A 57,671-nucleotide genomic window follows, 5' to 3' on the forward strand; every position below is an offset into this window, starting at 1 on the left:
CGGACAAATGCTGGCCGCCCTGGCCATCGACCGCTACGGCTTGCTGGGCTTTGCCGTCAAACATATTTCTCCGCTGCACTGGGCCGGTGCGGGCCTGGTGGTGGCCGGCGTGATCCTCACGCAAGTGGCCAACAGCCGCGCCTTATGACAACACCTCAAGACGAAAAAAAACCAGCGCCGTCACCGGTGCTGGTTTTCATTCAGAGCAAGATGCCGCTTACTTGTCGAGCAAGGCATTGACGGGCATCAAATCCGTTTCCTTCAAGGTGCCGGCCGCGGCCTTCAGGCGCAAGCCGTTCATGATGGTGTCATAGCGCGCCTTCGACAGGTCTTTTTGCGTCGAGAACAATTGTTTCTGCGCATTCAAGACGTCGATATTGATGCGCACGCCCACCTGGTAACCGAGCTGGTTCGATTCCAGCGCCGATTTGCTCGACACTTCCGCCGCTTCCAGCGCCTTGACTTGCGCCAGGCCGCTGTTGACACCGAGGAAAGCCTGGCGCGCGCCCTGCGATGCCGTGCGGCGGGCAGTTTCCAGGTCGTTGCGGGCCTTGTTTTCCAGCGCGATCGATTCGCGCACCTTGCTGGTGACGGCAAAACCGCTAAAGATCGGGATGCTCCACTGCACGCCGATGGCATTATTGTTGTTGCCGTTGCCATTGCCGCCACCCGAGGAATAGGTATGGCCAGCGTTGGCGATCAGGTCCAGCGTCGGGTAGTGGCCGGCGCGGTTGCGGCCGATGTCGCGCTTGGCCGATTCCACATTGAACTGGGCCGTGACGACGCCATAGTTCTGCTCTTCGGCGGATGCCACCCACGGTTCGACGGCAGCCGGTTCCGGCGCGCTGATGACCACGCCCGTGCGCATCGGCGCCAGATTCGTTGGCGCCTCGCCGATGATCGTTTGCAGCGCGCTGCGCTTGTTGGCCAGGTCATTGATGGCGGCAAATTCCTGCGCCACCACCAGGTCGTAGGCCGCTTGCGCTTCGTGCGTGTCGGTGATCGTTTGCGTGCCGACTTCGAAATTGCGCTTGGCCGATGCCAGCTGCTCCGTCGTCGCGACCTTTTGCGCCTGCGTGGCGCCCAGGTTGTCTTGCGCGCTGAGCACGTCGAAATACGCCTGCGCCACGCGCGTGATCAGGTCTTGCTGGACTTGTGCAAATTGCGCTTCGGCAATCGCTTGCGCCAGCTTGCTTTGCTGGTAGGTTTCCCAACGGTCCCAGCGGAACAGCGGCTGTGCCAGGGTCAGGTTATAGCTGTTCGTGCGCACGTTCACGGATGGCGAGGTGATCTTGTTGCCGCCATTGTTCTGGATGATCTGCTCCTGATTGCCGCGCGTATTGCTGCCCGAGGCGGAAATTTGCGGCAGCAAGCCTGCCATCCCCTGCGGAACCCGCTCCATCCCGGCCGACAGAGCCGCGCGCGCGCTGGCGTACTGCGCGTCATTGGCCAGCGCCTGCTGGTACACCTGGATGAGATCGGCCGCCTGCGCTTGCAGCGAGCATGTCATCGAGACAAAGGCGCTGGTCATCAGCACGGCGATAAGGGGTTTCCGCATTGCATTTCTCCGTTGGAGTCGTCAAAAGTTGATGGATTCAAAAATCTGCTACCGCTTGCCTTGCACCCGCCGGATGAGCTGGGTACAGGCCTCCTCAGGCATGCAGGAAAACATGCCTGGGTGCATCTACTACAAAATGACTTAGTATTTAGGCATTGCGCTGTCGACTTGCAGCGCCCAGGCATGCACGCCGCCCGTCAAATTACTGATCTTGCCAAAACCATTGCGCTCCAGGAAGGCCGCCACCTGCATGCTGCGCATGCCGTGATGGCAGATGCAGACGATCTCGGCATCTTCATCGAGGTCATCGATGCGCGCAGGAATCGAGTTCATCTGCATCAGGGCGGCACCGTCGAGGTGGCACAGGTCGAACTCCCACTGTTCCCGTACGTCCAGCAAAAACGGGCGCGGGCGGGAAGGGTCAGCCAGCCAGGCGGCCAGCTGCGGTGCACTCAAATGCTCCATCGAATCGGTCGCCTCAGAACTGGAAATGCGACGGCGCCACCGCTTGCAGCGGCGTGACATTGGTTTCAAACAGCTTGCGCGTGTCGTAAGCCTTGTCCGAGCTGCGCGTGATCAGGTGCGCCGACATGATCGGCGCTTCGCCGATGATGGCCAGGATGCGGCCGCCGACTTTGACTTGTTGCAACAGTGCTTCCGGCAACACGGCCAGGGCGCCGGAGACGACGATCACGTCGTACGGTGCGCCCTTGCTCCAGCCTTGGGCGCCGTCGCCCAGCTCCACGGTCACGTTCGTCACGCCGTTGGCGGCCAGGTTCTGCTCGGCCAAGGTTTTCAATTGGGGAACGATTTCCACGCTCGTCACATGTCGCGCCTTGTGCGCCAGCAAAGCAGCCATATAGCCGCTACCGGTGCCGATCTCCAGTACATTTTCATGCTTTTTGACGGCTACGTCTTGCAAAATGCGCGCTTCCAGCTTCGGCGTCAACATGCATTCGCCGCCGCCCAGTGGAATTTCCGTATCGACGAAGGCCAGGTTTTTATAGGCGGCCGGCACGAAATCTTCACGCTTGACCACGTTCAACAGCTCCAGCACGTCGAGATCCAGTACGTCCCATGGACGGATCTGCTGTTCGATCATATTGAAGCGGGCTTGTTCGATATTCATCTTTGGACTCGGTAAGTGAAGTAATAATCCGCCATTTTATCGTTGAACTGGCTGAAAGCACATGTTAACCATAAAGACGGGGAATGGAGGAAATTTGCGACGATCTGCAGATTTGGGGGGGTGAACCTTGGAAAAGGGGCAACTGAACGGTTGTAGCCAGGCCCGGCGCATCAGCTTTTTCCGGGCGCCTCCACCTGCAGGCTGCGCAAGCTCATGTCGATAAACGCATCCATGTAGGCGAGCGGATCGATATTCTTGACCTCGCATGGCAGGAAGGAATGCGTCCACATCATGAGCATGGTGACGGGCGCGCTGAGGATGGTGCTGACCAGCACGGCATCGACCTGGCGGAATTCGCCACGCTGCATGCCCCGTTCCAGCAGGCTGACGATCAGCGCATTGCCGCGCGTGACGACTTCTTCGTTGTAAAACTGCGCCAGTTCCGGGAAATTGTTCGCTTCGGCCAGCATCAGCTTGGTCAAGCCGGCCAATTTGGTGGCGCCGAACTCTTCCCACCACTGCATCATCACCTTGCGCAACAACTCGGCGCTGCTGCTGTCCGAGGCAGCCATGCTGTCTTCCGCCTCGCCGATCGACTGCACGATATTGTCGCGCACCACGGCCTTGAACAGCTCTTGCTTGTTCTCAAAGTACAGGTACAGGGTGCCTTTCGACACGCCGGCCCGTTTGGCCACATCCTCCAGGCGCGTCGATGCGAAGCCCCGTTCGACAAACAGGTCGAGGGCGGCGGCGAGCAATTCCTGCGGGCGGGCATCCTTGCGCCGCTCCCAGCGGGGCTTGGTATCAATCGGGGCTTGCATGTGTCTTTCCAAGTAACTTACTTTTGAGTCATTAATAGTAGACCTGTCTACCGCCAAGGTCAAGCGCACGACGCCGGGCACACCGAACACGGGTATTGTACGCTCCGTGCCGGCGTGGGCGACACCTCCTCTGGCGCCGGACCTGCGGCGCCGGGTGAAGCAGAATGCGTTTCAGCCCCCGTTTTGCGCAGTTCATCGCATTTGCGCTCAGTAAAGATAGGCGCTTTGCTATCTTGTCATCGACAGCACGGCAGCCGCAGCGCGGCAGCCGGCTTTTTTCTTGTCCTGAAACAATCATAAAGGAAACACCATGCGTACCTTGCTGGCCCTGTGCTGTGCCGTTGCCCTCGGCGGTTGCGCCATCGTCATCAACCCCAACGATGGCGAAGTGCGCTATGCCGACACGGGTGGCAATGCCATCCAGGGGAACGAGCAAGTGAGCCGCGACGTGCGCCAGGTTAGCAATATCAACACGCTCGACATCGACAGCATGAAGCGCATCGATATGAAAATTGACGTGCGCGTCGGCCCGGCAACATCGCTGGTGATCGAGGCGGACAGCAATCTGCAGCCGCGCATTCATAGTGAAGTGAGCGGCAATACCCTGCGCATCTGGAGCGATACGAACATTCGCAGCAGCAATGGCATCCACGTCATCTATACGACGCCGCAATTGAAGAAGATCAACATTTCCGGCTCGGGCCGCCTGGTGGTCAACGGCCTCAATGGCGACGATTTCAGCCTGGAGCAGCGCGGTTCGATGAAAAGCGAACTGTCGGGCACGGTGGGACGCTTCGACGTGGCCAACAATGGCTCGGGCAGCATCAACGCGGCTGCCCTGGCCAGCGGCAATACCGATGCAGTGCAGAACGGTTCGGGCAACATCCAGCTCGGCAGCCTGCGCGGCGAACGCATCAACGTGGCCGTCAACGGCTCGGGCAGCATCAGCGCCAGCGGCGCCGTACAGCGCCTCGACGCCAACGTGAATGGCTCGGGCGACATCAACCTGGCCGCCCTGCGCAGCGACGTCGCCTATCTGGCGAGCAACGGTTCGGGCGACATCGATGTCACCGTCCAGAATGAAGTCAATGCCCGCGCCAGCGGTTCCGGCCGCATCACCGTGCATGGCGATCCGGCCCGCCGCACCCTGTCGGGCAAGCGCGTCAGCATCGTGCGCTAAACGCGCCCTGGCGCGGCACGGGGGCCGGCTTGCTATACTGTCGGCCCCTGTCCCTTTTCATTCACCGCCATGCCGTCCCCCGCCGTTTCCCTGGCATGCCGCCCATCCTGCGGCGCCTGCTGCACCGCACCGTCCATCACCAGCCCGATTCCCGGCATGCCGGATGGAAAACCTGCGGGCGTGCGCTGCGTGCAACTGGCCGACGACAACCGCTGCAAGATCTTTGGCCAGCCGGAGCGGCCCGCCTTTTGCGGCGGCTTGCAACCTTCTGAGGACATGTGCGGCAGCAACCGCGAACATGCCATCCGCTGGCTGGCTGAGCTGGAACAGGCAACGGCACCGCACTGCTGACGCTCGCGCAGGTCGCAGTCCGCTACGGTTTTACGGCACTCTGACCTGCATACGCGGCAAAAATGAATGGCTTTGCCGCATCAAGTTCCGCGATCGTGCTGATACTGATCTCCAGGTTACCCGTCCCCCAATGCCCGATGGCGGTCACGTCGCGCGCTTTTGGCAGGACGTGCAATACGGGGGCCGGGTCGACGTGCAAATACAGCACGAGGCAATTCTTCTTGTGTATTACCACCGTCGCAAAGTTCTTCAACCGTTTGAAAGCCAGATACAAACGCAGCTCTTTACGTTCAACGTCATCCCCCAGCGACATCGTGTAATCCTCCAGCGAGGCCAGCAACTGACGCATGGGCTCCGACAGACCTGCCAGTATTTCCACAAATGCCTTGTCCGGTCCCGTCGACTTGTTCGTGCCCACCTCTGCCAGTCCGGCTGCCATCGTTTCCAACCTAGTTGGCGCCGATGTCTGCCGCTTGGCAGGGTTTTTCTTTGTTGCCGTATCCATGCCAGCGCTTGCGGACTCAAGCAGAAGCAGATCCTCTGCAAATCGGCGGTAGCGGATAAGTTCGATCGTCCGGCCTATCTGCTGGACGGCATGGCTATCAAACTTGGTAAAGTCGGCGGCAATGCAAATCACCCGCGGCGCACTCCAATCGATTGCCTCCGATGCCAGCTTGCCCAGCTTATCGAGGACCAGCAGTTTAAAGTCGGCCTGATGGTCCATCAACCAGTCCAGGTAGTACAAACCTTGATTGATGACATTTTCACCAACCGACCGTTTGTACTCAAGAATGACAGGGCAATTATTCTCATCCAAGCCAAGGGAATCGATGCGGCCAGCATGCGTCTTGCCGGTCGAATACTCGCTCGCCAGGAAACGAATACTCAGCAAAGTTTCGAGGTTTGCCTCGATCAGGGTCTGTAATGGTTTTTCCAGATCCGATGCGCTACCTTGCAGTTCCTGGGCTTGGCCATGGGCCAACTTGAAAAGTTTAATGTCACTCATCCGTCTGTTTCCCTTATTCCTCGGCAAACAAACACCAAGGTGCATCAAGATATCGGCGATGAGCATAAACGTAAATTTATCTTTTTTGCAAATTCATTTGCAACAGGGATGCCGTGGGCAGTCCCTGCCCGCGCCAATCCTGAGGAAGATGCCTACATCAGGTAAACGTTGACGAATTTTGCACGTTTGCGTATATTTATGCGCATTCCTGCACGTTTTAGAAATAGACCCATGTCCGCCACCCTGCTCCTCAAACAACGCCATGCGCTGATCCAGCAACAATTGCACGCCGACGGCCGCGTGCTGGCGCTGGACCTGGCGCGCCAGCTCGATGTCTCTGAAGATACGATACGGCGCGACCTGCGCGAGATGGCGGCGGCCGGCCTGTGCCAGCGCGTGTATGGCGGCGCCCTGCCGCTGGCGCCCGATGGCGGCACCCTGACGCAGCGCAAGCAGGAAGCGCCGGAACGCAAGGCGCGCCTGGCGCAGGCCGCCGTGTCCCTCGTGCGCGCCGGCCAGGTGCTGTTCCTCGATGCGGGATCGACCAACCTGGCCATCGCCAGCGCCTTGCCAGAGTTGGCGCTCACTGTCATCACCAATGCCCCCGCGATTGCCATGGCCCTGATGGAACGCCCGGAAATCGAGCTGATCATGGCTGGCGGCAGGGTCGACCGCCGCGCGGGCGCCAGCCTGGGTCCGCAGGCGCTGCGCACGGTCGAACGCATGCATCCCGACCTGTGTTTCCTGGGTGCCTGCGGCGCCGATGCGGACGCAGGTGTAACGGCCTTTAATTATGACGAGGCCGAATTCAAGCGCAGCATCGCCGGCGCCAGCAAGGCCGTCGTGGTCGCCGTCACCAGCGACAAGTTGGGCACGGCCGCCCCCTTCGGCGTGCTGGCCACGGGCTTACTGCAGCACCTGGTGCTGGAAGCCGATGCCGATGCGGCCCATGTGGCCGCCTTTCAACGGCTGGGCGTGCAAGTGCTGCGCGCCCGCGCCTGATTTTATCCATCCCGACTCTTGAAAAGCTCTCCCATGCATCTCACCGGCACCCTGCAACAACGCGCCACGCGCCTGGTTTTCTTCGCCGCCGGCCTCGGCATGGCCGCCTGGGCACCGCTGGTTCCCTACGCCAAGTCGCGTCTGGGCCTCGATGAGGCCACCCTCGGCATCTTGCTGCTGTGCCTGGGCGCCGGCTCGCTGTGCGCCATGCCGTTTACGGGCATGCTGTCAAGCCGCTTCGGCTGCCGCAAGGTCATCGTCGGCGCCGGCATGGTATTGATCGCCATCCTGCCCGGCCTGGCACTGGCCGCCACGCCGCTGCAACTGGGCCTGGTGCTGCTGGTGTTCGGCGCGGCCATGGGCACCTTCGACGTGGCCATCAACATCCAGGCCGTGATCATCGAAAAAGCCAATGGCGGCGCCATGATGTCGGGCTTTCATGCGCTGTTCAGCGTGGGCGGCTTTGCCGGTGCGGCCTGCATGGCCCTGCTGCTGTGGCTGGGCCTGACACCGGCCTGGTCCTGCGTGGTGGTGATGCTGCTGCTGTGTGGCGTGCTGGGCGCGGCGCAAGGTCATCTGTTGCCGACAGCGTCCGCCTCGGGCGAAAAGACGCCGCTGTTCGTCATGCCGCATGGCGCCGTCATTTTCATCGGCTTGCTGTGCTTTATCGTCTTCCTGGCCGAAGGCGCGATTCTCGACTGGAGCGCCCTGTTCCTCACCACCACGCGCGGCGTGGAAGAAGCCAAGGGTGGCCTCGGCTACGCCGCATTCGCCATCGCCATGACCTTGGGCCGCTTCACCGGTGACAAGGTGGTCAGCCGCTTTGGCGGCAAGCGGGTGCTTACTTTTGGCGGCTTGTGCGCGGCGGCCGGCTTCTTCCTGGCCGTGCTGGCGCCGCACGCCAGCCTGGCCATGGCCGGCTTCGTGCTGATCGGCCTGGGTGCGGCGAACATCGTCCCCATCCTGTTTACAGCGGCCGGCAACCAGCGTGCCATGCCGGCCAGCCTGGCGGTGGCTGCCATCACCACCATCGGCTATGCCGGCATCCTGGCCGGTCCGGCCGTCATCGGTTTTGTCGCCCACGCCACCAGCCTGAATATCGCCTTCGCCATGCTGGGCGCCGCCCTGCTGCTGGTGGCGGCCAGCGCGCGCCTGGTGGCGCCGGCAAAACAGCTTACCTGATCATCCTTCTTGCCTGGCGGACGGCGCTAAAAAAGCACTGCCCGCCAGCGCCCAAATAAGGTCCGCAAGCCTCGGTCGTGGTAAGCTTCGACCCCGCGCACATTGCTGGCGCCACGCGCTCCCCCCATCCTGTCACTTATACCCGTTTATATATCTATGGATCTCATTCTTGCGTTAAAAGCCATCATCATGGGGCTGGTCGAAGGTTTTACCGAATTCTTGCCGATTTCGTCCACGGGACATCTGATCCTGGCCGGCAGCCTGCTCGACTTTACCAAGGATGTCTCGAAAGAAGTCATGGATGTCTTCGAGATCGCCATCCAGGCCGGCGCCATCCTGGCCGTGTGCTGGGAATACCGCCAGCGCATCGGCAGCGTGCTGTCCACCTTCAGCACCGAGGTCAAATCGCGCAAGTTCGTGCTGAACGTGGCTATCGCCTTCCTCCCGCTGGCCGTGATCGGACTGGCGATTGGCAAGATGATCAAGCATGCGCTGTTCAAGCCCGTGCCCGTAGCCATGGCCTTCATCATCGGCGGCATCATCATCTTGCTGGTGGAGCGCCGCGCGCGCACCAACCCCGTCACCGTGCGCGTCAACTCGGTCGATGAAATGACCGCGCTCGACGCCTTGAAAGTGGGCTGCGCGCAGGCGTTTGCACTGATTCCCGGCACCAGCCGTTCCGGCTCGACCATCATCGGCGGCATGCTGCTGGGCCTGTCGCGCAAGACGGCTACCGAATTCTCGTTCTTCCTGGCCATCCCCACGCTGCTGGCGGCCACCGCCTATTCTCTGTACAAAGCGCGCGACATCCTGTCAGCCACCGACGTGCCCCTGTTCGGCTTGGGCACCGTGGCCGCCTTCATCTCCGCCTTCCTGTGCGTGCGCTGGCTGCTGCGTTACATCAGCTCGCACGACTTCACGTTTTTTGCCTGGTACCGCATTGTGTTTGGCTTGCTGGTCCTGGCCAGCGCCCACTACGGCTGGGTTGTTTGGGCAGAATAAGGCACTATGAATCAAGATCTTAACCAGCGCGCGCTGCACCTGCTGCAGACCGTTTTCGGCTATCCGGCCTTCCGCGGCCAGCAAGCCGACATCGTCGACCACGTCAGCCATGGCGGCGATGCGCTGGTGCTGATGCCCACGGGCGGCGGCAAATCTCTGTGCTATCAGATTCCCGCGCTGCTGCGCGATGGCGTGGGCGTCGTCGTCTCGCCGCTGATCGCGCTGATGCAGGACCAGGTCGACGCGCTGGAGGAAGTTGGCGTGCGCGCCGCCTTCCTCAATTCCACGCAAACCTACGAAGAAGCGAACCGCATCGAGCGCCTGGTGCGCACGGGCGGCATCGACGTCGTCTACGTGGCGCCCGAGCGCCTGATGACGCAGCGTTGCCTGGACCTGTTCCAGGCCTCGAAGATCTCCCTGTTCGCCATCGACGAAGCGCATTGCGTGGCCCAGTGGGGCCATGACTTCCGTCCCGAATACATCAAGCTGTCGGTGCTGCACGAGCAGTTCCCGGACGTGCCGCGCATCGCGCTGACCGCCACGGCCGACCCGCAGACGCGCGCCGAAATCGCCATGCGTTTGCAGCTCGATGACGCGCGCCAGTTCGTCTCGTCCTTCGACCGCCCGAACATCCGCTACCAGATCGTGGAAAAGGCGAATGGCCGCAAGCAGCTGCTCGACTTCATCAACACGGAACACACGGGCGACTGCGGCATCGTTTACTGCCTGTCGCGCAAAAAGGTAGAAGAGACGGCGGAATTTTTGAACCAGAGCGGCATCCGCGCCTTGCCGTATCACGCCGGCATGGAGTACGCCAAGCGCAGCGCCAACCAGGCCCGTTTTCTGCGCGAAGAAAACATCGTCATGGTCGCCACCATCGCCTTCGGCATGGGCATCGACAAGCCCGACGTGCGCTTCGTGGCGCACCTAGATCTGCCGAAAAGCATCGAGGGCTATTACCAGGAAACGGGCCGCGCGGGCCGCGACGGCATGGCCGCCAACGCCTGGATGGCGTACGGCTTGCAGGACGTGGTGCTGCAGCGGCGCATGATCGACGAATCGGAAGCGGACGACACCTTCAAGCGCGTGCTGGGCGTGAAACTCGACGCCATGCTGGGCCTGTGCGAAACGCTCAGCTGCCGCCGCATGCGCTTGCTCGAATACTTCGGCGAACCGGCTTCGCCGTGCGGCAATTGCGACACTTGCCTGGTGCCGCCCGTGTCGTTCGACGGCACCGTGCCCGTGCAAAAACTGCTGTCGGCCATCTACCGCGTCGACCAGCGCTTCGCCGGCGGCCACGTGATCGACGTGCTGCGCGGCGTGGAGTCCGAACGCATCAAGACCTGGCACCACGACTCGCTATCCGTCTTCGGCATCGGCTCGGACCTGAGCGAAGCGGAATGGAAAGCTATCCTGCGCCAGGCCATCGCGCTGGGCCTCGTCTCGGTCGACCATGAACAATACAGCTCGCTGAAACTGACGGACGCCTCGCGCCCCGTGCTCAAGGGCGGCCAGAAGGTGCAGCTGCGCCAGTACCAGAAACCGGTGAAAACCAGCAAGCGCAGCACCAGCGTGGCGAAAGGCTATGTCGAGACGGATTTGTCCGCCAGCGAACAGGCGATTTTCGACAAGCTGCGCTGGTGGCGCGTGGAGACGGCGCGCACGCACAATGTGCCGGCCTACGTCATCTTCGTCGACGCCACCCTGCGCGAAATCGCCAAGGCCAAGCCTACCTCGCTGGAACAGATGCGCGGTGTGAGCGGCGTGGGCGAGAAAAAACTGGCCTCGTACGGCGACGACATCGTCGCCATGATCCTGGAGATGATGTGATGGAAGCACTCTCGTCCGACCTGATCTATCAGGCCGTGAAAATCCTTGGCGCCCAGCCCGATGCCGACGACGCGGTGGAGGCGCAAGTACGTGCCCTGGTGCAGGATGACCTCACCGTGCGCCGCCTGGCCGACGTGGTGCCGGAAGCCTTCGGCCTGGTGCTGGCGTCGCACCTTCCCGGCGCCGAAAACATGACCTTGCCCGACACCTTCTGCGCCCAGGACGAGGACGGCGAGTGGGTGGAATTCCCCCTGCGCCGCGAACCGATCTTTGTCGTCGCCCTGGACATCGCCCAGCACACCTTCCACAACGGCCCGCGCGCGCTGATGCAAAACCTGGCCGACCGCAGCTCCCTGCTGTCGGCCATCAACAAGGGCCTGAACGCGGGCGGCTCGCTCGATGGCACGACGCTTGGCCCGCCGTCCTTCTTCGGCCTGCCCGCTGCGCTGTACCAGCCGGCGGCATCGCCCGATACGCCCTGACCACTTTACTTTGCCCCTGCCCTTGATAACGGAATGCTGCCGCGATGGAAACCAAATGGCTGGAAGACTTCATCTCGCTCGCTGAAACGCATAATTTCAGCCGTTCTGCGGCGCTGCGCCACGTCACCCAGCCAGCCTTCTCGCGGCGCATCCAGTCGCTGGAAAACTGGCTCGGCATCGACCTCGTCGACCGCACCTCCTACCCCACGCGCCTGACGCCGGCCGGCGCCGTGTTTTACGAGCAGGCGCTGGAAATGCTGGGGCAGATCAACGGCGTGCGCGCGCTGTTGCGCGGCAAGCGCGCGGCCACGCAGACGAGCGTCGACTTCGCCGTGCCGCATACCCTGTCGCTGACCTTCATGCCGAAGTGGCTGACGGCGCTGGAAGAGGGTTTTGCACCGATCAACAGCCGCCTGATGGCACTGAACGTGCACGACGCCGTGCTGCAGCTGGTCGACGGCGGCTGTGACCTGCTGCTGTGCTACCACCATCCGCGCCAGCCGGTGCAGCTGGACCCGGGCCGCTACGACATGCTGGTGATGGGCCGCGAAACCGTGCGCGCGTATGCGCGCTGCGGCCAGGACAAGGTACCGGACTTCGTCCTGCCCGGCAGCGCCAAGCAGCCGCTGCCCTTCCTCTCCTACACCAGCAATGCCTACCTGGGACGCATGGTGGAACTGCTGGTGGCCGACGCCAAGGCGCCCCTGTTCCTGGAAACCTGCTACGAAACGGACATGGCCGAAGGCCTCAAAATGATGGCGCTGGAAGGGCGCGGCATCGCCTTCCTGCCCGAATCGGCCGTCATGCGCGACGTCAAATACAAGCACCTGGCGCGCGCCGATGGCGGTGCGCCAGGCTGGGAAATCGAGCTGGAAATTCGCTTGTACCGCGAACGCCCGTCAAGCCTGCGTCCCGGCAAGCAGATCGTCGAAAGCCTGTGGCAGTACCTGGTGCAGGCGCAGGAAAGCGCCGCGCGCGGCGGAAAAAAACGCCGGCGCGCAGCCGTCACCGCACTTCCATCCTGACCTCCAAACTATGCAATAAATGCATAACCGGATGCGCACAAAGCATTGGCCGGGGCATGAGGCTATCGCCTACGATGCGGTTCCGCTGCGCGCAACTGCATTCGGCTGCGCCTCTAACGTATTCGTATTGTCCAGGAGCTTATCAAGCATGACCAGCAAGCACGCACTTCCTTCCTACCTCAATCCTGAAGACCTGGGCCCATGGGGCGTCTACCTCGAGCAGATCGACCGCGTTACGCCTTACCTGGGCAACCTGTCGCGCTGGGTGGAAACGCTGAAGCGTCCCAAGCGCATCCTGACGGTCGACGTGCCTATCGAACGCGATGACGGCAGCATTGCCCACTACGAAGGCTACCGTGTGCAGCACAATCTGTCGCGCGGCCCGGGCAAGGGCGGCGTGCGCTTCCACCAGGACGTGACCCTGTCGGAAGTGATGGCCCTGTCGGCCTGGATGACGGTCAAGAATGCAGCCGTCAACGTGCCATACGGCGGCGCCAAGGGCGGCATCCGTGTCGATCCGAAGACCCTGTCGCGCAATGAACTGCAACGCCTGACGCGCCGCTACACGAGCGAGATCAGCATGATCATCGGACCGAACAAGGATATTCCGGCGCCGGACGTCAACACGAATGAACAAGTCATGGCGTGGATGATGGACAGCTACGCCATGATCGGCGGCAATATGTCGACCGGCGTGGTGACGGGCAAACCAATCTCGCTGGGCGGCAGCCTGGGTCGCCGCGATGCCACGGGCCGCGGGGTGTTCGTCGTCGGTTGCGATGCGGCTGCCAAGGTCGGCATGTCGCTCGAAGGCGCGAAAGTCATCGTGCAAGGTTTCGGTAACGTTGGCGGCGTCGCCGCACGCATGTTCGCGGAAGCCGGTTCGAAAATCGTCGCGGTACAAGATCACAAGACCACCGTGGTGCATGCCGGCGGCTTGAACATCCCGCAATTGCTGGCACACGTGGCCGAAGTGGGCAGCGTCGAAGGCTTCCCGGGCGCCGAGGCATTCGTGCCACGCGAAGATTTCTGGGGCATCGATTGCGACATCCTGATCCCGGCCGCGCTGGAACAGCAGATCACGGCCGAGCGCGCACACGTCATCCGCGCCAAGATCATCCTGGAAGGCGCCAATGGCCCGACCCTGCCGGCAGCGGACGACATCCTGACCGACCGTGGCGTATTGATCGTGCCGGACGTGCTGGCCAACGCCGGTGGCGTGACCGTCAGCTACTTCGAGTGGGCACAGAACTTCTCGAGCTTCTTCTGGACCGAAGAAGAAATCAACAGCCGCCTGACGCGCATCATGCGCGAAGCGTTCGACGCGGTATGGCAAGTGTCGCAAGAGAAGAAAGTGTCGATGCGTACCGCCACCTTCATCCTGGCATGCACGCGCGTCCTGCAAGCGCGCGAAGTGCGCGGCCTCTACCCATAATGGCTGCCTGAGAAAATGCCTGGGGCGTTGTTGCCTGCCCCTCGCCGTACTGGCGTACTGTCTTCGGGGCGGCGCCTAGCCCCAGACATTTTTCAGGCGCCATTGGTTTGCTGGTGCTCTAAAAAAAATCCCGCCACACTGACGTGTGAGCGGGATTTTTTATGGGCGCGGGATTTGCGTCAGGCTGAATAACCTTGCGGGTTCTGGTGCTGCCAGCGCCAGTGGTCGCGGCACATGTCGTCGATGTTTTTCTGCGCTTGCCAGCCCAGCAATTGCTTTGCCTTGTCGGCCGAGGCATAGCAGCTGGCGATGTCGCCGGGGCGGCGCGGCACGATCTGGTACGGCACGGCGCGGCCGCTGGCGGCCTCGAAGGCACGTACGGTATCGAGCACGCTGTAACCGTGGCCCGTGCCCAGGTTGACGGTAAAGCCGCCCTCGCTGGAAAACAGGCGGTGCAACGCCGCCACATGGCCCAGCGCCAGGTCGACCACGTGGATGTAGTCGCGCACGCCCGTGCCATCGGGCGTAGCGTAGTCGTTGCCGAAGACGGCCAGGCGCTCGCGGCGACCCACTGCCACCTGGGCGATGAAGGGCATCAGGTTATTCGGAATGCCGGCCGGATCTTCACCGATCAAGCCGCTGGCATGCGCGCCAACCGGATTGAAATAGCGCAGCACACCGACTTGCCACTGGGCGTCGGCATGCACGACATCGGCCAGGATCTGCTCGACCATCAGCTTCGAGCGGCCGTACGGATTGGTCACGGACAGGCGCGACGATTCGAGGATCGGCAAGGCTTCCGGGTCGCCATACACGGTGGCCGACGAGCTGAACACAAAACGCTTCACGTTCGCCGCCGCCAGCACTTCCAGCAGCGCCACAGTGCCCGACACATTGTTATCCATATACATCAACGGCTGGGCCACGGATTCGCCCACCGCCTTCAAGCCTGCGAAATGGATCACCGCATCGATGGCATGCTCGCGCAAGACGGCGCTCATGGCCACGCGGTCGCGCACGTCCGCTACATAGAAGGGCACGCTTTTGCCGGCAATGCGCTCCACGCGCGCCATGGCTTCGCGCGCGCTATTGCACAGATTATCCACCGCAACGACATCAAAGCCGGCAGCGAGCAATTCGACGCACGTATGCGAGCCGATGAAACCGGATGCGCCGGTGACGAGTATTTTCTTGGACATAATATCAATCAATACAAAAAAGATAAGGCTAACGTAATTCCCCCACCGTGCCTAGAGCGCACGCTGGCGCGCATGAAAAAAGCCTGCGGCGTCGCCGCAGCAGGCTTGTTCTCGTGCAAACGGTACCGGTGGGCAAACCGCCAGGTTTAGTTCTTGATGAAGACCAGATCCCACACGCCATGGCCCAGCTTCAAGCCACGGTTTTCAAATTTGGTCAGAGGACGATACGCCGGCTGCGGCGCATAGCCATCGGCACTATTGTGCAACTGCGGCTCGGCGCCCAGCACATCGAGCATTTGCACCGCGTAATCTTCCCAATCGGTGGCGCAATGCAGATAGCCGCCCGGCGCCAGGCGATCGGTCAATTGCTTGACGAACGGCGACTGGAGCAAACGGCGCTTGTTGTGGCGCGCCTTGTGCCATGGATCAGGGAAAAACACGTGGATGCCGGCCAGCGAATTGGCAGGAATCATGTGCGTGAGCACTTCCACTGCATCGTGCTGCAGCAGGCGCAGATTCGTCAGCGATTCTTCGCCGATCAATTTCAACAGACTGCCGACACCGGGCGTATGCACTTCGACGCCGATAAAATCCTTCTCCGGCATGGCCTTGGCGATATGCGCCGTCGTCGCCCCCATGCCAAAACCGATTTCCAGGATGACCGGCGCCTTGCGGCCAAACACTTGTTCGAAGTCCAGCGGCTCCTTGGCGAAAGGCACCAGGAACTGCGGCCCCAAAGTCTCAAGCGCGCGCGCCTGCGCGACAGACAGCCGTCCCGCGCGGGTCACGAAGCTGCGGATGCGGTGTTCGGTCGGATCGTACATCATCGGCCGCGCCGGGCCGTTTGCTGGGGTATCAGAAGACATGGGAATGAAGAAATAAGTGGCCGCGCCGCATAAAATCAGGCGCCAGCGAAAAATGGAGCGGGTGAAGGGAATCGAACCCTCGTCGTACGCTTGGGAAGCTCGACAAGGAACTCAACAACCATGCGGGCTTACGGCCCGTTTCTGCTCCGCAAAAGTGACATTATAGCAGTGGCGTAAGTTAGCATCCATGCGGGGATTACCCTACCAGCCTACTTACGCAGGACCAAGCAAGGACGCGGATATGAATCCTTCATTGGATAGCGCGTTGATGGCCCCGCGAAGCAGGTAGTTATTCGTAAAGCACATCGTGTACTGGCGTGCGCCAGGCTTAATGGGCTGCAGCATCTTCCCTTCCACCAGGCGCTTGATTTGGTAGGTGCGCTGAGCTGGATTTAGCCCCGGCATCACCCTGGCCAGATCGCCAGATTTTGCAGTGCCCAGCTTTACCACTTCAAGCAAAATCGCCTGCTCCTCATGCGTTATCAATTGCCGCTGGACCGAATAGGCAAGCGCGGGGATCAGGATCTTTTCTTTCAAGAAAGTGTAATCCGTCAACCGGTCTACTTTTTGCAGTTCATCCAGGATGCCTTGCAAAACGTAGGTGCACCAGCGATCCAGGCTTTCATCCGTCCCCTTGTCAGCGCATGAAAGCATCGCATAGTAGCGCTCGCGGTCATTGCAAAAAACAGCGGTCGGGTTTAACACCCGCCCGCCTGTCTTGACGTTGAAGCCGTACTTGATCAGGAGGGCATAGGTCATCAAACGCACGACACGCCCATTACCGTTGCTAAAGGGATGGACCCAGCCAAAACGATGATGTGCTAAGGCAACCTTAATCAAGGCATATTTGGGAGCATCATCCCGGTTGATGAACCCCATCAGCTCTTCCATGTAACCAGGTACAAGGACAGGATCTGGCGGAAGATGGTCTGACTTGGCAATGCGGACCGCTCCCGTTCGATATGCTCCTGGCGTGCGGTCGCCCTCCCTCTCCAGGTCATGCACCGCCAGCGCGTGCAGCTCCCGGATGAAGTGTTCCGACACCGCAGAATTCGGCGTCACCACATCCTCGATGTACTGCATCGCTTTTTCGATGTTGGATATCTCGCGCACCTGGTCGCTATCGTTTGTGCCCCCTTCTACCGAAGACTCGACGTAATCCGCAAGCGTCGTATGGTTGCCCTCGATTCGGGCAGACCCCAAGCTTTCCAGCATGTGGAAAATATGCTTGAGCTGAAAGAAGGTGGACGCAGGCGTCGTGCCCCCGATTTGCAAGCGCCGCAAGTGTTCCAGTTCCGTTAGAACATCGACAAGCGGCGAGTCGAACGAGGGATTTAAAAGCTTCAGGTCAAAGTGGTGGAAGTCTGGCATAGCGATCCTGCTCTTCTTAAATGGCGTCAAGGACTAAGTTGAATTTTTAAGATAATACATCTAAAAATCATATACTTACGAACGCCAAACGATTATCACATGTGTAATAACGCAAAATAACAAGTCAAGCTATCTCCACTTCCACGGGTCATCGGGCCTGCAGTGCAAGTTTTCATGTGCCGGCAGACGAAAATAACACGGGGTTTTTCGGAAAAAAATTGCCGATACAACAATTAAAATCAGCAAGATTTACTGCCTAAAGAGCAACAAAACGAAGTATTAAAAATCTCGTTTTAGCGTCTTTTGTGCAGCAATTTTTTCTTTGTGGAGCGGCGAAAGAAGATTTCCACCGTTTTTCATTGGAGCGGGTGAAGGGAATCGAACCCTCGTCGTAAGCTTGGGAAGCTTCTGCTCTACCATTGAGCTACACCCGCGAAGCCTGCATTTTACGCGGGATGGCAAGGACTTGGCAAACTTGTGGATCGCTTTCGAATTCATCAGGAATTCTCGCGAAAAATAATAATAAAATAATATACCCGCATCGGCACATCAGCGTTTTTGTTGATAGAGAACAACATCGCGGCCAGCCTGGCACGGTGAATAGCCTGGAATACGGCGAAAATAAAATAAAATGTTGTTGCCTTGAACGGTGTGGCGCAGACTAGCGGAAGAAATGTTGCTACAATCGTGAGACAGTTTAGCATTCCCGCTGTTCAACCTAAAAGGATATCCCATGAAGAAAATTCTGATCGCTTCGGCAATCCTGTGCTTCGCTTCCGCACAAGCCATGGCTCAAACGACGGCACCAGTTGGTGGCGCACCTGTTCCAGCAGCAGCGGCACCAGCTGCTGGTGCTGGCGCTGGCGTTGCGGCTGGCGGCACCATCGCCGGCCTGAGCACGAGCGCCCTGATCGCCATCGGCGCAGCCGTTGCCGTTGTGGCCGGTGCAGCAAGCTCGGACTCGACCACCTCGCACACCACCCCAACCCACCATTAATACCTGGCTGCCAAGGCAGCGACAGGTAGGTCCATCCTGCAGCTTGATATCGAGCCAAAAGGTGAAGGCCTGGTGCCGCAATAGCTGATATACATCAAATATGTCGACTATTGCAATAAAAGCCCTTTTCATTTGAAAACGGGCTTTTTTACTTTTTAGAAAATAACGAAGAGGCTGACGTCAGCTTTTCTGTTTTGACGGACGATGCAATATTGCGCGTGCATACATGCGGTATCCATTTATCCATTAAGAAATCCAGCTGCCATGTTCGTGAGATACCCTATTCAAGTGCCTCGCTCACCATGAAGAACCAGCCCTTTTTCAAGCGCATGGGATTTGCCTTGAGCGGCATTGCCGTCGCCCTGCGTCTCGAATCGAGCTTTCGCTTGCAATGCCTTGCCGCCCTCATGGTCGTGATCGTGCTCGCCTGGAGCAAGCCGGCAATGATCTGGTGGGCACTGCTGCTACTCAACTGTGGCTTGGTGCTGGCAGCTGAACTGTTCAATACGGCGCTTGAACACTTGATTGACCACCTGCATCCTGGCCTGCACCCCAGCATCAAGATCGCCAAGGACTGTGCCGCAGGGGCTGTGTTCATTCTCAGTATCAGTGCCGCCTGCATTTTTGTTGCTTTTTTGCTGGAAACGCTTTCCAGTTGAGTAGCTATAGCTGCCAAGCAAATTACAATGCATGGGTCGCCAAGGCGCCTCGCTGTTCACGTCAACATTCGAGACGGTGAGAAGAAACACGTAGATTCCTATAATTCATTAAAATAATAGCTTTTTGAAATATTTAATCTTTACCAATACTGATTTTTGCACGCCTTGCGCATGCATGACAGTGCGTAAAACAATAATCGCTTTTTGCGAGCGACTAACGACTCAGTTCCCATTTGGCGACGCTGTTTTAATTTTGAATTGATGCGTAGATGAACATTCCCCTTGTACCAGTGATTCTTTGCGGTGGTTCCGGCACACGCTTGTGGCCCCTGTCGCGCGAAGGCTATCCTAAACAGTTCTTGCGTTTGTCCGGCGAGACCAGCATGTTGCAGCAGACGCTGCAACGGCTGACTGGTATTGAGGCCTTGGCACCGGCTTTGCTGGTATGCAATGAATCGTCGCGTTTCATTGTCGCGGAACAGTTGCGTGAGATAGGCCTGAACAATGCCCGCATGGTGCTCGAACCGATGCGCCGCAATACGGCGCCGGCCATTGCCACCGCAGCGCTGCAAGCGATGCAAAACGGCGACGATCCCATCCTGCTCGTATTGCCTTCCGACCATGTCATCCTGGATACCCCAGCGTTCCACCGCGCCATCAACCTGGCGCGCGATGCTGCAGAACAAGGCAACTTGCTCACCTTCGGCATTACCCCGACAGGACCGGAGACAGGTTACGGCTATATCCGCGCCGAGGGCGGCGCAGCTGGCCAGGTCCAGCGTATTGTCGAATTCGTCGAGAAGCCTGCCCTGGCGCTGGCTGAACAATATATTGCCAGCGGCGACTATTTCTGGAACAGTGGAATGTTTGTATTCCGCGCCAGCCGTTACCTGGAAGAACTTGAACGCTTTCAACCTGCCGTCGTCGCGGCGTGCCGGGAAGCGCTGGCCAAGGCGAAAAGCGACCTCGATTTCATCCGCCTGGACCACGATGCCTATGCCGCCAGCCCGGATATCGCCGTCGATTACGCGGTCATGGAGCGCACCAGCCATGCGGCCACCATCGCGCTCGATGCCGGCTGGAACGATATCGGCTCATGGGCCGCCGTCTTCGACGTGGCAAAAAAAGACGCCAACAACAATAGCGCCCAAGGCGATGTGTTGATGCAAGATTGCAATGATTGCCTGGTGCACGGCAATAGCCGCCTGGTGACCGCCATCGGCATGCGCAATACCGTCATCGTGGAAACGGCTGACGCCGTATTGGTCATGGATGCGGATCAGGCGCAACATACCAAGACCCTGGTGGCGCAGTTGATTGCCAAGGACCGTGCTGAAGCCACCATGCACCGCGAAGTGTTCAGACCGTGGGGGTCGTACGATTCCATCGGCAACGGCGAGCGCTTCCAGGTCAAGCGCATCACCGTCAAGCCTGGCGCCAAACTGTCGCTACAAATGCATCACCACCGCGCCGAGCACTGGATCGTGGTATCCGGCACCGCCCAGATCACCAATGGCGACAAGGAATATCTGCTGACGGAGAATCAATCCACCTATATCCCTCTGGGCGTGGTGCATTCGCTGGCCAACCCAGGCAAGCTACCGCTGGAACTGATTGAAATCCAGTCAGGCAGTTATCTTGGAGAAGACGATATCGTCCGCTTTGAAGACCGCTACGGCCGCGTTTAAGCGAGCCGATCGCAGTGATATCCACTGCGATGCATCAAGTCATCCACACTGCAGTTTATAAGGTTGAGCAAGTCATCATGAAACCAATCGAAGGCATATTTCTACAAGAGCTAAAATGGTATTGCAGCAGCAGGGCAGAAAAATACTTTCTGACTTTTGCCGATGCGCTCGCCATATTCGCCGCATTCTGGCTCGCTGGGAAATGGACCCTCGATAGCAGCGACTTGAACAGCGTCGGCCTGGATAGCTCACGCCTGCTCAGCTATAGCCTGCTATCCCTGGTCACTCTGGCGATCTTCAAGCTGAAGGGCCATCATGCCAAACGTCGGCCGTACTCAAATGAAATCAAGGAACTGCTGAAGGTCACCATGGCCATGGGCCTGATCGACGCGGCCCTGGTCTTCCTCGACAAGCGCGACTCTTCGCGCGAGGCACTATTGGCCACCTGGCTGCTGGTGCCATGCTTTGTCTTGCTGCTGCGCGGCATCGTCAAGTATCTGCTGATGAAAGCGGGCGGCTGGATACGCCCCATGGTCATCATCGGCTGGGGCGACAATGCCTTGCAAACAGCACGTGCCTTCGATGAGGAAGCGTTGATGGGCTATCGCCTGATTGCCTTCCTGATCCCCGAAGGCCAGGAGCGCTTCGACCATCACTACCTCAACCGCAACAAACAGTCCGTTCCCTGTATTTCGCTCGGTGATGATCCGGAAAAAACACTCAAGATGCTGGGCGATCCGCATGCGGTCGTCGCGCTGGAGCAAGGTGGTATTGATGCCTATCAAGGCATGATTCAACAAGTCAGCCGCCGCGTCGTCAACATGCAAGTGGTACCAGCCGTACGCGGCCTGCCCCTGTATGGCATGGAGGTCAACCATTTCTTTACACATGAAGTGCTGCTGCTGACCATGCGCAACAACCTGGCGCGACCAGGTTTGCAACTGATCAAGCGCTGCTTCGACCTGACGATGTCGATCGCCGTGATGATCGTCGGCGCGCCCATCCTGCTGTGGATCGCCGCCAAGGTGATGGCCTCTGGCCGCCCCATCTTCTATGGCCACAAACGCGTCGGCCAGAATGGCAAGCATTTCCTCTGCTATAAATTTCGCACCATGGCCGTGAATGCCGATGTGTTGTTGAAGGAGCTGCTGGAACGCGACCCGGTCGCCCGTGCCGAATGGGACCGTGATTTCAAACTGAAAAACGACCCGCGCATTACCTCGATCGGCCACTTCTTGCGTAAGACCAGCCTGGATGAACTACCACAGCTATGGAACGTACTGAAAGGCGAAATGAGCCTGGTAGGCCCACGCCCTGTGGTCGATGCCGAACTGGAACGCTATGGCACACAGCTAGACTATTACCTGGAAGCCAAACCCGGTGTCACGGGTCTATGGCAAGTGAGCGGCAGGAACGATGTCAGCTACGATACGCGCGTCTATCTCGACGCCTGGTATATCAAGAATTGGTCTCTGTTCAATGACATCGTCATTTTGCTGAAAACGGTCAAAGTCATCTTCAAGAAAGATGGCGCGTATTAACAAAAATATAGCCAAAAATTAAATAATTTGCAAGGCAAGAAAAGGATAAGAGCATGATTTTAGTGACCGGCGGCGCCGGCTTCATCGGTTCCAATTTTGTACGAGATTGGCTGACACTCAATGATGAACCCGTCATCAACCTCGATAAACTGACTTACGCAGGCAATCTCAGTAATCTGGCCAGTCTGGAACAAGATCCACGGCATATCTTTGTACGCGGCGATATTTGCGATACCGCTCACGTCTCGCGCCTGCTGGCAGAGCACAAGCCGCGCGCCATCGTGCATTTTGCGGCGGAAAGCCATGTCGACCGCTCGATTCATAGCCCAGGTGAATTCATTTCGACCAACGTCAATGGCACTTTCGGCTTGCTCGAAGCCGCGCGCGCCTATTGGTCCGGCCTGACGGGCGAGGCCAAGGATGGTTTCCGTTTCCTGCATGTTTCGACCGATGAAGTCTATGGCACCTTGGGTCCGCAAGATCCGCCATTCACGGAAACGACGCCGTATGCGCCGAACAGCCCCTATTCGGCATCGAAAGCAGCCTCCGACCATCTGGTACGCGCCTATTTCCATACGTATGGCATGCCGGTGCTGACGACAAACTGCTCAAACAACTATGGCTCTTTCCATTTCCCGGAAAAACTGATTCCCCTCATCATCAGCAATGCCCGTGCCGGCAAGCCCTTGCCTATCTATGGCGACGGCATGCAAGTGCGCGACTGGCTGTATGTAGGCGACCATTGCTCGGCGATTCGTCGCGTGCTGGAAGCGGGACGTCTGGGCGAGGTCTACAACGTGGGCGGCTGGAATGAACTGGCCAATCTAGAAGTTGTGCATACCCTGTGCGACATCCTCGATACGCTCGATCCCAAGGCTTCTGGCAGCTATCGCGAACAAATCACGTATGTGCAGGATCGCCCCGGCCATGACCGCCGCTATGCCATCGACGCGCGCAAGATCGAGCGCGAACTGGGCTGGAAGCCGGCAGAAACCTTCGCCACGGGCATACGCAAGACCGTCCAGTGGTACCTGGACAACCAGGCCTGGGTCCGCGACGTGCAGTCGGGTGACTACTTGAAGTGGGTAGAACAAAACTATGCGGCACGCGATACGGCAAAGGAAGCAATCTGATGAGCGCAGCGATCGAACGCAAAGGCATCATCCTGGCCGGTGGTTCAGGCACGCGCCTGTATCCTGTCACCATGGCCGTATCCAAGCAGCTGCTGCCGGTGTATGACAAGCCGATGATTTACTATCCGCTGACCACCCTGATGCTGGCCGGCATACGCGACATCCTGATCATATCCACGCCACAAGACACGCCGCGTTTCCAGGAGTTGCTCGGTGATGGCAGCCAATGGGGCATCAAGCTCAGCTACGCCGTGCAGCCCACGCCCGACGGCCTGGCGCAAGCCTTCATCATTGGCCGCGAATTCGTCGGCGACGCGCCATCGGCGCTGATCCTGGGTGACAACATCTATTACGGCAACGACTTCGAATCGCAACTGCGGGAAGCATCTGCACGCACCAGCGGCTCCACCGTCTTCGCCTACCATGTCACCGATCCGGAACGCTATGGCGTCGTCGATTTCGATGCGCAACGGCGCGCCGTCAGCATCGAAGAAAAACCGCTCAAGCCAAAATCGAACTACGCTGTCACCGGTCTGTATTTCTACGATAGCCAGGTATGCGACATCGCCGCCGGCATCGCACCATCACCGCGCGGCGAACTGGAAATCACCGACGTCAACCGCATTTATCTGGAGCGAGGCCAGCTGAACGTCGAACTGATGGGCCGCGGCATGGCCTGGCTCGATACCGGCACGCATGAGTCCTTGCTGGAAGCGGGCCAATTCATCGCCACCATCGAAAATCGCCAGGGATTGAAAGTTGCCTGCCCGGAGGAAATCGCCTACCGTAAAGGGTATATCGATGCCGCCAAACTGGAACAACTAGCCCAGCCGTTGAAGAAAAACGCGTATGGCCAATACCTGCTGCGTCTGCTCGAAGATAAAATATATTAAGGCCTGATCGACTCATCCATACCATGCAAATTCAAACCACAGCAATTCCGGACGTCCTGATCATCGAGCCTACTGTCTTTGGCGATGATCGCGGTTTTTTCTATGAGAGTTTTAACCAGAAGCGCTTTGCCGAACTGACTGGCGTCACGCGCGACTTCGTGCAGGACAACCACTCCAAGTCCGCCAAGGGCGTTTTGCGCGGCTTACATTATCAGATCCAGCAGCCACAAGGCAAGCTGGTGCGCGTCACCGCTGGCGAAGTATTCGACGTCGTCGTCGACCTGCGCAAAAGCGCGCCAACCTTCGGCCACTGGGTTGGCATAGTACTGTCGGCTGCCAACAAACGCCAGTTATGGATACCTGAAGGTTTTGCCCACGGCTTCGTGGTGACCAGCGACAGCGCAGAGTTCCTGTACAAGACCACCGACTACTGGGCGCCGGAATTCGAGCGCAGCATCATGTGGAATGACCCGGCGATCGGCATCGACTGGCCGCTGGACGGCGAACCACTACTGTCGGGCAAGGACAAAGTCGGCACATTGCTGGCCAATGCCGACGTCTTCGCCTGAGCACTGCAACGCCGCCGCTCCACCCTTCATGGAAACAAATATGAGCCGTATCTTAATTACAGGAAAAAACGGCCAGGTCGGCTACGAACTGGAACGTAGCCTGCAAGGTCTGGGAGAAATCATCGCGCTAGACCGCAGCCAAATGGACCTGGCCGATCTGGACCAGGTACGCGACGTAATCCGCCGCATCAAGCCGACCCTGATCGTTAATCCGGCGGCCTACACCGCTGTTGACAAGGCCGAGAGCGAACCTGAACTGGCACTGCGCATCAACGGCGAAGCGCCGGGCGTGATGGCGGAAGAAGCCAAAAAGCTGGGCGCCGCGATGATCCATTACAGCACCGACTACGTGTTTGACGGCTCGAAAGATGGTCCCTACGTCGAAACCGATCCAACCTGCCCGATCAATGTGTACGGCAGCAGCAAGCTGGCCGGCGAACAGGCGATCCAGGCCGCCGGCATCCCGCACCTGATCTTGCGCACCAGCTGGGTCTATAGCACGCATGGCAAGAACTTTCTGTTGACCATGCTGCGCCTGGCAAAGGAGCGCGAAGAACTAAGTATCGTATCCGATCAGTTCGGCGCACCGACGTGGAGCCGTACCATCGCCGATACCACGGCGCATATCGTGGCGCAAAGCCTGGCGGCAAGCGACCAGCAAGCATGGTGGCAGGCACGCTCCGGTCTGTATCATTTGACGGCACAAGGAAGGACCAGCTGGTTCGGTTTTACCGAAGCGATCATGGCCCATGTGTCAGTGGATAGGAAACCACGTTTGAGTGCGATAGAGACCAAAAACTATCCTGTGCCGGCGAAACGTCCCCCAATTCGGTGCTGTCCTCACAACGCCTGATAGATACTTTTTGCGGTCTGCCTCAATGGCAGGAAGCCTTGAAGCTGTGCCAGGACTGAACCGGGCTACAATTTAAAGCGATTTCAAATAACCACGATTTGAGAAATTGACCTCATGAAGAAACAGAAGGCCAAGAAGGCGAAGTGCCTGACAAAGTGGTGTCTCAAGGTTACTTAACTCATTAACGAAATGGGTCAGACTATCGCCTGCATGACTGTTCGGGCCATGTAATTCTAAGAATAAACATTAGCTCTCAATTCGTGAGAGTGTCCGTTGCAAAAGACTGTTTTCATCTTCCCCTTCCACTCTCTCGCAAATGCAGAATGCTAGCCAGATGCTGACGCTGCTTGAGCTTCTGGACGCGCTCGAATCGAAGGTAAACAAGGACAGCAACAAGTCAAGCAAACGGCCGTCATCGGATGGCCCGACCAAGAAGACGCGCTCCTTGTGTGAGCCTTCAGGCAAGATGGCCGGTGGCCAAACCAAGCACAAATGAACATTGCTTCGCCAGATCGAGCGACCCACATAAGTCATCCAGCATCGCCTACCTTCCAGCACGATCACTGCTGCCAAGCTCTGCCCCATGGCGATGCCTGGTCGCGGAACGGTGCCATGTGTTCGAGGTGCCGATGGCATCGTGCCAGGTCATCGAGCACCGTGCATGGACTTTGCGCTGCGACTCCGGACAGCGCATACCAACACATTTCTGGCCGACGTGGCCGAGGCGGTGCAGTACGGCCAGTGTCAAGACCAGCCTGCTCACTGCCACTGATCTGTCACAAAATGACAATGAAATACATCGTTTTTTTTTACACGACTATACGCGATTTTTGAATGTGAGTATGCTAGAGAACATTTGTGACAAGCATGTTACAATAAATGCCCAAAAAAAACATTGCTAAATTCTTATATTTTTTACTGCTCTCTGAGAATTCTTTCTCGCACCAATAAGATGTCCTTTTTAGTATTTCCAATTCATGAGTTCACTTTTCACACTGCCAGAAGATCGATTTTTTTCTCTTCAATCTAAAAAATTCATATATTTCCGCTGTTTTTTATGGATGTTGTTGCCCAGTATTATCTGGAGTTTCGCATTCGGCAGGCTATATATATGCATCGAGCCGCTTTTTTTCCCCTACCTGGAAAAACGTCTCAAGCCTTGGCTATCGCTGCTGATAAAGATCATCTGGGTTTTCATTTTCTTAATTTCCATGCTGGCAAACTGGAACATCCGGCCCAACTCGTACCATTTTTATTTATTTGCGGTAATTGGCAATACACCTACGCCGGTACTAATTACCTGTTTTTTATTTGTTTCTGTTATGTTGTTCTTTATTTTTTCCGACATCTATAGGAAAAGCTCCCTTGGATTCAGGAAATACGCGTTAATCATAGGGATTTTTTTACTAATTTTAAAATCTGCCATGTCGATATTTGATGTGGGTTCCGCATCTCTACGGAAAATGATCATCACACCGTCACCGTTCGCAATCAAGACATTGTTTACCGATGACAGTTCACATGAGAAGAATTTTTTGGGAAAGACTACCGAGCCGACATTTTTAAATCATATCAAAGGCACAGAAAAGATGCCAAGAAAAATGGTTTTGTTGGTGGTGGAGTCATGGGGAGAGAGCCAAGCTTCGTTGGTGTCAGTTAAGAAACGGCTACAGCGGGATGGTGTCAGGGTGCGTGAGGCCGGCTTTACCGATTACCATGGATCCACCATGCAAGGAGAGATCCGCGAATTATGTTCCCAATATATAAGACTCAATTCCGACACGAATTTTTCATCGGTTGCCGATAACTGCGCACCCGCGTACATGAAAAAAATGGGGTATGAAGTTTTTGGCGTACATGGTTATCAAAAGATGTTTTATGCCCGCGATACTGTCTGGAAACACTTGGGTATCGATAATGCATATTTTCAACCTGAAATGCAGCAACTCAATACTTGCCCAGGACCATTTGCAGGCATTTGTGATGAAGATATGATTACCTATGGCATTGATTTGATACGTCAGGAAGATAAGGCATTTCTATACATGCTTTCTTTGTCCAGCCATGAACCAGTCGCCTCATCGATGCTCGAAGATCCGACGCAGTATTTCCGGGATATCGATGCTATTGGGGATTCCCAGATTGTTGCGCGCAATGCCATCGGCAGCATGGTAGCTACCTTGAGCATGAGTGCTGATCTGGGTTGCACCGAAGCCTACATTGTCGGTGATCACCAACCGCCATCGGCGGTCAATAGCGAACAACTCCCGGCAAATCAGGTCCCTTACATACGGATGTCCTTTCATTGCAATGAGTAGATGCGATTAATTAGCGCCGCCACACTGATCGATAAATTCTGTGGTCTGCCGGCCTAAGAAGTTACCATGAGTTTATATCAAGATTACAATTTAAAAAAACAGCACCGGTGCCTGTCGCGGTTGTAATTGAAAAAATGACGGCCATTCCGTGCACATGCGCAATCTGGCCTCAGGCTTCCGCTCGACGCCGCCTTGAACTTGCCGTCGTATTCACCTGATCATATCGGTAGTTGTCAAGATAGTTGTCGCATAAATGCGGTTTTAGAACGCGTCGTTTCAGTCCTTTCCTCAGCAGGTCATGCGGCGCGGCGCTGGTCAAGTTTGGACGGCGGGTTAAGCCAAACCTCGTCGGCCACCTGCCACGCGCGTGGCGGCCCTTTCCAGCGCAACGGATGGCGTTCCCGCGCCTGCGCGTAGACCTCTCGCCGCTGCCGCAGCACGGCGTCGGCAACGCCGCTGTTCCGGCGTCACGAAGGACAGGCCGCTATGCAAATGCTTGCCGTTGTACCAGGTGACGAATTTCAGCACCCATTGTCGGGCCAGTTCGATGTCTTCGAATCCATTCGGCGGGTAGCCGGGGGCGTACTTGCAAGTGCGGAACCAGGCTTCGATATGGGCGTTGTCGTCCGAGACGCCGGGACGGCTATGCGACGGCGTGATGCCCAGCGTCTCCAGTTTGGACTTGAGCGTGTGCGCCTTTTGCGCTGCGCCATTGTCCGCGTGCAGCACCAGCGGCTTGCTGTGCGGGCGGCGCTCGCGCCAGCAAGCCCGTTCCATCAACTCGGCCGCCTCGTCGCCGCCTTCGCGCGCATGCACCTCCCAGGCGACCAGTTTGCGGCTGAACAGGTCGATGACGGCGTACAGATAGAAGAACATGCCGCGCACCTGGCTGGGCAGATATGTCACGTCCCAGCTCCACACCTCGTTGGGGCCGTGGGCCACGTGGCGCTGCGGCTCGGTGGCCTGCGGCGCCTTGGCGCGGCCGCGATGCTGCTGCTCTTTTGCCGCGCGCAGTATGCGATAGAACGACGATTCGGACGCCAGATAGCTACCCTCGTCGGCCAGACGCGGCACGATTTGCGTCGGCGGCAAGTCGGCAAAGCGCGCCTCGTGACAGACGTCGAGCACGCGCTGGCGTTCTTGCTCGCTCAGCTTGTGCGGCGGCGCCGGTCGGGCTGCCGCCGGTCTCGCATCGGCTCGGACCTCGCCCGTGCGGCGCCAGCGCTCGACGGTGCGCGCACTCAAGCCCAGTTCAGCGCAGGCCGAACCAAGACGCGCGCCATCTTGGCAAGCTTGCTCAATATCGGCGACCAACTCCTGGCGCTGCGGCAACGCAATCATGCGTCCTCGCCGTCGGTCCACAGCGCTTCGTACTTTCGGGACAGCACCAGCAGTGCCGCCGCCTCGGCCTATGCCTTCTCCTTGCGGCGCAAATCCCTCTCCAACTCCCGGATACGTCTTTTATCCGTCGCGCGTTCGGTGGCGCCAGCACGGCTCTGTCCAGCCGACAAGGCCGTGTGGACTTCCTTGCGCCAGCGTTCCAATTGTTCCACCAGCAATCCCTTGCGACGGCAGTACGCCGCCAATTCCGCCTCGTTCAAAGGGGCCGCCTCCAGCACGACCGCGAACTTGTCGGCCGAACTCCACTGTTCAGGATTTTGTCCATCGCCGGGCACCGCGCGGCCTTGTTCGCGAGCCTGCTTGCGCCATAGGTACAGCGTGGCTTCCGGTACGCCGGTCAGCTGTGCCACTTCGGCCACAGGCTTGTTATGCGGTGCGCTCATTTGGCTGAGCGCGTGCTCTTTCTTCTCGTTGGTGTATTTTGTCATCGTCAAATCCATCGCCCCAGGGCTGATTAGAACTCCAAATGCTGGAGGCGACAACTATTTTGACAGAGGGGGGAGTGGGCGCACCGTCGTGTGCTGGCGAGGTCCAAGCCGATGCGAGACCAGCGGCGGCCCGGCCGGCGCCGGCGCACAAGCTGAGCGAGCAAGAACGCCAGCGCGTGCTCGACGTCTGCCACGAGGCGCGCTTCGCCGACTTGCCGCCAGCATAAATTGTGCCGCGTTTGGCTGACGAGGGAACATATCTGGCGTCCGAATTGACGTTATATCGCATACTGCGGGCGGTACAGGAACAGCAGCATCCCGGCCGTGCCACAGCTCCGCAGGTCATCGAGCCGCAGCGCCATGTGGCCCACGGTCCCAACGAGGTGCGGAGCTGGGTAGTGACGTCTCTGCCCAGCCAGGTACGCGGCATATTCTTCTATCTGTACGCCGTCATCGACCTGTTCTGCCGCAAGCTGGTCGCATAGGAGGTGCATGTGCGCGAGGGTGGCGTCGAGGCGGCCGCGTTGATGGATCGGGCCTGCTGGCGCGAACGCCGCGGCCACAACAAGCCGCTGGTGCTGCACGCCGACAACGGCGCGGCGCAAAAGGCGCACACGCTCAAGTCGAAGCTGGAGACGCTGGGCATCATGCCGTCGCACAGCCGCCCCGGCGTCTCGGACGACAATGCCCATATCGAAGCCTGGTTCCGCACCTGCAAGTACGCGCCAGGCTACCCGCCGAATGGACTCGAGGACATCGACCTGGCGCGGCAATGGGTGCTGACATTCGTCACCTGGTACAACGGCGAGCATTTGCATAGCAGCCTATCATTCGTGACACCAGAACAGTGCCACAGCGGCGGGAAGTCTACGCGCAGGTGCGGGAGCGCCATCCGTTGCGCTGGAAACGGCAGCCACGCGCGTGGCAGGTGGCCGACGAGGTTTGGCTTAACCCGCCGTCCAAACTTGACCAGCGCCACGCCGCATGACCTGCTGAGGAAAGGACAAAATCGACGCATTCTAAAATAGATTTATACGACAACTTTCTTGACGCGTACAGATTCCCTCGTTCGGGAGCAAAATCAGTTTTCAAGTCAATAATTTATTGGGAACTGTAAATTTCCCCTTACTGAAGTCGTCACAGGCTCTTTTTACGAAGTTAACAAACTCACTTTTAAAGCGATCATTACTAAATCTCACAGCATTTTTTCTGCAGTTTTCCGCCAATATCTGCTCAGAATTACTTTCAAATATACTCACCGCTTCGATGATTGACTCGACCGTCTGCTGTGAAAATAAAACTCCTGTTGGTGTTTCATGTGATAACGGCAAAACAGTTTCAAGCGCACCACCTTTACCAAATGCAATGACTGGTGTACCACACGCTTGAGCCTCTACCGGAGTGATACCAAAATCCTCCTCTGCAGCAAACACAAAAGCCTTGGCGTCCATCATATATTTCTTTAGCGCATCAAATTCTTGATAACCCAGCAATTCGATATTGTCGCCAGCCTTTAACTTTATCTTCTCGAAGTCAGGGCCATCACCAATCACAACAAGCCGTTTGTTTTTCATCAATGAGAAAGCGGCAACAATTAAATCAATTTTTTTGTAAGGCACCATCCTGGATGCCGTGAGATAAAATTCCTCTTTTTTGCCCTGGAACTTGAACGCATCGACATCAACGGGCGGATAAATCACGGTAGCCTGTCGGTGATATGATTTCATAATTCTTCTTGCAATGAAGTGAGAATTGGCTAAAAAATAGTCAACGCCATTGGATGTGCGGGTATCCCATAACCTGATTTTATGCAAAATCCAGCGAGCCAATATAGATTTCACTCCCTTGGTCAATCCTGATTCTTGCAGATACTGATGCTGGAAATCCCAGGCGTATCGGATTGGAGAATGAACGTAGCTGATGTGTAATTGATCTGGTCCTGTCAATACACCTTTCGCCACGGCATGTGAACTGGAAATAACTAAATCATAAGATGAAAGGTCGAATTGCTCTATCGCAATTGGCATAAGCGCAATATAATTCCTGTATGACTTTTTGGCCATTGGCAATTTCTGAATAAATGATGTGTTCACACTCTTATTCAGAATAAATTTCCTGTCATCGGCCGGCAAAAAATCCACCAGCGCAAACAAATCTGCATCGGGATAACATTCCAGAATTTTCTCAACTACCTTCTCTGAGCCCGCATAATTTACGAACCACTCATGAACAATTGCAATCTTCATTATTTTTCACACCTACTTTTAACATTTGTTTCTTGCAGAACGATCCCGATCGCAATTCCATGCAAAATCATTATTGGATAAAACAATAAAAAATTTGAATAAAACATTGAAACTGATGACACAAGAAAATACATTGCATACGGCGCACTTTGGCTATGATTGCTTTCATACGCCAAGATCGCACATGATTTCTTAACTAAAAAAATATAAAATATAAAAAACCCAAAGAAACCAAAGAAACCCAGTCTGAATAATATATATAAAAACATATTATCACTAAAAGTAATTCCTTGGGAGGATAGTGGAACGGAAGAAGGAATTCCCTTCAACAGATACTCATAATTTCCCACGAATATATCCAGCGCCATATGCCACTTTTCGAACCGAATATCATATGAAAAAAGCCCCCCAGACAATAGCAACAAAAATAACAATGCCAACAGAATAAACACATTGAGAACATATAATTTTCTTGACAAATTAGCCGGTTTTATTTTTGTAAAAATGAAAACAAGAAAATCAGGAATAGGGACAGCATGGCTGACCTGGATTCGGAAAAATAGAAAGCAAAAAATACAATCAGAAATATAAAAAAATGTCTTATATTAAACTTTATTGACGTCGAAAAAATACAGAAATAGAATACCAAAAAATATGCAAAACTATTCGGATTCAGGAATACAGAGGACGCTCGATAATAACCATTCGAATTTAAAAAATATAATTCACGGCCAGCCGTTTTCAAATCAAGCAATGGAACATTGAGGAAATATAAGACCAATCCGACAATCGATAAAGTCCACGCAAGAAAAAATATTATTTTTAGAAATTTAACTCTAGCTGAAATATCCATATTCAAACCAATGAATATGGATATTACCCAAAAAGATATCCCAAGAAAAAAGCCGCCATCTGGCTCATTGAGCAAGGAAAAAAACAAGAAATTAAACGCAAGCGCAATTATGCACAAAAAATTCTTATCTATTTCAATTGGAAAATTTTTCTTTATGCTTAACAAAGCAAAAATCAAGAAAGTAAGTATCATGCAAAATACAAAAATGTAGGATGCAGAAAATTCACTTCCAGCAATAGTAAATTTATCCAACAATGCCATCGGCATGGAAATAACACTTAATAAAAAAAAGAAAAATGTGAAAAATATCAGCGATTTCCTTATTTTATACATCTGCGTATTCCTTCTGCATGGCCGATATCATGGGAGTAACTGAAAAAATACTCATATCGCACGGCTCGTAGATAAGTTCTTCAAGAATAACCCTTGCTAAATCTGAGGAATTCTCATTTTCAAAAAGAGAAATATTATTTTTTATTTCATTGTAAACCGTTTTTATGCCATAAGTATCACTGGCGATAACCGGCAAATGCGAGACCAGCGATTCGATCAATGTAATGGGCAATCCTTCCCACCTACTTGGAAGGACAAAAACATCAGCCGCTTTCATCAGCTCATAAACATCTGTTCGGCGTCCTAAAAATCGTACATGCGCATCAATTTTTAGTGTGGCGACGAGTTCTTGCATCGGAACAAGCTCGGCACCATCTCCGGCAAAAACGAAGAGGTGATTAGTTAATTTATCCTGTTGCTTCAGAAATCCAATGGCTTTAATTAATACATCATATCCTTTAGGAAAGTCGAAACGCGCAACTGTAAGATAAATTCTCTTGTCCGCAGGAAGATCCAATAACATCCTGTAGCTGTCTTGACTGCCTTGGATACCTTCTATTGCGTCAAATTGAATCCCATTAAATACAGTTTTTGCCTTGACTCCGTATTTCTCTGCGATGAAATTCTCATCCTCATAGGAGACCGAAATAATTCGGTCAACTTTTCGGTACAAAAACTTTTCAAGATTCAATCGGATGAAATATTGAATTCTTGATAGTAAGCCCCTTTTGAATTCATATTGATGCAAATGAATCCCATGTACGGTAAAAATGGATCTCCTGGCCTTGCCTCTAAAAGCAAGCAATGGCCTTAAATGATGGAAATGCACTACATCGGGTGCGTAGGCAATAATGGCTTCTGAGGCATACCCGTTATCGAATATAGTAACATTATCCAGTAAAATGAATTTATCCTTGGCATTTCCATCTTTAGCAAATACGCCAAACTCCACATCCGGCATGCCGCAACATAGTTGATAAATATGTTCCAATCCCCCGCCAGTGGAAAATTTGTCAGTTACTAAAGCGATTTTCATAAATTAATCCGTATGCTTTTCTTATGGAGTCCCACGAATACTTCTTCTCAGCCAAGTCTCTGGCATTTTCGCGCATTGACGTATAAGCTACTTGATTCTGAAAAATTTCTTCCACGGCTGTTGCCATTTTATGTTCATCAACCTCGACCAATACACAATCATGGCCAGGGGTACACTCGATCCCTTCGAAGCTTACCTTCGTCCCAATGACAACCATCCCCATCGACATGGCTTCCAGAATTTTGTTCTTTATTCCACTCCCAAAGCGCAAGGGGAAATATACACTTTAGAACGATTCAGGTATGGCCTCAAATCATCGACAAAACCGGTCACCGTGATATATTCACCAGCGAAAGATAACGTGGTTTCGTCCGGTTTTTGCCCTACCAGAAGCAGATGTGGCTTGAATTTTTGGTTTATTTTAGGAAATACTTTATTTACTAAAAAATTGACGGCATCCTTATTCGGGGCATATGACATGTCTCCCGTGAAAACCAGAAAATTTCCATCTCCATGGTTCGAATCCTCTGCCTTAAAGTAATCTATATCCACACCATTAGGAATAGTGTAATAATTATTTTCTTTAGTTATTTTCTTGGCATAGTCGCGATCAACATCCGAAACAAAGACAGCAGCCTTGAATAAATTATAATATCTCTTTTCAAATGACGAGCATTTCAGAAACTCTATCGAATATGCTATCTTCTTGAGAATATTTTCCTCATTTTTCTTGCGGCGATACCAGAACAACGCCATGCAATCGATAGGGAAAATAATCATCTTATTGACAATTTCGGATGGCATGTCAATCGCTATCTCCGCCAGATAGGGGGCGCTAAGGTGAATAGATGAATATCGAGCGTGATGTTCGAGCAAAAAATCCCTATACTGACGAATATATTCAGAGTATTTCGATACATTTATTGGCTTCATCGAAAAGATAAAGCTGAAAATCTGGGAAAACTTGTTCTTCTTCGCCTGTGGGAGAATTTTGAATATCTTGCCAACATCGACAGTATTCGTATCACCTACGTCACCAATACAAAGCATATCGGCATCAAAATAATCATTTTTTTTGAGCAAATTTGCGTTTATTTTCGCCAAACCATCCCTATACTCGGGATAAGGATAACTGGTGGCGACGATCAATACTTTATTCATTACAGGCTTCCTGATAAATCGTCAAATGCTCACGAGCCTGGCGCACAATAGAAAAATCTTCAGCCCTAATCCGGGCTTGCTCTGGATCAAACATTTCAAAATTCTCGATCATTTCCAATATTGATTTTTTCAATGCCGTGGAATCCTCTGGAGTGAACAAAATTCCAATATTTTCAGCATTAATAATATCTTTAGGTCCGCCAATATTCGGACAAATCACTGCCTTGCCATATGCAAGAGCCTCAATTGCTACCATGCTGAAGGATTCATAACGGGAAGGCACGACGATAAAATCACTTTCCGTCAGAAAGGATGAAATATCAGCCTGGAATCCATCAAAAACCACTTCCAGGTTTTCATACTTTTCCGTCTGTACAATACTGAGTAGCTCACCATGAAAATCGATATCCTCTTTTTTATCGCTATTCACTCCACCAACAAAGTGCAATTTCATATTGATATCGCGCCGCTCTTTTGCCATATCAATCAGCGCAGAAAGCAAAAGATCCTGACCTTTTATCCTTTGAAATCGACCAATGCAGGATATAGTAATATTGCGAGGGTCTATTTTTCTTTTCTGTCCTTGAGTCCCCTTCATTTTCGTACCCAGGAAAATCTTGGACAATTTATCAGAGCTGAAGCGACAAATATCGTGTACATCTGTAGAGACCGCTACTACTTTATCAACAATAAGATTGATGATTTTGGCGCGCAGTCCAAATGGTCTCTCCCAGAAACCATGAGTGGTCCATATGACGGGGCGTCCGAGAAAAGCCAGGCGAGAAAGAACATTCAGCGAGTAGGAGTGAACCACATCAAAATTTTTCAGTTCTTTTCTGAGATCCGCCGGAAAAGACAGGAACGGAATAAACCGGAGCCATTTTTTTCCCGACAAATCGCTTTTTCTACATGCAATACCGAGCTCGCTAGCCTTTTGATAAACTGCACCGTCACAAAAAAGTACAATTTCTATGCTCTTACTTAGTTCTTCACACAAATTAAGTAAATTTGACTCACCACCGCCAATGTGATGATATTCTGTCATTAAAGCCACACGCATAATCTATCCAATTTACTATAGTGGTTTTTCTTCTAAGCTAAAATCTCGAACCTTGGAGAAGTAAAGGTATCCGACAATAATGGAACTGCTGAATATATGTATACCGAGTGAAGAGATAGCGGCGCCTATCGCCCCAAAATCGGGAATCAAAAGCAAATTCAGGGAGTAGCCGATCAAGAGTTGCCCCCAGTTCACAGCTGTCAACAGAAATGGCTTCTTTATCTGATAATAGATCAAGGAGATAGGATTGACGATAACGCCAAACATATAAGAAACGACAAGTATCAATAGAACTGGAATACTTTTTAAATATGCTTCGCCAAATAGTATATAAATGATCAGCGGTGAGGCCGCTTGCAAAAGCAAGCTGACCAAAATGACATACTTGGTTTTCTTGAGTATTTTCTTAATAAATTCACGAATGGTACTTTCCCTTAAGAAAGCCTCCATTTTTGGCATCAATGTGGCCGTGATAGACATGGTAATCAAAGGCAGAATCATTGCTACATTTGATGCAACAGAATAAAAACCAACAGCCTCGGCATCGCCTAATTTTTTCAGCATGACCACATCAATTCTCATCATTACAACCACCGCTACAGATGAGAAAAATATCCAGAATCCCAGCTTATAAATTTCTTCAACATATTTCCACTTGAATAGAAATCCAGCTTTCAAGATATAAATAGAAGACAGGGAAACAAGTACAACAGCAAAGAAATAAATGTAAATAAAATACTCGAACCTTTTCCCTGCCGCAAAAGCAAAAATAACTATGACTACCGCGACAAATCGAACTGCGTAATGTGAAATACTGACGAGGGAGTACTGCCTGAATTTCTCCAATCCCTGAAAATGGGCAATGACCGTTCCCAAGATGGAGTGAAAAACGAGAGCAATGGCCGCCAGCCTGAAATAATATTCATACCTGTCTATCGAGAAAAAATATTCTGATATATCGAATGAAAAATACCAGATCACCGCAGAAAATAGAATACCTGTCAGCGTCTTGAATATCAAAACCGAAGAAAATATTACTTTTTCCTCGGATTTATTTTCACTCAAAAACTTCACATAGGAAGTAGACGTACCAAAATCAGATATTTGAGTCAGAAACGTAAAAATGGCAATTATTAAGGCAAAATCGCCATAGCTCTCAGGACCAAGATCCCGCGATATGATAATTATCGCGAGAAATGATAGCCCCTGAGCCACAACATTTCCAGAAAGAACTTTAAGGATATCTTGCGCGACTTTTGAGCCCGCATATTTCAAGAACATTTAAGAATCCACCCAAAATATGCGGAGTTTATTTTTCCTCCGGCATAATTATTCATTATTTTTTAGAAATGGATTTCCGGCTTGTGCAAAGGCTTCTTTTGAAAATGCCCAGACCAGACCAAAAACACCACCCAACATCAAAAATATCAGCACCAATATGCTGCGGGTAGGTTTTGACTTCTTGTCCGGAATCACTGCATCATCCAGTACCTGGATCATTGAGCTGTCCCGCGCTTCATCAATACGCGCAATCTCGAACTGCTTTGCCAAGTTTTCGAATAACAGCTCGTTATATTTCACATCCCTGACTTTTCTGATGTATTCCATTCCCAAACTCGGCAACTTTTCGGTGGAAATAGAAATATCACCATTGCCCTGGTTCGTACCGCGCTCCACTTTATCCAACTGAGCCTTCAATCCATTTATTTCCTGCCTATTTTGGATGTATATGGGATTCTCAGCGGTAGCAAAGGTACGCATTGCAGCCAAGGCGACCTCTTTTGCGGCGATTTGTGATTTAATCATTGCAATAGCAGAGATCGTTGCCTGTGCCTGGCCATCGAGCTTAATTAGTCCCGTTTTTTCCTGAATATTCTTCAATTCCAACTCAGACTCATTAAGGGCCTTTTTCGATTCACCCAAGCGCTTCTCAAGAAAAAGCCGACGCCTCGAAGCTTCCGTGATTGCCAATGACTCGGTTAATTTTTGCAATTCCTGAACATAGCCATTAGCCAAAAGTGCAGCGCGCTCAGGATTTTTATCATCGACATCAATTACGATAATACCATCACGCCCATTAGTAATGGTAGTCGCTTTTTTTAGCGTTTTACGGGCGTCACTTTTAAAATCGGCTTTGTATATCTCCAACAGGTTGAAACGCTGGACCAAATTATCGCCAACTGTACGGCTACCAAGCATTCCAACGTATGTCTCACCTGTAATCTTGCCACCTACGGCCGCGCCAGCGAGACCTCCAAGGCCGCCAAGTTGCCCAAGCAACTGGGATGCCCCCGATTGTGATTGAGGTGGCAAGATCTTCGCTGATGCAGTATATATATTGGGGAGCAGCAAACTTACGCCCGCTGCGACTACGGCAAATGCCAGCGGTGTCAGAAATACTATATTTCTATATTTTTTTACTATCTTAAAAAAATCAAAAATATTTAAATATTCTGATTTTCCGGAAATCCCGCCACCACTATTATTTGAAGGATTTACAGTTAACATCTTTTCCTCACTACTTAGTTATTTCACGCATAATAAAATAGCGTGAGTATTTTTTAGGGGTTAAAAATTTGAAAAATCATCGAAAATAAACTATTTTAATGAGAATCCGATGGCATCTAAAATTGTCCCACGATAACAGGGATGTACTGTGAAACTATCCGGCCCATCAATGGTCATTACTAAAGATACACTTTACGGCTTTCCAGACTCTCTAGTTTTTCAACACTTTCAAACCGGCCGCACCCAAACCAAACTGGTAAAAGATCGATGTCCATTCCTTCAAACTCTGCATAAACGTGCTGCGGTCGATTTTTTCCGGCACCACCACGGTATCACCAGGATTCAATGCCGTGCCGCCAATGCCGCTGAACCAGCCTGTACTTTGTCCACTCTGCGCCGTACCGTCCGCGCGTATCACGTACATTTCGGATTTATCCGCAGTGACGGTAATACCGCCAGCTTGCTGGACATAATCGCTCACCGTGCGCTGCGGGCGGTAGACAAAGGCATTTTGCTGGAATACCGAGCCAAGCACATCCACCGTGCCCGGGCGGCGCGGGATCAGAATGGTATCGCCATCCTGCAAGGGTAAATCGGGTAAGTTCTTGATCTGCGTCTCCACACCAGGCAAATCGAGCACGATGCGGCCCTCGGCCTTAATAGTGCGCAGTTTCTGCACGATACGGCGCTGCTGCTCCACCTCGGCGGCGGTTTTTGCCGCATTTTCCTTGTCGCCAGAGGCGGCCATACGCTGGGTAGCATTCGACTCCAAGTCGCGCTCGAAACGGTCCGCCACTTCATTCAACTTGGCTTGCTGGGCGCGCCGTACCGATTCGCGGTTCAACTGGGTGGCGTACAGATAGCCGTTTTCATTCGCGCCACCGACACGGGCGATCAACTCGCGCAGGGTTTCGCCTTTCTTCAGCAGAAAGATGCCGCTTTGTTTGGCTTCGCCGGCCACGCGCACGTATTCATTCTGGATCTGGGCCTGCACCGGCACGGCGCCCGGCGCAAACACGCGCAGCACATCGGTCGGTTTTACGGGGATACTCGCCAGTTGGGTGCTGGTGACGGTTTTGTCGGCGATCAGTTCCACCACCGTCTTGTATTGATTGTCGACGTTCTTTTCAACGATCACCTGCTTCGTTTCCGCTGCAGAATCGAAGCCGCCGGCCCAGGTCAATACATCGGCCAGGCTGGCATTGCCTTTCAATTCGAAAATGGCGGGCTGCTTCACATTGCCCGTCAAGGCCACCAGGGGACCGACTTCCGGAATGTAAATCACGTCGCCGTCACGCAGGGTCATGTCGCTGCTCTTGTCGCCTTTGGCCAGCATGTCGTACAAGTCGAAGGTGCTGACGGTTTGTGCGCCACGCTTCAATTGGATGTTGCGCATGCTACCCGTGGCGTCCGGGCCACCCGAGGTGAACAGGGCGTTCAACAGCGTGCTCATGGCGCTCAGCGTATAGGTGCCGGGACGCACGGCGTGGCCAACCACATACACTTGCACGGCGCGCGTCTGGGCAATGCTGGCCGTCAATTCAAAGTTGGTGTAAATCTTGCCGACGGCTTTCTTCAGGTAGCCCTGCAGATCCTTGTACTGCACGCCGCTGACCTTGACGGAGCCGACGCGGGGAATGAAGATCGCGCCGCTGCGGTCGACCGTGGCGCTGACGTCGATATCGACCATGCCCCAACCGCGCACCTGCAACTCGTCGCCCGTGCCGATGACATAATCCTGGTTCACTTGCGCGCCATCGAAGGGCGCGAAGGTGGATGGCACGTCGCTGAACAAATCCTTGCCGAACATGTTCAATTTTTGTCCGGTCACGCCTTCCGCATAGACCTCAAATGCACCGGCTTCGGCGACGGCGCGTTTGGCCGGACGGCTGGCGGGCGGATTCTGCGCCTGCCGCTGTTCACTGCGGCCACTGCGTATGGCCGGCAGGCCGCTGCCCGTTTCCATCGATTGCATTTTGGGAGTGTCACTCGCTCCAAGGTCTTGCGCAACGGCGGAACCCATTCCCATCAGGCAAGCCGAGAAAATCAGGTGTTTAACGAACGGCGAGGAAGTACGAAGTTGCTTTTTCATGCTGGTCTTTGTCTGGATGAATGATGTTGTATGAGTAAAGGGCCGCCATGCTCGCTTAATACTTGCCCTGCCAGGTCACGCTGATTTCCTTCGGTCCCGGATTGATCGACAAACCCGATTTGCTCTGGTCGCGCTGCGCGTGCCACAGCCAGCTGCCCATGGCGTAGCCGACGATGCCGCCGGCGACCGTGTCGGACACCCAGTGCTTGCGGCCAAATACGCGGCCGGCGGAACCCACGGCAGCCACGCTGTACAGCCATGGCGCATCGTATTCCTTGGCAAACGGCGTCACGGCGGCAAAGCCGATGGCGGCATGCGCCGAAGGGAAGGATGAGTTCGAACGGGAACTGCCGCTGCCGACACGGCTCCACGCGCCGAGGTCTTCCTCCGGACGGGCGCGGCCAAACGCATATTTGCCGGCCACCGCCACGCCCGTTGCTGCGGCAATCGATTGCAGGGAAATGAGTCCCGTATTTTGCATGCGCTCATCGCCCAGGGCGAAGGCGGCCGCCGCCGCTCCTACTGCCGCGTATGGCATGGCCTTGCCCAGCTTGTCCCAGTTGCGGTACACCCTGGAATCTTCATGTTTCTTGACGAAACGGTCGACGGGCTTGTCGCTGAGGGCTGATGCCAGCACCACGCCCCCGACCACCGCCGTCGCCTTGAGCCATTCAGGGGCGCTCGGCGTCGCCGATGCGGATTGCGCCAGGCGCGCGCGCATGGCGGGCCATGGGCTGACAAACGGCCGGTCTGGCGGATTGACGGCAGGCAGGTGCTGTTCGTCCGGGCGCTCGGCAAAGTTACCCAGGCCATCGTAGCTGTGCATGTCGGCGCGCGGACGCTCGAACATGTCGTACAGGTCGCCTGGGGAGGCCACCATCTGCCCCACGTCGCGCGTCCATGGGGCGATGGCGAAGCCGGCCGTCGACTGCGTATCCATCGGCAACATGCTGTTCAAGGGCACGGACAGGAAGATGCCACGGTCCTGGTATGGCTTCGATGGCGTGCCAGGACTGGTGATATCGTTGCCGTTCGTATGCGTGTACCAGGCGCCCACTTCGATGCCGGACTGGAAGCGGCGCTTGAATTCCACGCGCACGCCCGTGTCTTTCGCCAGGAAGCGGCCGGCGCGCGCCGTGACGGTAATGTCGTGCGGCAAGCGGTAGTGCAGGGAGCCGATTGCCGTCACCGTCTTGTAGTCGAGCGAGTCGAGCAAGCCTTTGTAGCCACGCTGCTGCAAGGCATCGACGGCCACGTCGGCCGCCCAGCGGCTGTCCTTCGGCAGATACAGCACCTGGCCGCCCACACCGCGGAACATGTCTTCATACAGGCCGGCCGACAATCGGGTGTACACGCGCTCGGCGGGATTGTCATATTTGTTCAGCAAGACGCGGCTCAACGAGAAACGTCCGCCGCGTAAATATTCCGCCACATCCGTGCGCACATGCGGCAAGTTGCTGTTCGATGGCTGCTTGACGCCCGACACCGTTTCCAGCAACTGCAGGCTGGCGGCGCTATTCAGGTACAGGCCATCGCCCAGGCGGCGATCATAGTTGGCCACGGCCGAAATCGAATAACGGAAGGCGCCGCTCGGGTCATTGAAGAAGAAGCCCACCTTGGGAGCGATTTTGAAACGGTTCGCTTCCCGGTCCAGCGATTTGATCTGTACCACGTCGCCATCGACACCTACACCGACGGCCAGCTTGCCATCGTCCTTGAGGACATCGGCTGGCTTGGCGGCTGCGGGCGCGGGCACTGCCGGTGCAGCCACAGGCGCGGTGGGCGCAATGGCGAGAGCCGATGCGCTGGCAGGTGCCGCAGCCGGTACCGGTGCAGCGGCCACGACGGGCGCCGGCGTGTCGAGGAATTCTTTCAGCCAGCTTTGCTGCTCATCCCGGATGACATCGCTTTTCTCCGGATAGCGCAGCAGCACGACGTCGAGGAAGGCCTTGCGGTCGATCTTGCCTGCCAAATAGTCGTTCAGTTTTGGCAAATCAAAGAATTCATAGGTGGCGATCGGCTGGTCCAGCTTGGTGTACGTGATGCGCAGGGTCATCACGCCCTTCGGCGTGAAGGCGACGGCAGTGCGCGCGGCGCGGCCAACGGCCCGCCCCATGGTCGAAATACGGCTGTTGGTCAGGCTCAGGCTGAGGGTATTGCCTTCCTGCTCGACACGGATATTCTTGTAGTCCTGCTTCACCAGTGCCTTCACCAGGTCGGCGCCGTACACGGCGTCGCGGTGCCACTCTTCCTTGCTCGGCAGCGGCGGTGGATTCTTGTCGTCGACGAAATACGCTGGCTCATACACCTTGGGAACGAACTCGCGCTCGCCAAACGGAATGCTGACATAGGCGTTCAGGCTGAACTGGTCGCGGCTGCGTGCCGCTTGCAGGGCAAGCCAGCCCCAGCGGTACTCCAGGCCCACGGAGGCGCCCTTGCGGCGCTTGCCAGCAGTCGTTTCGCTGGCGCGGAAGTCGCGCAGATAATTGGTGGTATCGTACTCGGCCACCACCGACCAGCGCGGCAGCGCGGCCGGGGTCCAGCGCGCGCCGGCAAACACGCCGTCCGGGCGTTTATGCGCATAGCCCAGGCTCGCTTCGATATTCTTGCTGGCGCCAAAAGTCTTGGTGGCAACCACATATTGCCCCTTGAACAGCTCGGTGCCGAACAAATCCGTCATGCCGACGGCGACCGATGGCATCCACTCTGTTTCCGTCCACAGGCGCAATTTGCCGTCGACGACTTTATCCTTGTAGCGGCCATAGCCACTGCCATACTCACCGGGCACGTTGGTAAAACCAGGTATGCCCGTGATCGACACATAACGTCCCGTCATTTGCAGGAAAGGCAGGATATCCGACGTGACCCACAACTGACCGTACGGGCTATCGTAGCTATACCCGACACTGAAAGTGCCGTCTGTTTCCACCACGGCGCTGGGCATATTGATATACCCGGATTGACCGCCATGATTCGGCGTCGCGGCAATCGCCGAAGGCGCGCCAAGCACCAAGCAGCCACACCAGGTATATTTAATTGATTTTCTGAGTACGCTTAACAAATCCGGCTACCTAAAATACCCTGCATCTGGAATTCCTGACGATGTCTTCAGAAAATCAATGAGCTTGGGGGACGTGAATAAAACGAAAAAAGGCCAACCGACGGGTATCTCGCAATACCACGCATCAGTTCGCCACTAAACTCGGCACTTCCAGGCAGTTGAGCGTTGCTTAAGCATGCCCCAGGAATGTATGTCACGGAATTTTAACATTATTTTCTTGTAGCAAATGCTTAACTTGTTTCCCTTGCGCTACACCTGTCAGTGCGGCGCAAACGCCGCCTGCGGCCTCGCAGCACGCTTCAATACTCACTTCAAACTGCCAAACACTTTGCCGATAATCTTGCTGCCATACGCGAGCGGATTACTGCGGATGGCTTTCTCTTCCTCGCCTATCATCAGATACAGGCCGTCAAGCGCCCGGTCCGTGACATAGCCTTCCACCGTCGATTGTTGCTGCGGCACCAGTCCCGTCTTGCCGATCTGGCTCATGGTGCTGTTGTATTTGCTGGCCAGGCCGGAACGGTCGGTCACGGATTTCACGATGGGCAGGAATTTGACGGCCAGCGGCGCCGAGGTCTTCTGGCGGAAAAAGTCAGTCACCGACGTGTCGCCACCGGACAGGATATTCTTTGCATCGGTCACGCTCATCGACTTGACCGCATCGAGCAGCAAGGGCTTGGCCATGGGCACGGCCGATTCGGCGGCACGGTTCATCGCCACCACCAGATCGTCCAGTTGCTGGCCGCGGCCCGTCATTTTCAGCAAGGGCTGGGCTTGCTCCAGGATGCCGGGCAGCTTGATTTTGACCTTGTCGTTGTTCAGGAAACCATTCTCGATACCCAGTTTCGATACGGCGGCAGCGGAACCGGCTTGCAGCGCCGCTTTCAAGCCATTGCTGGCATCCTGGTTGCTGAGGGCATCGAGGGGACTGGCGGCGCCTGCGCCGGACGACAGCAGCGCCAGCGCGCACAGGATGGCGGCGGGCCAGCCAGGGAAAGAGTTCAGGCGCATGGTTTTCCTTTTCTAAAGACTAGTCAGACCACCTTCTTCTGGAACATTAGCACATCAAAACTGCAAATACTGCAGCAATTTTTTGCGTCTGGAGGAAAAAAGGGGCGCCACAGATGGCGAAGGGGAAGGACTATACAGCACCTGCTGTTGTATCCGCGCACGCTAACGCGGACGGTATGGCTCAGCCGGCTATCGCCGCCAGCTGCTCGCGCACCCGCGCCAGATCTGTCTCGCGCATGCGCGCCGCTGTCTGGCGCAAGGATTTTTCCGCACCGGCCACGCCGGCCGCCACGGCCATCGACAGCCAGATATACGCCTGCTGCAAATCGAGCGGGCCACCCTGGCCGCTGGCCGCCATCAAGCCCAGATTCATTTGCGCCCGTGCATGGCCCTGGCGCGCGGCCAGCGCATACCAGTCCCAGGCGGCAGCATAATCCTGCGGCACATCCTGGCCATTGTCGTGCCGCAGGCCCAGCGCAAACTGGGCCAGGCTGTGGCCCTGCGCGGCCGCGCGGCAGTAACAGGCGCAGGCCTGCTGGCTGTCTGGCGCCGGGCCATCGTCGCGGTCGTGCAAGACGCCCTGCATGTATTGCGCCGGCGCGTAATCCTGCTCGGCGGCGCGGCGGTACCACTCCAGCGCCAGCGCCAGATCCTGCGGCACGCCCTGGCCATGTTCATAGCGCAGGCCCAGGTCGAATTGCGCCCGCACATGTCCCTGGTCGGCCGCCTTGCGGTACCAGAAGATGGCTTCCTGCGCATCGGCAGGCATGCCCTGCCCGTGCTCATACAGGAGTCCCAGCTGATACTGCGCGGCAGGAAAACCCTGCCCGGCCGCCTGGCGGTAGAACACCTGCGCGCGGGTATAGTCCTGCGCGCCATGTTCATGGTGCAGGCCCAGGTTGTGCTGGGCCGCCGCGTGGCCCTGCCCTGCCGCCTTCACGTACCACGCCAGCGCCGCCTGTTTATCGCAGGGCACGCCCTGGCCATTGTCGTAGATCAGGCCCAGGTTGAACTGCGAACTGGCGTGGCCCTGCTCGGCCGCACGCCGGTACCAGCTGATCGCCTGCCTGCTGTCCTGCGGCAGCACGTCGCCGTTCTCATAGCGCAGCGCCAGGTTGAACTGGGCCGGCGCATAGCCCTGCTCGGCCGCCTTGCGCATCCAGGCGGCCGCCTGCTGGCGGTCCTGCCGCACGCCCTGGCCATTGTCGTAGCGCAGGCCCAGGTTGAACTGCGCGCGCGCATAGCCCTGTTCGGCCGCCTTGCGATACCAATTGATGGCTTGCACGAAATCCTGCGGCACGCCCTTGCCATTGTCATACATCATGCCCAGATTGTTTTGCGCGCCCGCGTCGCCCTGCTCGGCCGCGCGGCTGAACCACAGCATGGCTTGCCCGCTATCTTGCGCCAGTCCCTGGCCCTTGGCATACAGCCAGCCCAGGTTGTACTGCGCCGCCGCGTAACCCTGCTCGGCCGCCTGCTGGTACCAGTGCGCGGCCTGCACGAAATCCTGCGCCACGCCCTGCCCTTTCTGGCACATGACACCCAGGTTGTATTGTGCGTGCTCGAGTCCCTGCGCGGCAGCCAGGCCATACCAGTGCAGCGCCAGCGCATAGCTTTGCTCGATACCCTGGCCGTTGAAATACATGAAGCCCAGGCCGTGCTGGGCATGCGCATTACCCTTCTCGGCCTGCCCTTTCAGGCGCAGGTAATCAGCTGTGTAATGCGCAGCCGTGGACTGCGCAGCCGTGGAGCGGGGAGCGGCAGGCGGCATGGCTCAGGCCTCGATGGCCAGCGTCTGCGACAGCGCGGGGACGGCATCGGCGATCAGGCGGCTCTGCTCCTGCAGCACGCCGATGAAGCTGCCCAGCGAAATGGGCCGGTGGTACAGATAGCCCTGCATCGTGGTGCACCCCTTGTCCTGCAGGTAGCGCGCCTGGCCTTCCGTTTCCACGCCTTCGGCGATCAGGTGCAAGCCCAGCCCGCGCGCAATCGAGATGATGGCCAGGATCACGGGATAGTGTCCATGCTCGTCGTGGATTTCCTTCACAAACGACTGGTCGATCTTGATGGTGTGGATGGGGAAGCGGTGCAGATACGACAGCGAGGAATAGCCGGTACCGAAATCGTCGATGGCGACCGACACGCCCAGCTGGCACAGTTTGTTCAACTGCTCGATCGCATATTGCGGATTGCGGATACAGATGTTTTCCGTGATTTCCACTTCGATCTTTTCCGGCGCGATGCCGTAGCGCGTCAGCGCGCCGCGCATCTTTTCGAAAAAATCGCCCCGGTCCAGGTATTGCGGCGACAAATTCAACGACAGGCGCACGGCTTCGCCGCCGGCCGCGTTCCACTGCACCAGGTCGCGGCACAGGGCGCCCAGCATCCAGTCCGAGATCGGCAGCATCAAGCCGTTTTCCTCGGCAAACGGCAAAAATTCGCCGGCCGTCAGCAAGCCCCGCTGCGGGTGGTTCCAGCGCATCAGGCCTTCGGCGCCGACGATGCGGCCCGTCATCACGTCCACCTGCGGCTGGTAATACATCTCCAGCTGGTTCAGCTCCAGCGCCTTGCGCAGGCTCTGCTCAAGCGCGATCTTCTGGTGCGACACATCGAGCATGGACTCGTGATAAAAACTGTGGCCGTTCTTGCCCAGCGCCTTGACCTGGTACATGGCGATGTCGGCATGGCGCAGCAGCTCGTCGATGGTCTCGCCGTCGCCCGGATAGATGGCGATGCCGATGGAGGCCGAAATATGCACCTGGTTGCCATCGAGGTCGAAGGGCTGGTGCAGGCATTCGAGGAATTTGTCGGCGATCAGGCGCGCATCCTGGCGGTCGCGCAGTTCCGGCAGCACGATGGTGAATTCATCGCCGCCCTGGCGCGCCAGGGTATCGCCGCGGCGCAGGCAATCCTTCAGGCGCAGCGCCACCTGCTGCAGCAACTCGTCGCCCTTCACGTGGCCCAGGGTATCGTTGACCAGTTTAAAACGGTCCAGGTCGATGAACATCACGGCCAGCTCCGTCAGCTTGCGCCGCGCCTGGATCACGGCCAGGCCTAGGCGATCCTTGAACAGCATGCGGTTCGGCAGGTCCGTCAGGATGTCGTGGTAGGCCTGGTAGGAGATGACTTCCTCGGCCCGTTTGCGGTCGGTGATGTCGCGCGCCACGCCGTAGGTGCCGAAGTATTCCTGCTTTTTCGCTTCGTGATCAAGGCTGTGCATGCCGATCGAATTGAGCGGAATCGTCATCAGCGTGTTGTTGAAGGTACGGTCGCTGCCGCTGCCGCTATGGCACTTCAGACGCAATTCCACATTGCGCGAGGCGCGTTCGTCGAGGCGGCGCTCGTTGAAGGCATAGCGCGCGCGCTCCTGGTCTTCGTCGTGCACGAGGATGGAATAATGGCTGCCGATCAGCTCTTCGCGGCTAAAACCGAGCAACTGCTGCACCCTGTCATTGATGAAGGTGATGCGGCCTTCGTGGTTCAGGGTGTAGATGATGTCGGGCGAGCTGTCGACCAGGTAGCGGTACATCTTTTCCGAGTTTTCCAGCTGCAGCGCGATGCGCTCGTTTTCCAGCGCCAGCTTGCGCTTTTGCAGCGCGTTCTCCACCGTCTTGAGCAGCTCCTCGCGGCTGTAGGGTTTGCGCAGATAATCGTAGGCGCCACGCTTCAGGGCGCCGATGGCCGCCTCGATGCCGACGTCGCCGCTCATGACGATCACGTCGCCCTCGATGCCGCGCCGGTTGATGTGGTCCATGATTTCATGGCCGCTCATGTCGGGCAGGCGCAAGTCGAGCAGGATCAGGTCGAAGCGCAGTTTCGACAACTGCGCCAGCGCCTCGCTGCCGCAGGTGGCCGTGTACAGCTGGTAGCCGCGGTCCTTCAGCAATTCGTGGAGGGAAGCGAGCAAACGAGGCTCGTCATCGACCAGCAGGATACGCGGGCTGTTTTCCAGGTCAAATGGAATGGCGGAGGAGTTCATGGAGGTTACAAAGACAGGGCGGTATTGCCGGGCGCGGGCAGCGCGGCTGCAGCGCTCGCCGGCACGGGAATGGGCAGCAGAATTTCAAACGAGGTGCCGGACTTGCTGCTGCGGCAGCCAATCACGCCATGCAGGCGCGTGACCAGGTCATGCACGATGGACAAGCCCAGGCCGTGATGCGCCCCCTCCTTGTTGCTGCGTACGCGAGAAAACAGATTCGCCAGCACCTCCGGCGCCAGGCCGGCGCCATTGTCGCTGACGCACAACTCCAGATACAGGCGCCGGTCGCGGTTGACGTGGCCACGGTTCGCCACTTCGATGCGCCCGCCATCGGGCAAGGCTTCGACGGCGTTTTTCAGCAGGTTGAGCAGGATTTGCTTGAGCATGTCGGCATCGGCCTCCACCTCGCATGGCGCGTCCTGCATGCGCGTGACTACCTCGATCTTCGGCGGCAGAAAGTCGGTGGCGCGGAACAATCGCAGCACATCGTCGACCACGCGCGCGCAATCGGTCACGCCGCTGGCGGCCACCGGCTGCAAATCGGCCAGGCCGCCGATCAACTGCCCGACCCTGTCGATCTCTTCGTTCAGGATAGCCATCTCGCCGCTGACCGGCTCTTGTTTCTCCAGCTTGTGATCAAGCACGCTCAGATAGTTCTTGATGATGGATAGCGGGTTATTTACTTCATGCACGACGCGGCGCGAGGCGGCGCGGTATTCCTCGGTCACGTGATCGAGCTGGCGCCGTGCCAGCCCGCGCGCATTGACGGCCGTTTCCAGCGCCGTGGCGGCCTGGTTGGCATACGCGCGCAGGAAACCCTCACGCTTCTGGCAAGCGGCAATCTGCCACGCCGCCACGCCGCCGATCAGCACCCCAAGGCTGCGCTGGCCCGTCGCCAAAGGCACGCAGACCAGGCTATCGGTACCGAGAATGCGGAACATCTGCTCCTCGACGATGCCCAGCGCCGGCATGTCGCGTTTTAAAAAGGCCAGCTGGCATTCCAGCGCCGCGGCGGCCAGGGGCCCGCCCTTGGCCAGCGGGATCGAGAAGCCGGCCAGGCGCTGCTGATGTTCGCCCGCCGCCACGCCCACCAGCGCATGGCCGGTGGGGTTTTGCAGCAGGACGATGGCGGTGTCGAAATCGAACAGGATGCGCGCCGAGCGCGTGATGGCCTCCAACAGGCTGCTCTCGCCCTGCTGCCGGGCAAAGGTCTGGCCCACTTCGGATACCAGCACCATGTTGCGCACTTCGTCGGACAGGCGCTGCTGCACCGGATCGACGGATGGCGGAGCATACGCGGGCGGGGAGGCGATATCGTCCGCGCCGGCCAGGTCGATGCCCAGATGCTGCGCCGTCTGCTCCACCTGGCGCGCGACGCTGCCGGCCAGGTTGTCCAGTACCGCCACCTCCAGCGCGCATAGCTGCGCCGCCTGCGCAATCGACTCCGCATCGTCGGCATGGCAGCACAGCAGGTGTGCCAGGCGCACGATGCGGATCAAAGGATGACTGGCCTCCAGGCGCGCCAGCGGTTCATGGTGATACAGCACGCTGTCGGCCAGGAAGGAATCGAGCTGCCAGCGCTCGATCAGCCAGGCACCCGCTTCGGCATGCGTGATCTGCAGGGTGCGCTGCTCCACCGCGCACAGGGCGGCATCGTCGCGCGCCGTGAAATTGAACGCGTATTCCTTCGGCGCCGTGGCCAGCAAGGCCAGGCGGCCCACGTTGTGCAGCAATCCCGCCAGGTACGCTTCCTCGACGTGCGGATAGGCCATGGCCTTGGCCAGCGCGCGCGCCAGGACGGCGGCCGACAGCGAGCTTTTCCAGAAGGCGCGCAAATCCGTGCCGCCGGAATGGGGGAAGCTGTTGAAGGTCTGGAAGACGGATTCGCTGATGACCAGGGTCTTGATCATGTCCGTGCCCAGCGACACGAGCGATTGTTCCAGGCTGACGACCTTGCCCTGGCGATGGTAGGCCGAGCTGTTGGCCACGCCGAGGATCTTGCTGGTCATGCCCGTATCCTTGGCGATCAGGGCGGCCAGCTCCGGCATGCCGGCATCGTCGGCCTGCAGGTGGGCGATCAGTTTGATGAGGATCTGCGGCATGGCCGGCAGGCGGGCAATCAGCAGGCGATTGCGAATATCTTGATCAGATTGTTGCATCGTATCAGGCATTGCCGGTTCGAAAAGGATTAGCGCTCAGCAGCAAAGCGCGGCCACGTTCAGAGGAATCCTCCACTCCTGTAACCCAAAAATAGACTGCCTGAGAGGATGCCGGGTAAAAAGTCATCTTATCATAAGCGCCGGATATTACTTGCAATATAGAAAATTAAGTTGAAATAAACCCAGCGTTCTGCCGTGGAAACTTATGCCTTGAAGGAACCCAGCAAACGCTGGCGGAAGCGCCGCGATATCAGCCATAGCGCCAGCGCCAAGGCGGTAAACGCCAGTTGGCCTGAGGCCAGCCACAGCACGGAACCGGACAGCAGCGGCGAGATCACACCGGCCACCACGGCGCCGAGCAAGGTGCTGGCAAACGACTGGCACGAGGCCACCGTGCCGCGGATATGCGGGAACAGATCCAGTGCCAGCAGGGTCGCGCCCGGCCCCACCAGCGACATGCCGAAGGTGTAGAAGAACAGCGGCAGCACCGACCAGGGCAGCGATGGCGGCAGGAACAGGTGGTACACGACGTTGACGCTGGCAGCGCACAGCAGGAAAGCAAAGCCGATGCCGATCTGGCGCGCGAACGTGACCTTGCCGGCGATGCGGTTGGCCGCCAGGGCGCCCATGAAAATCCCGCTCACGCACGGAATGAACAGCCAGGCGAATTGCGATGGCCCCAGACCCAGCTGCTTGGGCAGCATTTCCGGCGCGGCCGTGATGAACAGGAACAGGCCCGCGAAATTGAGGGCGACGATGCCGGCCTTGATGTGGAACAGGGGCGAGCGCAGGATCTGGCCATAGCTCGAGGCCAGGAAACGGGGATTGAAGGGCTGGCGCTTTTCCATTGGCAGGGTTTCGGGCAGGCGCCAGTAGCAGAACGCCAGCAGGATCACCGTGTAAAAGGCGAGGAACAGGAAAATCGAGCGCCAGTCGAACCAGATGACGATCCAGCCACCGAGGATGGGCGCCACTGCCGGGGCGATGGAAAAGATCATCGTCACCAGCGACAGCAAACGCGCCGCCGCCGCATCGGCATACAGGTCGCGGATGATGGCGCGGCTGATCACCACGCCGGCGCCGGCCGAGACACCCTGCAGGATGCGGAAGAACCATAAATAATGCACCGTGTGCGCCGAAGCGCAACCGAGCGAGCCGATGGCAAACATCAGCAGCGATACCAGCACCACGTTGCGCCGCCCAAAGGTGTCCGAGATCGCGCCATGCCACAGCACCATGCCGGCAAAGGCCAGCATGTAGAACGTCAGCGACTGCTGCACTTCCAGCGGCGACGCTTGCAGCGAGCCCTGGATCGCGCCAAAGGCGGGCAGATAGGTGTCGATCGACAAAGGCCCCAGCATCGACAGGCCGGCCAGCAGCATGGCCAGCGCACCGCGGCTCAGCGGCGCCATGTGGCTCGGGGTGGGAGGCGGCACGGGCGTGACCGGGTCGGGCGGCACACTCGCCGGAGGGATGGGAAACATGGCGGATCCAGGGTGACACATCCGGCTTTCTCAGCTGCCAAAATAGCTGAGAAAACCGTAGCGAGCGGAAGTGAATTGTGGCCGAGAGCGCAACCGTACTTTAGTACGGTGAGCACCGCAGGCCGCAAGTCACGACGCGCAGTAGGTTTAATCAGATATTTTTAGGTTTTGCTTCTTCGCGGCGGTTGTATCCCGCCACCATATCAAAGCGGAACAAACGGCATTCCAGCGCGCCGTTGAAGAAAGGCGTCTTGCGCGCTTCCTTCAACCGCAGCAGCTTGGGCAAGCCCAGGTCGGCCGTGAAGAGGAACACGGTCCAGCCGGCGAAGCGCTGCTTCAGGGTCGTGCCCATGGCCGAATAGAAGGAGGTCGACAATTCATCTTCCGGGATGGTGCTGTCGCCGCGCACGCCGATACGCTCGCCGTACGGCGGGTTGGTCAGCATGATGCCCGGCACGTCGCTTGGCGGCTTGACTTCCTGCGCCTCGATCTGTTTCAGGGGCACGTCGAAGCGCACGCCGGCGCAACGCAGGTTATGGCGCGTCATGGCCACCATGTCGCCCGAAATATCGCTGCCGAAAATCGTCGGCTCAAGCGGCAGCGGATTGACCTTGATGGCGTTTTTCATGGCATTCCACGGTGCCGGATCGAAGTCGTGGAAGTTTTCAAAGGCAAACTGGCGCGTGGCGCCGGGCGGAATTCCCTGCAGCATCTGCGCCGCTTCGGCCAGGATGGTGCCGGAACCGCACATCGGGTCGAACAGCACCATGCCCGGCTTCCAGCCCGACACGCGCAACAGGCCGGCGGCCAGGTTTTCGCGCAGCGGCGCGTCGCCCGTCTCTTCGCGCCAGCCGCGCTTGAACAGGGCTTCACCCGAAGTGTCGAGGTAGACGGTGAACGTGTGCGCATCGAGGAAGCCGACAATGCGCATGTCCGGCGTCTTGGTGTTGACCGATGGACGCTCGTTGAACTGGTCGCGGAAGCGGTCGCAGATCGCATCCTTGATTTTCAACGTCGTGAATTCCAGGCTGCGCAGCGGCGACTTCACGGCCGTGACGTCGACGCGGATCGTGTGGTGCACGCCGAACCAGTCTTCCCACGATTGCGCCAGGGTCAGGTCATAAATATCATTTTCCGTCTTGTAGCCGGAATGGGCCATGCGCATCAGCACGCGCGAAGCGATGCGCGAATGCAGGTTGATACGGTAGGAGTCGAGCAGGTCGCCCGAGCAATGTACGCCGCCCGGTACCTGGTTGTGGACCTTCATGGTCGAACTATCCTGGGCGATCTCGCCCAGTTCCTCGGCCAGCGCCGCTTCCATGCCGCGCGGGCATGGGCAAAAATATGAAGCCATGGTGTACCTTTTATCCGTTGAAAAACACGTTCAATGAAAACCCCAAAAAAGGCCGGGGTCGTACCCTCAGGGTACGACCCCAGTTCTGCTCTTGGGGTTACTAACTACTATTTAAACTATTACCTCTCCAGCGCGCGCTCGACAAAATCGAGGCGGTCCTGGCCCCAGTACCCTTCGCCATCGACGATGTACCACGGCGAGCCGAAGACGCTGGCGGCAGTCGCCGCCTCCGTATTGGCATCGTATTCGGCCTGCACGCTGGCCGTCTCCGACGTTTTCAGCAACTGGCGGCCATCGAAACCGGCATCCAGCGCGATCTGCACCAGTGTCTCTTCATCGCCGATATTGCGCTCTTCGGCCCACAGGCCACGCATGATGGCGTGCGCCAGGTTCAGCGACGCCTCCACGCCGTGCGCCAGGCGCGTGGCGATGATCAGCTTGGCCGAGGCTTCCGGCGAGACGGGGAAGAACTTTGGCTGCAAGGTCAAGGGCACTTGCAAAAAGGCCGACCAGCGCGCCAGTTCGGCCAGGCGATACGCCTGGCGCTGCGGTGCGCGCTTGGCCAGCGGCAGGCCGCCCGACACGCTGAAGACCTTGCCCAGGTCGAAAGGGCGCACGTCGATCTGTGCGCCCGTCTTTGCGGCGATGGCCATCAGGCGCGCGTGGCCCAGGTAGGTCCATGGCGAGTGGGGCGCGAAGAAATACTGCACGACTTTGCTCTGGCTTGCACTCATCTCGATTCCCTTAGAAAGGCTTGACCACGACCAGCACCACGACGACCAGCAGCATCACCACCGGCACTTCATTAAACCAGCGGAACCAGGTGTGGCTGCGCTTGTTAAGACCTTTTTCAAACTTGCGCAGGATGGAACCGCAGGCGTGGTGGTAGCCGAGCAGCAGCACCACGAACGTCAGCTTGGCGTGCATCCAGCCCGGCATCTTCACGCGGCCTTCACCGCCGCCATACAACATCCACATCAGTGCCAGCCCCAGCACCATCGCCGGCAGCGCCAGCAGGGACATGAAGCGGTACAGCTTGCGCGCCATCAGCAACAGCCGTTCCGTGGCCACCGTTTCCGTCTCCATCGCCAGGTTGACGAAAATACGCGGCAAATAAAACAGGCCGGCAAACCAGGACATGACGAAGATGATGTGGAAGGCTTTGGTCCAGAGAAAGAGCATGGGGTTCCCAGTGTCAGAGGTGGAGAAAAATGCGAGCACGGGCCGCCTTGTGGGCAACCCGCGAAGAGACTATTTACGGACTTCGCCGTGGCCAAAGACCACGTACTTGAGCGATGTCAGGCCTTCCAGTCCTACCGGGCCGCGCGCGTGCAGCTTGTCGTTCGAGATGCCGATCTCGGCGCCCAGTCCATACTCAAAACCATCGGCAAAACGCGTCGATGCGTTCACCATCACCGAGGCGGAATCGACTTCGCGCAGGAAGCGCAGCGCATCGCTGTAGTCTTCCGTGATGATGGACTCCGTGTGCTTGGACGAATACCGGTTGATGTGGTCCATCGCTTCATCGATGCCGTCGACGATCCTGATCGACAGGATCGCCGCCAGGTATTCGGTGGACCAGTCTTCCTCGGTGGCGGGCACCAGGTGCGGATAAGCGGCGGCGGCCAGGATCGCATGGCTTTCCGGATCGGCACGCAGTTCCACCTGCTTGGTCAGGTACAGTTCGGCCAGCTGCGGCAGCACGGTAGCGGCGATGGCGCGCGACACCAGCAGGGTTTCCATGGTGTTGCAGGTGCCGTAGCGGTGGCACTTCGCGTTGAAGCCGATATCGATCGCTTTCTTGATATCAGCCTTGGCGTCGATGTAGACGTGGCAGATGCCATCGAGGTGCTTGATCATCGGTACGGTAGCCTCGGCCATCAGGCGCGCGATCAGGCCCTTGCCGCCGCGCGGCACGATGACGTCCACGTATTGCGGCATGGTGATGAGGGCGCCGACGGCGGCGCGGTCGGTGGTGTCGATCACTTGCACGGCATCGGCCGGCAGGCCTGCTCCCAGCAAGCCCTCGGCCACCAGCTTGGCCAGCGCGCGGTTGCAATGAATCGCTTCCGAGCCGCCGCGCAAAATCGTCGCGTTGCCGCTCTTGATGCACAGGCCAGCCGCGTCCACCGTCACATTCGGACGCGCTTCATAAATGATGCCGATAACGCCCAGCGGCACGCGCATCTGGCCCACCTGTATGCCCGTCGGGCGGAATTTCATGTTCGAGATCTCGCCAATCGGGTCGGCCAGCGCGACGATTTGCGTCAAGCCTTCGACCATGGTGGCGATGGCGGCGTCGGACAGCGTCAGACGGTCCAGCATGGCCGGTGCCAGGCCGGCGGCAGCGGCCGCGTCGAGGTCGCGCTGGTTGGCCGCGCGCAGCAGGTCGGCGTCGCGCACGATGGCGGCGGCGATCAGGGTCAGGGCGCGGTTGCGCGTGGCGCTGTCGGCACGCGCCATGGCGCGCGAAGCGGCGCGCGCGCGCGTGCCCACGTCCTGCATATATTCTGTGATGTCCATGCTCGTATCCATATAGTTAAAAACTAGCCTCGGGCGATCTTCAGGCCCAGCTGCAACATGGCATCCCAGGCATCGCCCGCGTAGCCTTTGGCGCGCAAGCCCTTGATCATCTTGTCGACCTGCGCCGCCTGCTGCAGCGCCGCTTCCAGCACGGGCAGCGAGATGCGCCGCAGGGCCGGTTCCATCATCCGCTCGCGCGGACCCCAGATGCGGTATTCCTTCAGCAGCGCGCCCAATGGGCGCCCTTGTGCCATGCCGGCCTTCAATTTTAACAGCGTGCGGATTTCCTCGGAGACGGCCCATAACACCAGCGGCAGCGCCTCGCCCTCGCCTTTCAAGCCTTCGAGCATGCGCACCAGGCGCGCCGGATCGCCAGCCAGCATGGCTTCGGACAGCTTAAAGACATCGTAGCGGGCCACATTCAGCACCGCATCCTGCACTTGCTCATACGTCAGCTTGCCCGCCGCGTGCAGCAAGCCCAGTTTCTGGATTTCCTGGTGCGCCGCCAGCAAATTGCCCTCCACCCGTTCGGCGATGAAGTCGATGCTGGCGCGCTCCGCGCTCTGGCCCTGCGCGGCCAGGCGCTGGGATATCCAGGCCGGCAACTGCGCCCGCTCCACATTCGGAATCTCGATATACACGGCCGCCTGCTGCAGGCTGGCGACCCAGGCCGCCTTCTGCGTGGCCCAGTCCAGCTTGGGCAAGGTGATCAGGGTCAGGTTGTCGGGGCTGAGGTTTTTCGCATAGCTTTGCAGCGCCGCGCCGCCGTCCTTGCCCGGCTTGCCGGTGGGGATGCGCAGCTCAATCAGTTTTTTATCGCCGAACAGCGACAGCTCCTGGTTCGCCGCCAGCAGTTCGCCCCACTTGAAGCTGCGCTCCACCGTCAGCACGT

47 protein-coding genes, 1 tRNA gene and 4 pseudogenes (2 of these 52 running past the window's edge) are annotated in these 57,671 nt (G+C 56.8%); 24 read left to right on the forward strand and 28 right to left on the reverse strand.

Going from position 1 to position 57,671, the window contains the following annotated elements; genetic code table 11:
* A protein-coding gene (locus CNX70_RS26785) for a DMT family transporter (RefSeq protein WP_244198967.1) crosses the window boundary here: on the forward strand, window positions 1–148 show its end. It extends 353 nt beyond the left edge of the window; 148 of the gene's 501 nt are visible here — the last part of the coding sequence; its start codon lies beyond the left edge, outside the window; the stop codon is at window positions 146–148.
* A gap of 69 nt (window positions 149–217) precedes the next feature.
* On the opposite strand, the gene CNX70_RS26790 is transcribed toward CNX70_RS26785, so the two are convergent.
* From CNX70_RS26790 to CNX70_RS26805, 4 genes are all read right to left on the reverse strand, one after another.
* Window positions 218–1,558 (reverse strand): TolC family outer membrane protein, encoded by a 1,341-nt coding sequence (locus CNX70_RS26790; protein WP_096238039.1) that lies wholly within the window; start codon window positions 1,556–1,558, stop codon window positions 218–220.
* Window positions 1,559–1,699: 141 nt separating this feature from the next.
* On the reverse strand, window positions 1,700–2,023 hold the full coding sequence (locus CNX70_RS26795) for a rhodanese-like domain-containing protein (RefSeq protein WP_096238040.1): 324 nt from the start codon (window positions 2,021–2,023) through the stop codon (window positions 1,700–1,702).
* A gap of 13 nt (window positions 2,024–2,036) precedes the next feature.
* Complete coding sequence (locus tag CNX70_RS26800; RefSeq protein WP_096238041.1) at window positions 2,037–2,687, reverse strand: protein-L-isoaspartate O-methyltransferase family protein; 651 nt, start codon at window positions 2,685–2,687, stop codon at window positions 2,037–2,039.
* A 170-nt stretch (window positions 2,688–2,857) separates the two neighbouring features.
* Window positions 2,858–3,508: a TetR/AcrR family transcriptional regulator gene (locus CNX70_RS26805; protein WP_096238042.1), complete on the reverse strand. Its 651-nt coding sequence runs from the start codon at window positions 3,506–3,508 to the stop codon at window positions 2,858–2,860.
* Window positions 3,509–3,818: 310 nt separating this feature from the next.
* Between CNX70_RS26805 and CNX70_RS26810 the strand changes: the two genes are divergently transcribed.
* Both CNX70_RS26810 and CNX70_RS26815 read left to right on the forward strand, forming a co-directional pair.
* Window positions 3,819–4,688, forward strand: a complete 870-nt coding sequence (locus tag CNX70_RS26810) for a head GIN domain-containing protein (RefSeq protein ID WP_096238043.1) — start codon at window positions 3,819–3,821, stop codon at window positions 4,686–4,688.
* 69 nt (window positions 4,689–4,757) lie between these two features.
* On the forward strand, window positions 4,758–5,039 hold the full coding sequence (locus CNX70_RS26815) for a YkgJ family cysteine cluster protein (RefSeq protein ID WP_096238044.1): 282 nt from the start codon (window positions 4,758–4,760) through the stop codon (window positions 5,037–5,039).
* A 22-nt stretch (window positions 5,040–5,061) separates the two neighbouring features.
* Here the strand turns inward: CNX70_RS26815 and CNX70_RS26820 are convergent, their stop codons facing one another.
* Window positions 5,062–6,045, reverse strand: a complete 984-nt coding sequence (locus CNX70_RS26820; RefSeq protein WP_096238698.1) for a DUF5655 domain-containing protein — start codon at window positions 6,043–6,045, stop codon at window positions 5,062–5,064.
* A 231-nt stretch (window positions 6,046–6,276) separates the two neighbouring features.
* Here CNX70_RS26820 and CNX70_RS26825 point away from each other — a divergent pair, with 231 nt between their 5' ends.
* From CNX70_RS26825 to CNX70_RS26855, 7 genes are all read left to right on the forward strand, one after another.
* On the forward strand, window positions 6,277–7,047 hold the full coding sequence (locus CNX70_RS26825) for a DeoR/GlpR family DNA-binding transcription regulator (protein WP_071075276.1): 771 nt from the start codon (window positions 6,277–6,279) through the stop codon (window positions 7,045–7,047).
* A gap of 33 nt (window positions 7,048–7,080) precedes the next feature.
* Window positions 7,081–8,229: an MFS transporter gene (locus CNX70_RS26830; RefSeq protein ID WP_096238045.1), complete on the forward strand. Its 1,149-nt coding sequence runs from the start codon at window positions 7,081–7,083 to the stop codon at window positions 8,227–8,229.
* A 156-nt stretch (window positions 8,230–8,385) separates the two neighbouring features.
* Window positions 8,386–9,231, forward strand: a complete 846-nt coding sequence (locus tag CNX70_RS26835) for an undecaprenyl-diphosphate phosphatase (RefSeq protein ID WP_071075274.1) — start codon at window positions 8,386–8,388, stop codon at window positions 9,229–9,231.
* Between the two features lie 6 nt (window positions 9,232–9,237).
* Window positions 9,238–11,061, forward strand: a complete 1,824-nt coding sequence (recQ, locus tag CNX70_RS26840) for a DNA helicase RecQ (protein WP_096238046.1) — start codon at window positions 9,238–9,240, stop codon at window positions 11,059–11,061.
* On the forward strand, window positions 11,058–11,543 hold the full coding sequence (locus CNX70_RS26845) for a hypothetical protein (protein ID WP_157751298.1): 486 nt from the start codon (window positions 11,058–11,060) through the stop codon (window positions 11,541–11,543). The genes recQ and CNX70_RS26845 overlap by 4 nt, the downstream gene beginning before the upstream one ends.
* Before the next feature lie 44 nt (window positions 11,544–11,587).
* Window positions 11,588–12,568, forward strand: a complete 981-nt coding sequence (locus tag CNX70_RS26850) for a LysR family transcriptional regulator (protein WP_096238048.1) — start codon at window positions 11,588–11,590, stop codon at window positions 12,566–12,568.
* Between the two features lie 148 nt (window positions 12,569–12,716).
* A complete protein-coding gene (locus CNX70_RS26855; protein ID WP_096238049.1) occupies window positions 12,717–14,003 on the forward strand; it encodes a Glu/Leu/Phe/Val family dehydrogenase in 1,287 nt (428 codons plus the stop codon).
* Between the two features lie 179 nt (window positions 14,004–14,182).
* Here CNX70_RS26855 and galE read toward each other — a convergent pair whose 3' ends face one another.
* The 4 genes from galE to CNX70_RS26875 all read right to left on the reverse strand — a co-directional run bounded on the left by galE (window position 14,183) and on the right by CNX70_RS26875 (window position 17,873).
* On the reverse strand, window positions 14,183–15,202 hold the full coding sequence (galE, locus tag CNX70_RS26860) for a UDP-glucose 4-epimerase GalE (protein ID WP_096238050.1): 1,020 nt from the start codon (window positions 15,200–15,202) through the stop codon (window positions 14,183–14,185).
* A 146-nt stretch (window positions 15,203–15,348) separates the two neighbouring features.
* On the reverse strand, window positions 15,349–16,029 hold the full coding sequence (trmB, locus tag CNX70_RS26865) for a tRNA (guanosine(46)-N7)-methyltransferase TrmB (protein ID WP_096238051.1): 681 nt from the start codon (window positions 16,027–16,029) through the stop codon (window positions 15,349–15,351).
* A 252-nt stretch (window positions 16,030–16,281) separates the two neighbouring features.
* On the reverse strand, window positions 16,282–17,439 hold the full coding sequence (locus CNX70_RS26870; RefSeq protein WP_096238052.1) for a Fic family protein: 1,158 nt from the start codon (window positions 17,437–17,439) through the stop codon (window positions 16,282–16,284).
* Between the two features lie 360 nt (window positions 17,440–17,799).
* Window positions 17,800–17,873: transfer RNA gene (locus tag CNX70_RS26875), tRNA-Gly, on the reverse strand.
* A 299-nt stretch (window positions 17,874–18,172) separates the two neighbouring features.
* Between CNX70_RS26875 and CNX70_RS28465 the strand changes: the two genes are divergently transcribed.
* From CNX70_RS28465 to CNX70_RS26920, 10 genes and pseudogenes are all read left to right on the forward strand, one after another.
* Window positions 18,173–18,436, forward strand: coding sequence for a hypothetical protein (locus tag CNX70_RS28465; RefSeq protein WP_157751300.1), 264 nt, complete (start codon window positions 18,173–18,175; stop codon window positions 18,434–18,436).
* Window positions 18,437–18,738: 302 nt separating this feature from the next.
* Window positions 18,739–19,095 carry a diacylglycerol kinase gene (locus CNX70_RS26885; protein ID WP_096238054.1) on the forward strand — a complete coding sequence of 119 codons (357 nt, stop codon included), beginning with the start codon at window positions 18,739–18,741 and terminating at the stop codon, window positions 19,093–19,095.
* A 269-nt stretch (window positions 19,096–19,364) separates the two neighbouring features.
* The gene (locus CNX70_RS26890) at window positions 19,365–20,783 is read left to right on the forward strand and encodes a mannose-1-phosphate guanylyltransferase/mannose-6-phosphate isomerase (RefSeq protein WP_096238055.1); all 1,419 of its coding nucleotides are present in this window, start codon (window positions 19,365–19,367) and stop codon (window positions 20,781–20,783) included.
* Between the two features lie 77 nt (window positions 20,784–20,860).
* Complete coding sequence (wbaP, locus tag CNX70_RS26895; RefSeq protein WP_157751302.1) at window positions 20,861–22,324, forward strand: undecaprenyl-phosphate galactose phosphotransferase WbaP; 1,464 nt, start codon at window positions 20,861–20,863, stop codon at window positions 22,322–22,324.
* A gap of 53 nt (window positions 22,325–22,377) precedes the next feature.
* Window positions 22,378–23,457: a dTDP-glucose 4,6-dehydratase gene (gene rfbB, locus CNX70_RS26900; protein ID WP_096238057.1), complete on the forward strand. Its 1,080-nt coding sequence runs from the start codon at window positions 22,378–22,380 to the stop codon at window positions 23,455–23,457.
* Complete coding sequence (gene rfbA / locus CNX70_RS26905) at window positions 23,457–24,350, forward strand: glucose-1-phosphate thymidylyltransferase RfbA (protein ID WP_096238058.1); 894 nt, start codon at window positions 23,457–23,459, stop codon at window positions 24,348–24,350. The genes rfbB and rfbA overlap by 1 nt, the downstream gene beginning before the upstream one ends.
* Window positions 24,351–24,373: 23 nt before the next feature.
* Window positions 24,374–24,919 carry a dTDP-4-dehydrorhamnose 3,5-epimerase gene (gene rfbC, locus CNX70_RS26910; protein ID WP_096238059.1) on the forward strand — a complete coding sequence of 182 codons (546 nt, stop codon included), beginning with the start codon at window positions 24,374–24,376 and terminating at the stop codon, window positions 24,917–24,919.
* Window positions 24,920–24,959: 40 nt separating this feature from the next.
* Window positions 24,960–25,831: pseudogene (rfbD, locus tag CNX70_RS26915) on the forward strand (dTDP-4-dehydrorhamnose reductase).
* 257 nt (window positions 25,832–26,088) lie between these two features.
* Window positions 26,089–26,268: a DUF6444 domain-containing protein gene (locus tag CNX70_RS29330; protein ID WP_425269213.1), complete on the forward strand. Its 180-nt coding sequence runs from the start codon at window positions 26,089–26,091 to the stop codon at window positions 26,266–26,268.
* A 481-nt stretch (window positions 26,269–26,749) separates the two neighbouring features.
* A complete protein-coding gene (locus tag CNX70_RS26920) occupies window positions 26,750–28,090 on the forward strand; it encodes a sulfatase-like hydrolase/transferase (protein WP_167389724.1) in 1,341 nt (446 codons plus the stop codon).
* Between the two features lie 296 nt (window positions 28,091–28,386).
* Here the strand turns inward: CNX70_RS26920 and CNX70_RS26925 are convergent.
* Window positions 28,387–29,919, reverse strand: a pseudogene (locus CNX70_RS26925) (IS3 family transposase).
* 38 nt (window positions 29,920–29,957) lie between these two features.
* Here CNX70_RS26925 and CNX70_RS26930 point away from each other — a divergent pair.
* Genes CNX70_RS26930 through CNX70_RS26940 form a run of 3 tightly spaced genes read left to right on the forward strand, consistent with a single transcriptional unit; the run spans window position 29,958 to window position 30,947 of the window.
* Complete coding sequence (locus tag CNX70_RS26930; RefSeq protein WP_096238061.1) at window positions 29,958–30,146, forward strand: hypothetical protein; 189 nt, start codon at window positions 29,958–29,960, stop codon at window positions 30,144–30,146.
* A 45-nt stretch (window positions 30,147–30,191) separates the two neighbouring features.
* Complete coding sequence (locus tag CNX70_RS28470) at window positions 30,192–30,404, forward strand: hypothetical protein (protein WP_157751306.1); 213 nt, start codon at window positions 30,192–30,194, stop codon at window positions 30,402–30,404.
* 9 nt (window positions 30,405–30,413) lie between these two features.
* Window positions 30,414–30,947: an integrase core domain-containing protein gene (locus CNX70_RS26940; RefSeq protein WP_096238063.1), complete on the forward strand. Its 534-nt coding sequence runs from the start codon at window positions 30,414–30,416 to the stop codon at window positions 30,945–30,947.
* A gap of 114 nt (window positions 30,948–31,061) precedes the next feature.
* Here the strand turns inward: CNX70_RS26940 and CNX70_RS26945 are convergent.
* A pseudogene (locus CNX70_RS26945) lies at window positions 31,062–32,165 on the reverse strand (glycosyltransferase family 4 protein); the annotation flags it as partial.
* Window positions 32,166–33,034: 869 nt separating this feature from the next.
* Here CNX70_RS26945 and CNX70_RS28475 point away from each other — a divergent pair.
* Window positions 33,035–33,229: a hypothetical protein gene (locus CNX70_RS28475; RefSeq protein WP_157751308.1), complete on the forward strand. Its 195-nt coding sequence runs from the start codon at window positions 33,035–33,037 to the stop codon at window positions 33,227–33,229.
* A gap of 114 nt (window positions 33,230–33,343) precedes the next feature.
* Here the strand turns inward: CNX70_RS28475 and CNX70_RS26955 are convergent, their stop codons facing one another.
* The 17 genes and pseudogenes from CNX70_RS26955 to holA form a co-directional block, all read right to left on the reverse strand.
* Window positions 33,344–34,387: a glycosyltransferase family 4 protein gene (locus CNX70_RS26955; protein ID WP_096238066.1), complete on the reverse strand. Its 1,044-nt coding sequence runs from the start codon at window positions 34,385–34,387 to the stop codon at window positions 33,344–33,346.
* Window positions 34,365–35,548, reverse strand: a pseudogene (locus tag CNX70_RS26965) (glycosyltransferase). Before CNX70_RS26965 ends, CNX70_RS26955 begins: the two are co-directional and overlap by 23 nt.
* The gene (locus CNX70_RS26970) at window positions 35,541–36,608 is read right to left on the reverse strand and encodes a glycosyltransferase family 4 protein (protein WP_096238069.1); all 1,068 of its coding nucleotides are present in this window, start codon (window positions 36,606–36,608) and stop codon (window positions 35,541–35,543) included. The pseudogene CNX70_RS26965 and the gene CNX70_RS26970 overlap by 8 nt, the downstream one beginning before the upstream one ends.
* Window positions 36,609–36,623: 15 nt before the next feature.
* Window positions 36,624–37,889: a flippase gene (locus CNX70_RS26975; protein WP_096238070.1), complete on the reverse strand. Its 1,266-nt coding sequence runs from the start codon at window positions 37,887–37,889 to the stop codon at window positions 36,624–36,626.
* A gap of 48 nt (window positions 37,890–37,937) precedes the next feature.
* Window positions 37,938–39,116, reverse strand: a complete 1,179-nt coding sequence (locus tag CNX70_RS26980; protein WP_096238071.1) for a GumC family protein — start codon at window positions 39,114–39,116, stop codon at window positions 37,938–37,940.
* Between the two features lie 211 nt (window positions 39,117–39,327).
* Complete coding sequence (locus tag CNX70_RS26985; RefSeq protein ID WP_096238072.1) at window positions 39,328–41,208, reverse strand: polysaccharide biosynthesis/export family protein; 1,881 nt, start codon at window positions 41,206–41,208, stop codon at window positions 39,328–39,330.
* 55 nt (window positions 41,209–41,263) lie between these two features.
* Window positions 41,264–44,218, reverse strand: a complete 2,955-nt coding sequence (locus tag CNX70_RS26990; protein ID WP_279629337.1) for a YjbH domain-containing protein — start codon at window positions 44,216–44,218, stop codon at window positions 41,264–41,266.
* A 357-nt stretch (window positions 44,219–44,575) separates the two neighbouring features.
* Window positions 44,576–45,280 (reverse strand): DUF4197 domain-containing protein, encoded by a 705-nt coding sequence (locus CNX70_RS26995; protein WP_096238073.1) that lies wholly within the window; start codon window positions 45,278–45,280, stop codon window positions 44,576–44,578.
* A gap of 181 nt (window positions 45,281–45,461) precedes the next feature.
* Window positions 45,462–47,051 carry a tetratricopeptide repeat protein gene (locus tag CNX70_RS27000; protein ID WP_096238074.1) on the reverse strand — a complete coding sequence of 530 codons (1,590 nt, stop codon included), beginning with the start codon at window positions 47,049–47,051 and terminating at the stop codon, window positions 45,462–45,464.
* A 3-nt stretch (window positions 47,052–47,054) separates the two neighbouring features.
* Window positions 47,055–49,259 (reverse strand): EAL domain-containing response regulator, encoded by a 2,205-nt coding sequence (locus CNX70_RS27005; RefSeq protein WP_096238075.1) that lies wholly within the window; start codon window positions 49,257–49,259, stop codon window positions 47,055–47,057.
* 5 nt (window positions 49,260–49,264) lie between these two features.
* Window positions 49,265–51,418, reverse strand: a complete 2,154-nt coding sequence (locus tag CNX70_RS27010) for an HDOD domain-containing protein (RefSeq protein ID WP_244198968.1) — start codon at window positions 51,416–51,418, stop codon at window positions 49,265–49,267.
* Window positions 51,419–51,621: 203 nt separating this feature from the next.
* Window positions 51,622–52,902, reverse strand: a complete 1,281-nt coding sequence (locus CNX70_RS27015; RefSeq protein WP_208624475.1) for a multidrug effflux MFS transporter — start codon at window positions 52,900–52,902, stop codon at window positions 51,622–51,624.
* 151 nt (window positions 52,903–53,053) lie between these two features.
* Window positions 53,054–54,256, reverse strand: a complete 1,203-nt coding sequence (locus tag CNX70_RS27020; protein ID WP_425269214.1) for a THUMP domain-containing class I SAM-dependent RNA methyltransferase — start codon at window positions 54,254–54,256, stop codon at window positions 53,054–53,056.
* A 119-nt stretch (window positions 54,257–54,375) separates the two neighbouring features.
* Window positions 54,376–54,990: a 2-hydroxychromene-2-carboxylate isomerase gene (locus tag CNX70_RS27025; RefSeq protein WP_096238078.1), complete on the reverse strand. Its 615-nt coding sequence runs from the start codon at window positions 54,988–54,990 to the stop codon at window positions 54,376–54,378.
* A gap of 10 nt (window positions 54,991–55,000) precedes the next feature.
* Window positions 55,001–55,438 carry a CopD family protein gene (locus CNX70_RS27030; protein ID WP_096238079.1) on the reverse strand — a complete coding sequence of 146 codons (438 nt, stop codon included), beginning with the start codon at window positions 55,436–55,438 and terminating at the stop codon, window positions 55,001–55,003.
* 69 nt (window positions 55,439–55,507) lie between these two features.
* Window positions 55,508–56,779 (reverse strand): glutamate-5-semialdehyde dehydrogenase, encoded by a 1,272-nt coding sequence (locus tag CNX70_RS27035; protein ID WP_096238080.1) that lies wholly within the window; start codon window positions 56,777–56,779, stop codon window positions 55,508–55,510.
* Window positions 56,780–56,802: 23 nt separating this feature from the next.
* On the reverse strand, window positions 56,803–57,671 hold the 3' portion of the coding sequence (gene holA / locus CNX70_RS27040; protein WP_092802781.1) for a DNA polymerase III subunit delta. 148 nt of this gene lie beyond the right edge of the window; only the last 869 of its 1,017 coding nucleotides appear in the window; its start codon lies beyond the right edge, outside the window; its stop codon occupies window positions 56,803–56,805.

This window comes from Janthinobacterium svalbardense (assembly GCF_002327145.1).
Classification (GTDB): Bacteria; Pseudomonadota; Gammaproteobacteria; order Burkholderiales; family Burkholderiaceae_D; genus Janthinobacterium; species Janthinobacterium tructae.

Excerpts from the sequence above, each read along its gene's own strand:
- CNX70_RS26790 (WP_096238039.1), bottom strand. The coding sequence starts at position 1,558 with ATGCGGAAACCCCTTATCGCCGTGCTGATGACCAGCGCCTTTGTCTCG.
- CNX70_RS26795 (WP_096238040.1), bottom strand. The coding sequence starts at position 2,023 with ATGGAGCATTTGAGTGCACCGCAGCTGGCCGCCTGGCTGGCTGACCCT.
- CNX70_RS26800 (WP_096238041.1), bottom strand. The coding sequence starts at position 2,687 with ATGAATATCGAACAAGCCCGCTTCAATATGATCGAACAGCAGATCCGT.
- CNX70_RS26805 (WP_096238042.1), bottom strand. The coding sequence starts at position 3,508 with ATGCAAGCCCCGATTGATACCAAGCCCCGCTGGGAGCGGCGCAAGGAT.
- CNX70_RS26810 (WP_096238043.1), top strand. The coding sequence starts at position 3,819 with ATGCGTACCTTGCTGGCCCTGTGCTGTGCCGTTGCCCTCGGCGGTTGC.
- CNX70_RS26815 (WP_096238044.1), top strand. The coding sequence starts at position 4,758 with ATGCCGTCCCCCGCCGTTTCCCTGGCATGCCGCCCATCCTGCGGCGCC.
- CNX70_RS26820 (WP_096238698.1), bottom strand. The coding sequence starts at position 6,045 with ATGAGTGACATTAAACTTTTCAAGTTGGCCCATGGCCAAGCCCAGGAA.
- CNX70_RS26825 (WP_071075276.1), top strand. The coding sequence starts at position 6,277 with ATGTCCGCCACCCTGCTCCTCAAACAACGCCATGCGCTGATCCAGCAA.
- CNX70_RS26830 (WP_096238045.1), top strand. The coding sequence starts at position 7,081 with ATGCATCTCACCGGCACCCTGCAACAACGCGCCACGCGCCTGGTTTTC.
- CNX70_RS26835 (WP_071075274.1), top strand. The coding sequence starts at position 8,386 with ATGGATCTCATTCTTGCGTTAAAAGCCATCATCATGGGGCTGGTCGAA.
- recQ (WP_096238046.1), top strand. The coding sequence starts at position 9,238 with ATGAATCAAGATCTTAACCAGCGCGCGCTGCACCTGCTGCAGACCGTT.
- CNX70_RS26850 (WP_096238048.1), top strand. The coding sequence starts at position 11,588 with ATGGAAACCAAATGGCTGGAAGACTTCATCTCGCTCGCTGAAACGCAT.
- CNX70_RS26855 (WP_096238049.1), top strand. The coding sequence starts at position 12,717 with ATGACCAGCAAGCACGCACTTCCTTCCTACCTCAATCCTGAAGACCTG.
- galE (WP_096238050.1), bottom strand. The coding sequence starts at position 15,202 with ATGTCCAAGAAAATACTCGTCACCGGCGCATCCGGTTTCATCGGCTCG.
- trmB (WP_096238051.1), bottom strand. The coding sequence starts at position 16,029 with ATGATGTACGATCCGACCGAACACCGCATCCGCAGCTTCGTGACCCGC.
- CNX70_RS26870 (WP_096238052.1), bottom strand. The coding sequence starts at position 17,439 with ATGCCAGACTTCCACCACTTTGACCTGAAGCTTTTAAATCCCTCGTTC.
- CNX70_RS28465 (WP_157751300.1), top strand. The coding sequence starts at position 18,173 with ATGAAGAAAATTCTGATCGCTTCGGCAATCCTGTGCTTCGCTTCCGCA.
- CNX70_RS26885 (WP_096238054.1), top strand. The coding sequence starts at position 18,739 with ATGAAGAACCAGCCCTTTTTCAAGCGCATGGGATTTGCCTTGAGCGGC.
- CNX70_RS26890 (WP_096238055.1), top strand. The coding sequence starts at position 19,365 with ATGAACATTCCCCTTGTACCAGTGATTCTTTGCGGTGGTTCCGGCACA.
- wbaP (WP_157751302.1), top strand. The coding sequence starts at position 20,861 with ATGAAACCAATCGAAGGCATATTTCTACAAGAGCTAAAATGGTATTGC.
- rfbB (WP_096238057.1), top strand. The coding sequence starts at position 22,378 with ATGATTTTAGTGACCGGCGGCGCCGGCTTCATCGGTTCCAATTTTGTA.
- rfbA (WP_096238058.1), top strand. The coding sequence starts at position 23,457 with ATGAGCGCAGCGATCGAACGCAAAGGCATCATCCTGGCCGGTGGTTCA.
- rfbC (WP_096238059.1), top strand. The coding sequence starts at position 24,374 with ATGCAAATTCAAACCACAGCAATTCCGGACGTCCTGATCATCGAGCCT.
- CNX70_RS29330 (WP_425269213.1), top strand. The coding sequence starts at position 26,089 with ATGCAGAATGCTAGCCAGATGCTGACGCTGCTTGAGCTTCTGGACGCG.
- CNX70_RS26920 (WP_167389724.1), top strand. The coding sequence starts at position 26,750 with ATGAGTTCACTTTTCACACTGCCAGAAGATCGATTTTTTTCTCTTCAA.
- CNX70_RS26930 (WP_096238061.1), top strand. The coding sequence starts at position 29,958 with ATGCTGGAGGCGACAACTATTTTGACAGAGGGGGGAGTGGGCGCACCG.
- CNX70_RS28475 (WP_157751308.1), top strand. The coding sequence starts at position 33,035 with ATGGATATTACCCAAAAAGATATCCCAAGAAAAAAGCCGCCATCTGGC.
- CNX70_RS26955 (WP_096238066.1), bottom strand. The coding sequence starts at position 34,387 with ATGAAAATCGCTTTAGTAACTGACAAATTTTCCACTGGCGGGGGATTG.
- CNX70_RS26970 (WP_096238069.1), bottom strand. The coding sequence starts at position 36,608 with ATGCGTGTGGCTTTAATGACAGAATATCATCACATTGGCGGTGGTGAG.
- CNX70_RS26975 (WP_096238070.1), bottom strand. The coding sequence starts at position 37,889 with ATGTTCTTGAAATATGCGGGCTCAAAAGTCGCGCAAGATATCCTTAAA.
- CNX70_RS26980 (WP_096238071.1), bottom strand. The coding sequence starts at position 39,116 with ATGTTAACTGTAAATCCTTCAAATAATAGTGGTGGCGGGATTTCCGGA.
- CNX70_RS26985 (WP_096238072.1), bottom strand. The coding sequence starts at position 41,208 with ATGAAAAAGCAACTTCGTACTTCCTCGCCGTTCGTTAAACACCTGATT.
- CNX70_RS26995 (WP_096238073.1), bottom strand. The coding sequence starts at position 45,280 with ATGCGCCTGAACTCTTTCCCTGGCTGGCCCGCCGCCATCCTGTGCGCG.
- CNX70_RS27000 (WP_096238074.1), bottom strand. The coding sequence starts at position 47,051 with ATGCCGCCTGCCGCTCCCCGCTCCACGGCTGCGCAGTCCACGGCTGCG.
- CNX70_RS27005 (WP_096238075.1), bottom strand. The coding sequence starts at position 49,259 with ATGAACTCCTCCGCCATTCCATTTGACCTGGAAAACAGCCCGCGTATC.
- CNX70_RS27010 (WP_244198968.1), bottom strand. The coding sequence starts at position 51,418 with ATGCAACAATCTGATCAAGATATTCGCAATCGCCTGCTGATTGCCCGC.
- CNX70_RS27015 (WP_208624475.1), bottom strand. The coding sequence starts at position 52,902 with ATGTTTCCCATCCCTCCGGCGAGTGTGCCGCCCGACCCGGTCACGCCC.
- CNX70_RS27020 (WP_425269214.1), bottom strand. The coding sequence starts at position 54,256 with ATGGCTTCATATTTTTGCCCATGCCCGCGCGGCATGGAAGCGGCGCTG.
- CNX70_RS27025 (WP_096238078.1), bottom strand. The coding sequence starts at position 54,990 with ATGAGTGCAAGCCAGAGCAAAGTCGTGCAGTATTTCTTCGCGCCCCAC.
- CNX70_RS27030 (WP_096238079.1), bottom strand. The coding sequence starts at position 55,438 with ATGCTCTTTCTCTGGACCAAAGCCTTCCACATCATCTTCGTCATGTCC.
- CNX70_RS27035 (WP_096238080.1), bottom strand. The coding sequence starts at position 56,779 with ATGGACATCACAGAATATATGCAGGACGTGGGCACGCGCGCGCGCGCC.